Here is a 55646-nt window from a genome sequence, read left to right as displayed (position 1 = left end):
TCACTGCGCAGGATGCGCGGCGCGTGGTGCCGTGGATCGTGGCCACGGGCCAGGCCTGCTATGCCTTCGCGCCCGCCATCTTCGGGCTGCTGCGGGGCGTGGCGGAGCGGGGGGAGGCGTTGTTCCTGCTCGCCGCCCTGGTGCAGGCGGCGGCGATCGGCGCTTTCCTGGCAGGCCAGCGCCGATGGCGGATGGAGTGGGATTCGAACCCACGGTGAGGTTGCCCCCACGGCGGTTTTCAAGACCGCTGCCTTAAACCACTCGGCCATCCATCCGCAGGGCCGGCGCGTGCGGCCCCGATAGCCGTTTCGGCCTGCCCGGTCGAGGGGTTACGCGGCCCGCACCTCGCTGAGGAACTGCTCCACCTGCCCGCGCAGCCGGCCGGTCGTGTCGCTCACCTCGGCGGATGTGGTCTGCACAACGCCGGCGGTGCGGCCGCTGACCTCGGCGGCGTTGCGCACCACATTCGTCTCGCGCGAGACGGAGGCGGCGGCCTCGGCGGAGCCGGCGATGTTGCGGGCGATCTCCTGGGTCGCCGCGCCCTGCTCCTCGACGGCGGCGGCGATGGCGGCGGCAGTCTGGTCGATCTCCGCCACCACGCCGGCGATGCTGTTGATGGCCTCCACCGCCTGGCCCGTGGCGCCCTGGATGGCGCTCACCTGCTGGCTGATCTCCTCGGTGGCCTTGGCGGTCTGGCTGGCGAGGTTCTTCACCTCGGAGGCTACCACGGCGAAGCCCTTGCCGGCCTCGCCGGCCCGCGCCGCCTCGATGGTGGCGTTCAGCGCCAGCAGGTTGGTCTGCCCGGCGATGTCGGCGATCAGCCGCACCACATCGCCGATCTTGTTGGCGGTGCCGGCCAGCTCGCGCATCGTGTGCTCGGTGCGCTGGGTTTCCGCCACGGCGCGGCGGGACACCTCGGCCGAGCGGCTGACCTGGCGGGTGATCTCGCCGATCGAGGCGGTCAGCTCCTCGGTCGCGGCGGCGGCGGTCTGGGCGTTGCTGGAGGCTTCCTCGGAGGCGTGGCTGAGGGTGCTGGTGAGCTGGGCCGAGGCATGGGCCGCCTGGCTCATCTCGCCCGAGCTGCCGCGCATCCGCTCGGCGGCGCCGCGCAGGGTCTCCAGGGCCTGGCCGGCGTCCTGGCCGAAGCGGGTCACCAGCTTCTCCAGCCGGGCGGCGCGCTCCCGCGCCTTCTGGTCCGCCCGCGCCTGCTCCGCGGCGAGCCGCTCGCCCTCCTGCACCTTGGCGCGGAACACCTCCAGCGCCTTGGCCATGCTGCCGATCTCATCCGTCCGCTCCTGGTCCGCCACCGGCGCGTCGAGCGCGCCGCCGGTCATGCGCCGCATGGTCTCCGTCAGCCGGGCGACGGGGCTGCAGATGCCGCGGACCAGCGACAGCCCGATCAGGGACAGCACCGCGATTCCGAGCAGGCCGGCGATGCCGATGATCCAGGCCGCCATGGTGACGGTGCGGCGTGCCGTGACGCTGCTGGTCTCGGCGCCCTTCTGGTTGAACTCGATGAGCTTCTCATCCGCGGCCAGGAAGCGCTGGAAGGCCTCGCGGTTCGGGCCATTGAGCTGCCGGGTAGCCTCGTCCTTCCGCTGCGCGCGGCTCAGCGCCAGCGTGGCGTCGGAGAGCCCGAGATAGGTATTCCACTCGTTCCGCACCGCCGCGGCCAGCGCCGCTTCCTGCGGGCCGGTCACCATCGGCGCGTATTGCACGAAGAATTTCTCAACGTCGGCGCGGGACTGAGCGATGAGGCCGTCCGCCTCACGGATCTTGTCGTCCTCTGTCACCATGACGTGCCGCAGGATATGCGTGCGCAGGGTGAGGGCGTCCTTCTGCGCCTCGTTGATGAGATTGATACTGGGCAGCCAGTTGTCGGCCATCTGCTCCACCTCGGCCTGAACGGCGGTCAGCCGCTGGAGGGCGAAGCCGCCGAGCCCGACGAAGCAGAGCATGATGAACGCCATGGTGGCGAGAATGCGGTTACGAATGGACATGGGCGCCTCAACCTCATCCAGGCTGCTTGGAGCCTCCATCCTGTGGCCCGATGATGAACAAAGACTGCCGCGTGGTGCCTCGACCGGTGGAGCGGGCGGCGGGACGGGCGGCGGGGCGGGCAGGGCGCGCGCCCTCTCCATTGCTGCAATAAAACGCAACTTGCAGCTTCGGTTGTGCCTCGCCACAACCCCTGCCTCGGCTTCGCCCGGCCCCGCGGCGCGGCACGATTCGTCCCGGCGGCGCGGCCTCTCCGCCGCCGCGAGCAAGGAACTCCGCATGCGCGCCCGCCGATCGCCGACCCTTCTGCTGTTGCTGGCCATGGGCGCCTCGGGCCCGGCCATGGCGCAGGGCATCCCCGGCGACCAGGCGCCGCCGCCGGACCCGAAGGGCACGCTGAACTTCGCCCTCGAGAACGACATGTTCGGCGGCAGCGACCGCTACTACACCAACGGCTTCCAGTTCGCCTGGCGCTCCCCCTCGGCCGACCTGCCGGGGCCGCTCGACTGGCTGAACGACCGGCTGGGCTGGCTGATGGGCCCGGGCACGCTGCGCTGGGGCCTGGCCTTCGGCCAGAGCATCTACACGCCGAAGGACACCGAGCGGGTGGCCCCGGACCCGCGCGACCGGCCCTACGCCGCCTATCTCTACGGCGCCGCCTCGCTGTCGCGGATCTCCGAATACACCGCCAACCTGTTCGAGCTGCAGCTCGGCGTGGTCGGCCCCTCGGCGCTCGGCGAGTTCGTGCAGAACAACTATCACGACATCATCAACATCGATCAGACCAATGGCTGGCGCTCCCAGCTGAAGGACGAGCCGGCCATCACCGCGCTGTACGAGCGCAAGTGGCGCATGCCGCTCGGCCAGATCGGCGGGATCGATGTCGAGGCCATCCCCTCGGCCACCATCAGCCTGGGCAATGTTCAGACCTATGCCGCCGCGGGCGGGGTGCTGCGGCTGGGGCAGGGGCTGGAGGCGGATTTCGGGCCGCCGCGCATCCGCCCGGCGCTGGCCGGCAGCGCCTCCTTCCAGCCGCGCCAGGATTTCGGCTGGTATGTCTTCGCCGGGCTCGATGGCCGCGCCATCGCCCGCGACATCTTCCTCGACGGCAACACCTGGCGCGAAAGCCGCAGCGTGGACAAGCGCATCCTGGTGGGCGACGCGCAGGCCGGCGTGGCGGTGCTCTGGCGCGGCATGCGCTTCGCCTACACGCAGGTCTGGCGCTCGGAGGAATTCTACGGGCAGGAAGGCGTGCAGAGCTTCGGCTCGCTCAGCGTCTCGTTCCGGTTCTGATCCGTGCGCGGCCGGGGGCCCACCAGCGGTTGCAGGGCGGGCGCCGGTCGTGGCACCTCTCCCCCATGCTGAACCGCCGCACCCTGCTGACCCGAGTCGCCGCGCTCTCCGTCCTCTCCGGCGGCGCGGCCCATGCCGCCACGGCCAGCTTCGACGCCTTCCTACAGGGCGTCGCCAGCGAGGCCCGGGGCGCCGGCGTGTCCCAGGCCACGCTGCAGCGGGCCTTCGCCAACATCCGCCCCAACGAAAAGGTGCTGGAGCTCGACCGCCGCCAGCCCGAGTTCACCCTGACCTGGGAACAGTACCGCGACGGCCGCATCACCGCCCAGCGGGTCGAGCGCGGCCGCCAGGCCTATGCCGAGAACGCGACGCTGCTGGACGCCATCGCCACGCGCTTCCGCGTCTCGCCGCGCATCGTCGTGGCGGTGTGGGGGCTGGAGACGAACTATGGCGGCTTCACCGGCAACTACAACACCATCGAGGCGCTCGCCACGCTGGCCTGGGATGGCCGCCGCAGCGCCTTCTTCCGCGCCGAGCTGATGGCCGCGCTGAGCATCCTGGAGCGCGGCGACGTGGCGCCGGAGCGGATGCGCGGCAGCTACGCCGGCGCCATGGGCCACCCGCAGTTCATGCCCACCAGCTTCGAGCGGCTGGCGGTGGATTTCGACGGCGACGGCCGCCGCGACATCTGGGACAACCGGGCGGATGCGCTGGGCTCCATCGCCAACTATCTCGGCCGCAGCGGCTGGGACGAAACGGAGCGCTGGGGCCGCGAGGTGCTGGTGCCGGCGGGCTTCGACGCCGCCCTGGCCGGGCGCTCCACCCGCAAGCCGCTGCGCGAGTGGCTTCGCCTGGGTGTCACCGCCGCCGACGGCACGGCGCTGCCGCCGCTCGACATGCCGACTTCCATCCTGCTGCCGGGCGGGGCGGGCGGGCAGGCCTTCGCTGTCTACCAGAACTTCAACGTCATCCGCCGCTACAACCCCTCCGACTACTACGCGCTGGTGGTCGGCATGCTCTCCGACCGGGTGGCGTGAGCGGCGGGGGAAGGCGAGGGGGCGCCGCCGCGCGCGGCGCGCTGCTGGCGGCGGTGCTGCCGCTGCTGGCCTCGGCCTGCGTGCGGCCGCCACCGCCGCCGGCCAGTGCCGCGCAGCCGCGCTACACGGTGGGCGAGCCCTATGCGATGGGCGGCGTCTGGTCCTACCCGCGCGAGGATTTCACCCTGCGCGAGACCGGCCTCGCCGTGGTGGCGGCCGATGCCCGCGCCGGCCGCCGCACCGCCAATGGCGAGACCCACGACCCTGGCCTGCTGATGGCGGCGCACCGCACCGTGCAGCTCCCCGCCATCCTGCGCGTCACCAACCTGGAGACGGGGCGCGAGATCCTGGTCCGCGCGAATGACCGCGGCCCGGCCCGGCCGGGGCGTGTGCTGGAGCTGTCCCGCCGCGCCGCCGCGCTGCTCGGCGTGCCGGAAGGCGGCACGGCGCAGGTGGCGCTGGCCATCGAGGCCGAGCCCTCCCGCCGCCTCGCCGCCGCGCTGCCGCAGCCGGAGGGCACGCGGCTGGAGATCGCCGCCGCGCCGCGCGGGCCGGTGCAGAGCGAGGCGCTGGCGCCGCCGCCCGGCAGCCGCGCGGCGCCCCTGCGCGCCCTCTCCGGCGGGGCCGTTGCCACTACCCCGGAGGAGGCGCCGCCGGCGCCGCCGCCCGAGCGCCTGCCGGAGACCCTGTGGCAGGGCCCCGCCCGACCGGGGCGGCTCTACCTGCAGGCCAGCACCTTCCTCAGCCGTGCCGACGCGCAGCGGCAGGCGACGCGCATCGGCGCGCGGGTGGAAGGCACGGGCCGCCCGGGGCGGCCGGAATACCGGGTCCGCCTTGGCCCCTTTGCAACCGTCGCCGAGGCGGATACAGCCCTTGAGCGGGCACTCCGTTCGGGCGTATCCGATGCCCGTATCCTGATCGACTAGCGGCCTGCCCGCAGGCCGTGGTCCACCGCAGCTCCAGACTGAACGAGGAGATTTCCGCGATGCCGCTTCGCCGCGAACTGCTGGGCGGTGCCGCCGCGGTCCTGGCCGCCGGCCCGCTCGCCACGCCTGGCCTGGCGCAGCAGCGCCGCCCCGCCGGCCGCGCCGCCGCGCCCGCCGGGCCGCCGACCTCGCCCGCCAGCACGCCCCTCGGCCCGGTGGACACCATCGCCCGCCAGGCGCTGCTCGTGGACGCCGACACCGGCGCCGTGCTGCTGGAGAAGAACGCGGACGAGCGTATGCCGCCTTCCTCCATGTCGAAGCTAATGACCATGTATGTGGTCTTCGACATGCTGAAGCAGGGCCGGCTGCGCCCCGACCAGGCCCTGCCGGTGAGCGAGCGCGCCTGGCGCATGGGCGGCTCGAAGATGTTCGTCGAGCTGGGCAGCAGCATCAAGGTCGAGGATCTGGCGCGCGGCGTCATCATCCAGTCGGGCAACGACGCCTGCGTGGTACTGGCCGAGGCGATCAGCGGCAGCGAGCAGCAATTCGCCGAGCTGCTGAACGAGTACGGCAGGCGCATCGGGCTGAAGGACAGCAACTTCCGCAACGCCACCGGCTGGCCCGACCCCGAGCACCGCATGACCTGCCGGGACCTCGCCATCCTGGCCTCCCGCCTGATCCACGACTTCCCGGACCACTACAGCATCTACAGCGAGCGCGCCTTCCGCTGGAACGACATCAACCAGGAGAACCGCAACCCGCTGCTCGGCCGCGTCCCCGGCGCCGATGGCCTCAAGACCGGCCACACCGAGGATGCCGGCTACGGCCTGACCGGCACGGCCAAGCGCGGCGAGCGCCGGCTGATCCTGGTGGTGAACGGCCTGCCCTCGATGCGCGCGCGCGGCGAGGAATCCGAGCGGCTGATCGAGTGGGGCTTCCGCGAGTTCGAGAACGTGGTGCTGTTCCGCGCCGCCGACACGGTGGAGGCCGCGCCGGTCTATCTGGGCGAGGCGCCGACCGTGCCGCTGGTGGGCGGCAAGGACCTGGTGCTGACCCTGCCGCGCCAGTGGCGCCGCAACCTGCAGGTGACGCTGCGCTACAACGGGCCGATTCCGGCGCCGATCGCCAAGGGGCAGGAGGTGGGCCAGCTCGACATTGCCGGGCAGGGCGTGCCGCCCATGGTGATGCCGCTCTACGCGGGGGCCGATGTCGGCAGGCTCGGCCTGATCCCGCGCATCCCGGCGGTGATCTCGCGCATGGTCTCGGGCTGAGGTGGGGAGGGTCGAACCCGGCGTCTTCATCACGCTGGAGGGCGGGGAAGGGGCCGGCAAGACCACCCTGGCGCGTGCCCTGGCCGCCCGCCTCGCCGCCGCCGGGCTGCCCGTGCTGCGCACCCGCGAGCCGGGCGGCGCGCCCGGCGCCGAGCTGCTGCGCGGCCTGATGCTGGGCGGCGACATCGCCTGGGACCCGGTGGCCGAGGCCATGCTGATGTTCGCCGCGCGGCGGGAGCATCTGGCCAAGACCATCCGCCCCGCGCTGGAGGCCGGCATCTGGGTGGTGTGCGACCGCTTCGCGGATTCCACGCTCGCCTACCAGTGCCATGGCCATGGGCTGGACCGCGCCGTGTGGGAAGGGCTGGCGCGCGTGGCGCTCGGCGATTTCGCGCCGGACCTCACCCTGGTGCTGGACCTGCCGCCCGAGGCCGGCATGGCCCGCGCCCTCGGCCGCGGCGCGCCGGACCGTTTCGAGCGGCTGGGCGCGGATTTCCATGCCCGGGTGCATGAGGGCTTCCAGGCCATCGCCGCCGCCGAGCCGGGGCGCTGCGCCGTGCTGGACGCCACGCAGCCGCCGGAAGTCCTGGCCGGGGCCGCCGCCGCCCTGCTGCGGGAGCGGCTGGGGGCGCCGCTGTGATTCCGCCCGAGCCCCGCGCCAACCCCGAGCTGCGCGGCCACGACCACGCCGCCGCCGCCCTGGCCGAGGCCGCCGGCGCCGGCCGGCTGCACCATGCCTGGCTGCTGGCCGGGCCGCGCGGCGTCGGCAAGGCGACGCTGGCCTACCGCTTCGCCCGCTGGCTGCTGGCGGAGCGGCCGGCCGGCGTGGCGGAGGAGGCGCCGCTCTACCTGCCGCCCGCCCATCCGGTGTTCCGCCGCATCGCCGCCGGCGGACATGCCGATTTGCGGGCGCTGGCGCCCAATGCCGGCGAGCGCGGCGTGAAGCTGATGATCCGCGTGGACGAGGTGCGGCAGGTGCCGCGCTTCCTGGGCCTCACCGCCGCCGAGGGCGGCTGGCGCATCGTCATCGTCGAGCAGGTGGAGGCGATGAACGCCGAGGCGCAGAACGCCCTGCTCAAGACGCTGGAGGAGCCGCCCGCCCGCGCCCTGCTGCTGCTGACCACCGCTGCGCCGGACCGGCTGCTGCCCACCATCCGCAGCCGCTGCCGCCGGGTGGATCTCTTCCCGCTGCCGGCGCCGGAGATGGAGGCGCTGCTGGCCGGCTGGCTGCCCGATCTGGCGCCGGAGCAGCGCGCCGTGCTGGCGCGCATCGCCGGCGGCGCGCCGGGCCGCGCCCTGCAACTGGCGGAGGGCGACGGGCTGCTGCTGCACAAGAGCGTGGAGAACTTCCTCGCCACCCTGCCACACCCCGACCCGCGCGCCCTGCACGCCCTGGCCGACACGCTGGCGGCGAAGCGCGACGGCAGCGCCTATGTCACCTTCATGGAGCTGCTGCGCGCGTCGCTCGGCGAGGCGATCCGCGCCGCGGGCCGCGGCCAGCCGGCGCCTGCCTGGATCGCCACCCGCCCGCTTGCCCAATGGGCGACGCTGTGGGACACCCTGGGCCGCCTGGCCGATGAGACCGAAACCCTGAATCTGGACCGCAAGCAGGCGGTGCTGAGCGGTCTCTCGCAGCTGGCCTCGCGTTGAGGACCTTGATCATGACCGGCGAGCGCCGCTCCATCTACCTGACCACGCCCATCTACTACGTCAACGACAAGCCGCATATAGGCCACGCCTACACCTCGCTGGCGGCGGATGTGCTGGCGCGCTGGCACCGCATGTCGGGCCATGACGTGCACTTCCTGACGGGCACGGATGAGCACGGGCAGAAGGTGGAGAAGGCGGCCGAGGCGCGCGGCATGGACCCGCAGCTTTTCACCGACACGGTGAGCCAGAGCTTCCGCGAGCTGGCCGTTCGGATGAACTACTCCAACGACGACTTCATCCGCACCTCGGAGGAGCGCCACAAGCGGGCCTGCGCCGCGCTGTGGCAGCGGCTGGAGGCGAATGGCGAGATCTATCTCGGCCATTACGAGGGCTGGTACGCGGTGCGCGACGAGGCCTTCTACGGCCCGGACGAGATCATGGAGAAGGATGGCCAGAAATTCGCCCCCACCGGCGCGCCGGTGGAGTGGGTGAGGGAGCCTTCCTACTTCTTCCGCCTGTCGCAGTGGCAGGAGAAGCTTCTCGCCTTCTACGAGGCCAACCCGGACTTCATCGCGCCGCAGACCCGACGCAACGAAGTGATGAGCTTCGTCAAGAGCGGCCTGACCGACCTCTCCATCTCCCGCACCTCCTTCAAATGGGGCGTGAAGGTGCCGGGGGACGAGGCGCATGTGATGTATGTGTGGCTCGACGCGCTGACGAACTACATCACCGCGCTCGGCTATCCTTCTGAAACTGAAGCATTGTGGCGCTTCTGGCCCGCGGATGTTCATTTCGTCGGCAAGGATATCCTCCGGTTCCACGCCATCTACTGGCCGGCCTTCCTGATGGCCGCCGGCCTGCCCACGCCCCGCCGGGTGTTCGCCCATGGCTGGTGGACCAATGAGGGGCAGAAGATCTCCAAGTCGCTCGGCAACGTCATCGACCCCCTGGCGCTGATCGACGAGTTCGGGCTGGACCCGGTGCGCTTCTTCCTGCTGCGCGAGGTGCCGTTCGGCCAGGATGGCGACTTCCAGCGCAAGGCGCTGGTCGGCCGCCTGAACGGCGAGCTGGCCGATGCGCTGGGCAACCTCGCCAATCGCACCCTCAGCCTGATCCAGCGCAACTGCGAGGGCACGCTGCCGGCGCCCGTGGCGGCGCCGACCGAAGCCGACACCGCCTTCCTGACGGCCACCGGCCATGCCGACGCCGCCGGCAGCCCCGCCTGGCTGGTGGAGAAGGTCGATGCCCTGCTGAACGAGCAGAAATTCGACGCCGCGCTGACGCTGATCTTCACGTCCATCCGCGAGGCCAATGGCTACATCACCCGCGAGCAGCCCTGGGCGCTGAAGAAGACCGACCTGGCGCGGATGCGCGACGTGCTGCGCCACCTGCACGACGCGCTGCGCGTCTTCGCCACGGTGCTGCGGCCCTTCATGCCGGAGACCATGGAGAAGCTGCTCGACCAGCTCGCCGTGCCGGCCGGGGCGCGCGACCTCGCGGCGCTGACCACGCCACTGCCGGAGGGGGTGGCGCTGCCGCCGCCCAGCCCGCTGTTCCAGAAGATCCAGGACGCCGCCGCCTGATGCTCGTCGATAGCCACTGCCACCTCGACCACTTCTCCGAGGCCGAGATCGAGGACATCCTGCGCCGCGCCGCCGAGGCGGGGGTGGGCGAGATGGTCACCATCGGCGTGCGCATGGCGCAGGCCGAAACGGTGAAGTCGATAGCGCAACGATTTGCCCAGGTCTGGGGCACGGTTGGCGTGCATCCGCAGAATGTGGGCGAGGGGCCGCTGCCGGAGGTGGCCGAGATCGTCGCCGCCGCCGACCACCCGAAGGTCATCGGCATCGGCGAGAGCGGGCTCGACTACTTCTACGACAAGGCGCCGCGCGAGGTGCAGCAGGAGGGCTTCCGCCGCCACATCCGCGCCGCGCGCGAGACCGGCCTGCCGCTGGTGGTGCACGCCCGGGACGCGGATGCGGACATCGCCGCCATCCTGCGCGAGGAGCGCGCTAACGGGCCGTTCGACTTCCTGCTCCACTGCTTCAGCTCCGGCCGCAGGCTGGCCGAGGAAGCGGTTGAAATGGGCGGTTATCTGTCCTTCTCCGGCATCCTGACCTTCCCGAAGTCCCAGGAGATCCGGGACATCGCGCGCGACATGCCGGCGGACCGGCTGCTGGTGGAGACGGACAGCCCGTATCTGGCGCCGGCGCCCTATCGCGGCAAGCGCAACGAACCCTCCTACGTGCCGCACACCGCCCGCGTGCTGGCCGAGGTGCGCGGGCTGAGCCCCGAGGCGATGGCCGAGAGCACCACGGCCAATTTCCGCCGCCTGTTCAAGAAGGCTGCGTAGGACCTTGAACTTGAAGGTTACCATCCTCGGCTGCGGCGGCTCGGCGGGGGTGCCGATGCTGGGCGGCCCGGATGGCGCGGGCGATTGGGGCGCTTGTGACCCCGCCGAGCCGCGCAACCGCCGCGGCCGTTCCTCCATCCTGATCGAGGCGCCGGATGGGCAGCGGCTGCTGATCGACGCCGGGCCGGACCTGCGCAACCAGCTCCTGGCCAACCGCATCGGCCGGGTGGATGCGCTGCTCGTCACCCATGGACATGCCGACCACATCATGGGGCTCGACGAGTTCCGGCCGCTCAACCGGGCGATCGGCGCGGCCATCCCGGTCTATGCCACCGAGATCACCCTGGCGGAGCTGAAGGCCCGCTTCGACTATGCCTTCCGCGCGCCGACGCCACCGGCCTTCTTCCGCCCGGCGCTGACGCCGATCCCGGTGCGGCCCGGCCAGGTGGTGGAGGCGGCGGGGCTGCCGGTGCAGCTCTACCGCCAGGACCACAAGGTGATGGAGACGCTCGGGCTGCGCATCGGCAACTTCGCCTATTCCACGGACGTGGTGCGGATGCCGGAGGAAAGCCTGGAGCAGTTGCACGGTCTCGACACCTGGGTGGTGGGCTGCTTCCAGCGCCGGCCGCATGCGGTGCATGCGCATCTGGACCTTGTTCGGGAGTGGGTGGAGAGGCTGCGCCCACGCCGGACGGTGTTGACGCATATGGGGCATGACCTCGACTGGTCCTGGCTTGGACAGAACCTGCCTGAGGGGATCGAGGCTGCGTATGACGGGTTGATCCTCGATGTCCTGGCCTCGTGAGAATTGTCATAATCTTCCTTATACGTTTTGCGTGAACCACCCTGCCGACGAGGATTCCCGCCTTGGATGACGCCTCCGCCGCGCTGAACCGCCTCCTCTCCATCATGGCCCGGCTGCGCGCCCCCGATGGCTGCCCCTGGGACCGGGAGCAGGACTTCGCCTCGATCGCGCCCTACACCATCGAGGAGGCCTATGAGGTGGCGGATGCCATCCAGCGCGCCGATATGCCGGCGCTGCAGGACGAGCTGGGCGACCTGCTGTTCCAGGTCGTCTATCACGCGCAGATGGCGCGCGAGGCCGGCGCCTTCGACTTCACGGCGGTGGCCGACACCATTTCGGAGAAGATGATCCGCCGCCATCCGCATGTCTTCGGCGAGGCTGCGGCGCGCGACACGGAAGGCCAGGTGCAGGCCTGGGAGGTGCAGAAGCAGGCCGAGCGCGCCGCCCGCGCCGAGACCGGCACCCTGGCCGGCATCCCCACCGCCCTGCCCGCCCTGACCCGCGCCGCCAAGCTGACCCGCCGCGCCGGCCGCGTCGGCTTCGACTGGCCGGATGCCGAGGCGGTGCTGGACAAGCTGGCCGAGGAAACCGCCGAGCTGCGGGCCGAGCTGCCCGGCGCCGATCGCGCCCGGCTGGCGGACGAGCTCGGCGACATGCTGTTCGTGCTGGCCAACCTCGCCCGCAAGCTGGACCTCGACCCCGAGGCCTGCCTGTGCGGCGCCAACGCCAAGTTCGAGCGCCGCTTCAACGCGGTGGAGAGCCGCCTCGCGGCCGAGGGCCAGAGCCCGGCCGATGCCGGGCTGGAGCGCATGGAGGCGCTCTGGCAGCAGGTGAAGCAGGCCGGAGGCTGAGGAAGGGGCGCTGGCGCGCCCCTCCCGCCGTCAGGCGCCGAACAGCGCCTCTCGGACCGCGCCCCAGCTCGCCTTGTCCGGCGCGGCGATGAGGCCGCCGGCGGTGTGCTCGGGGCGGTACTCGCTGCCGTCGAAGCGGGCGCTGTAGCCGCCGGCCTCGCGGTGCAGCAGCCAGCCCGGCAGGTGGTCCCAGGGCATCAGCTTGTTGTAGACCACCACATGCGCGTTGCCGCTGGCCACCAGCCGGTACTCGTGCGCGGCGCAGCGGAACTGCACCCCGCCGGCGAAGCGTGGCAGCCGCGCCGTCAGCTGCGAGCGCACCGGCTCGGCGATATAGGTCCAGGAGACGCCGGCGATCATCTGGTTCACCGGCACCGGCGCCGCCACGCGCAGATCCGTGCGGTGCCCGTCCGGCGCCTCGATCCAGGCGCCCTCGCCGCGCAGCGCGATGGCGGTGTCGTCGCCCATCGGGTCGTGGATCCAGGCGGCGACGACCTCGCCCTTCACCACGGCGGCGGCCATGCAGCCGAACAGCGGCACGCCGGCAGCGAAGTTCGCGGTGCCGTCCACCGGGTCCACCACGAAGGCGAGGTCCGCCCCGGCCAGCCGGCCCAGCACGGCGGGGTCGGCGGCGCAGGCCTCCTCCCCCACCACCACGCAGCCGGGGAAGCGCTCGGTCAGGGCGGCGGTGATGACCCGCTCCGCCGCCTCGTCCGCATCCGTCACCAGGTCCGTGGCGCTGCTCTTGGCGCGGATGGCGCCGCTCGCCAGGCGGCGGAAGCGCGGCTTGATCTCGGCCAGCGCGGCGTCGCGCAGCAGGGTGGCGATCTCGGTCGCCATCCGTTCGTTGAAGCGCATTCTATTCCCTGTCGCGGTCAGTTCTGCTGCTCGAAGCGGGCACGGTCAGTGGGGGTCAGGCGGACGCTGAGGCGGATGCTCGCCTCCCCATCCTCGCGCGTCAGCACCTCGCCATGCTGGTAGAGCCAGGCCAGCCGGGCGCCGTCGGTGGTGGGGAGGGTGTAGTCCACCGTCTCCATCCCCGCCGCCAGCCGGGCGTCGAGCGCCGCGCGCAGCGCCTCCAGCCCCTCCCCCGTCAGCGCCGAGACGGCGACCGAGGTGGCATCGTCCGCCCCCGGCACGTCCGCCACGCCGCCCAGCAGGTCGGCCTTGTTCAGCACCTCGATGGTGCGGGCGGGCCAGTTCTCGTCCAGCGCCGGGTCGGGGCCGGTGGCCATCTCGTTCAGCACGCCCATCACGTCGGCCCGCTGGGCGCTGGTGTCCGGGTGCGCCACGTCCCGCACATGCAGGATGATGTCGGCCGAGGCCACCTCCTCCAGCGTGGCGCGGAACGCCTCGATGAGCTGCGTCGGCAGGTCGCTGATGAAGCCCACCGTGTCGGACAGGATCACTGTGCGGCCCGAGGGCAGCCGAATGGCCCGCATGGTCGGGTCCAGCGTCGCGAAGAGCTGGTCCTGCGCGAACACGCCCGCGCCGGTCAGCGCATTGAACAGCGTGGACTTGCCGGCATTGGTGTAGCCCACCAGCGCCACCACCGGGAACGGCACGCGGGTGCGCGCCGCGCGGTGCAGGCCGCGGGTGCGCCGCACCTGCTCCAGCTCGCGCTTGAGCTTGACGATCCGCTCGCCGATCAGCCGGCGGTCGATCTCGATCTGGCTCTCGCCCGGGCCGCCGAGGAAGCCGAAGCCGCCGCGCTGCCGCTCAAGGTGTGTCCAGGAGCGGACGAGGCGGGTGCGCTGGTATTCCAGATGCGCCAGCTCGACCTGCAGCGAGCCCTCGCGCGTGCGGGCGCGCTCGCCGAAGATCTCCAGGATCAGCCCGGTGCGGTCGATCACCTTGCAGCCCCAGGCGCGCTCCAGGTTGCGCTGCTGCACGGGGCTCAGCGCGGCATCGACGACGACGACGCCGATCTGGTGCTCGTCGATGGCTTCGCGCGCCATCTCCACCTGCCCCTCGCCCAGCAGCGTGGCGGGGCGGCGGGCGCGCAGCGGGAACACCGCGCTGTGCACGATGGTCAGCCCGATCGAGGCGGCGAGGCCGACGGCCTCGGCCAGCCGTGCCTCGGCCGCACGGCTGGCGGCACGGGCCTCAGGAAAGGGCACAATGCCCTCGGCGCCGCCAGGGCGCGTCGGGCGTTCGAAAGGCAGCAGAACCGCGGCGAGGGTGGGCTTGCCGCCCGTCGCCGCGTTGTTCTCAGTCGGAGGAGCCGACAGGATTGACCTCACGTTGCAATGTCATGGTGCCTTCACGCGTCACGGCCACGGAGCCGCCCTGGGCGGGAGCGCCCTGGGTGGCACCGGAGCCGGCCGCTGCGGCATCGAACAGCATGATCGGCGCGCCCGGCATGACGGTGCTGATGGCGTGCTTGTAGACCAGCTGGGTGTGACCGTCCCGGCGCAGCAGGACGGAGAAATTGTCGAACCAGGTGATGATGCCCTGCAGCTTCACGCCATTGACCAGGAAGATGGTCACCGGCGTCTTGCTCTTGCGGACATGGTTCAGGAAGACATCCTGAACATTCTGGGACTTCTCGGCGGCCATGGGCTCGGTCCTTCTTTTTCTTGGCGAGCCACCTTTGGGCGGGCGGCGTTGTGCCGGCCTTCACCCTGGCATGGGGCTCCGCCCCGGCAGGCGGTGTGCCTGTCGGTTCGCCCGCAAGATCACGCAGGGAGGGGGGTTTTGGCAAGGCCGCGTAGACATCTGGCGAGCGCATGGCCGTCTGTAAAGAGGGCATCGGGTGCCAGAGCGGCCACGCCGCCATCATGCGCGGCATCGCCCAGCAGCACGGCGGAGCAGCCGGCGGCCCGCGCCGCCTGCATGTCCACCCCCGTATCGCCGATGAACCAGACTTCCGGCCCCGGCGCCACGCCAAGACGCTCCAGCGCCAGCAGCACGGGTGCCGCGGCCGGCTTGTCCGCCACGGCATCCCCCGCCCCCACCACGGCGCCGAAGCGCGCCGCCCAGCCCAGATGCGCCGCCTCCGCCCGCAGGATCGGCCCCTGCTTGTTGGAGACGATGCCGAGCGGCCAGGGGCCCGCGGCCTCCAGCGCCTCCAGCGTGCCGGCGAGCGGGATCAGCACCTCCAGGTGGCGGGCCCGCACCTCGGCGTAGAACAGCTCCCGCGCCCGCTCCCACTCGGCGCCGAAGATGGCGGGGAAGGATTCGCGGAGGGAGAGGCGGGCGCGCGCTTGCACCTCCTCCCGGCTCCATTCCGGCAGGCCGAAGCCGCGCAGCGCGGCGTTCATCCCCGCCTGCACGCCGGCCCAGGCATCGACCAGCGTGTTGTCCCAGTCCCACAGGATCGCCCGCGGGCGGGGCAGCGGGGCCTGGCTCACGCCGCGTTCTTCACCGCGCCCTTCACATGGCGCGCGAAGATGTCGAAGAGCTGGCGCACCACCGGGCCGGGCTTGCCGTCACCCACATCCTGCCCGTCGATCCTGACGATCGGCTTCACGAAGGAGGTGGCGGAGGTGATGAAGGCCTCCCGCGCGCGGCGCATCTCCTCCAGCGTGAAGGGCGCCTCGGAGAAGCCGATGCCGGCTTCCTTCAGCTCGGCCATCAGCGCGCCGCGGGTGCAGCCGGGCAGGATGTCGTGCGAGAGCGGGCGGGTGCGGATGGTGCCGTGCTCGTCGACGATCCAGAAGCTGGTGGCCGCCCCCTCCGTCACGACGCCGGTGGCCTCCTCGAACAGGATGGCCTCCACCGCGCCCTGCTCGCGCGCCGCCTGGCGGGCCAGCACGTTGGGCAGCAGGTTGATGCTCTTGATGTCCCGCCGCGCCCAGCGCAGGTCGGGCATGGTGATCGCCGCCGCGCCCCAGTTGTCCACGCTCGCCGGATAGGGCGCGATGCGCTTGACGGTGACGACCAGCGCCGGCGGCACGGGCCTGGCCGGGAACGGGTGGTCGCGCCGCGCCACGCCGCGCGTCACCTGCATGTAGAGCAGCCCCTCGGTCACGCGGTTGCGGCGCGCCACCTCCTGCAGCACGTGGGAGAGCGCCTGGCGCGTCAGCGGCATCGGCAGCCGGATCTCGCGCAGCGAGCGCTCCAGCCGGTCCAGGTGCCGGTCCTCGTCGACGAAGCGGCCATTGTAGAGATGGACCACCTCGTAGATGCCATCGCCGAACTGGTAGCCGCGATCCTCGACATTCACGCTGGCCTCGCGCTGCGGGACGTAGCGGCCGTTGACATAGGCGATGCGGGACATGCCCTGACTCTCTTCCTCGTGGTTCGCAGGAGGGGCGCAGCTTCGCGCCATCGGCGCGGCGCGGCAATGGGCGCAGGGCGCAAAAAAGCCGGCGAGGCACCCCTCCCCGGCCCCGCCGCGCCGTCCCGCCTCAGGCCGGCGCGGCGCGGTCCTCGGCCTGCACGCCCAGGAACTTCAGCTTGCGGTGCAGCGCGCTGCGCTCCATGCCGACGAAGTTCGCCGTGCGGCTGATGTTGCCGCCGAAGCGCAGCAGCTGCGCTTCCAGGTACTGCCGCTCGAACAACTCCCGCGCCTCGCGCAGCGGCAGGGTCATGATCTCCGAGGAGCGGTCGAGCTTCAGCGCGGCGGGCGCGGCCGAGCCCACCTCGGGCGGCAGCATCTCCGGGCGGATCGGCTCGCCGGGGCCGCCCGGCGCCATGATCAGCAGCCAGTCCACCAGGTTGCGCAGCTGGCGCACATTGCCGGGCCAGTCATAGGCCTGCATCGCCGCCAGCACGTCCTCGGACAGCTCGCGCGCCGGCACGCCGGAGGTCTCGGCCGAGCGGGCCATGAAGTGCCGCGCCAGCGCCGGCACGTCCTCCCGCCGCTCGCGCAGCGAGGGCACGCGCAGCGGCACCACGGCGAGGCGGTAGTAGAGATCCTCGCGGAAACGCCCGGCGGCGATCTCGGCGGAGAGGTCGCGGTTGGTGGTGGCCAGCACCCGCACATCCACCTTCACCCGCGTGGCGCCGCCGACGCGCTCGAAGCCCTGCTCCTGCAGCGCGCGGACGATCTTGCCCTGGGTCTCCAGCGGCATGTCCGCCACCTCGTCCAGCAGCAGCGTGCCGCCATGGGCGCGCTCCAGCACGCCGGCGCGGCGTGGCGCGCCATCTGGCCCGGCCTCGACGCCGAAAAGCTCCTCCTCGAAGCGGCCCGGGTTCAGCGTGGCGCAGTTCAGCGCGACGAAGGGCTCGTTGGCGCGGCGGGAGCGGGCATGGATCATCCGCGCCGCCACCTCCTTGCCGGCGCCGGCGGGGCCCGAGATCAGCACCCGGCTGCCGGTGGGCGCCACGCGGTCGATGGCGCCGCGCAGCTGGCCGATCAGCGAGGAACTGCCGAGCAGCTCCGTCTCCGGGCCGGCGCGCAGCTTCAGCTCGCTCACCTCGCGCTTGAGGCGCGCCGCCTCCAGCGCCCGCTCGGCGATCAGGATCAGCCGGTCGGACTTGAAGGGCTTCTCGATGAAGTCGTAGGCGCCCTGCTGGATCGCCTGCACCGCCGTCTCGATGGTGCCGTGGCCGGAGATCATCACCACCGGCACCTGCGGCTCCTCGCGCTGCATCGCTTCCAGGATGCCGAGCCCGTCGAGGCGCGAATTCTGCAGCCAGATGTCGAGGATGACGAGGTTGGGCCGGCGGGCGCGGAAAGCCGCCAGAGCGCTGTCCGAATTCTGCGCGACGCGGGTGTCGTAGCCCTCGTCCGACAGGATACCCTCGATCAGCGCACGGATGTCCGGCTCGTCATCGACGATCAGGATATCATGCGCCATGCCGTTGCATCTCCGTAGTCTTTCCTGCCATGTCCGTCCCGGGATCCTCCGGCACACCGCGCAGGGGCAGCACCAGCGCCGCACGGGTACCACGCACGACGCCGTCCTTCGTTGCCTCCCGCTCGGCCAGCAACAGCCGTCCGCCATGGTCCTCCATGATCTTCTTGACTATGGCAAGACCAAGGCCGGTCCCTTTTGGTTTATGTGTCACATACGGTTCCGTGAGCCGCTCCCGCTCATCCCCCTGCGGCAGGCCGACGCCATTGTCCTCCACCGCCAGCGTCACCCACTCCCCCTGCGGCTCCACCGACAGGATGATGGCACCCGGAGCGGGCTCCAGCCCCTCCGCCGCCTCGGCCTGGAGGCGGGCGGCGACGGCATCGGCGGCGTTGGCGAGGAGGTTGGTCAGCGCCTGGCCGATCAGCCGCCGGTCGCAGGGCACGCGCGGCAGATCCTCCGGGATGCGGGTGGTGTAGACGAGATCGTGATGCGCGTTCTGCTGCAGGATCAGCGCCTCCCGCGCCACCTGCGCCAGCGGCTCGGGGCGGATCACCGGCTGTGGCATGCGCGCGAAGGCGGAGAACTCGTCCACCATCCGCCCGATATCCCCCACCTGCCGCACGATGGTGTCGGTGCAGGCCTTGAAGGTCTCGGGGTCGGACTGGATCTCCTTCAGGTAGCGGCGCTTCAGCCGCTCGGCCGAGAGCTGGATCGGGGTCAGCGGGTTCTTGATCTCGTGCGCGATGCGCCGCGCCACGTCGGACCACGCCGCCTTGCGCTGGGCCGAGAGCAGCTCGGTGATGTCGTCGAAGGTGACGACGAAGCCCACCACCTCGCCGCGCTGCGTCTCGGCGCCGATGCGGGCCATCAGGGTGCGCCGCTCGCTGGCCGGGCCGATGCGGATCTCGCCCATGCGCGGCCGGTCCGGCGCCGCCAGCACCGGCTCCAGCAGCGGCGCGAATTCCGGCGCCACCTGCACCAGCGGCACGCCCAGCTCGTTCTCCAGGTCCAGCCCCAGCAGCTCGCCGGCGCGGCGGTTGGGCAGGTTGATGCGGCCTTCGATGTCCAGCCCCACCACGCCGGCCGAGACGCCGGAGAGCACCGTCTCGGTGAAGCGGCGCCGCTCGTCGATCTGCCGGTAGGCCTCCATCAACTCGCTGCGCTGGGCGGCGAGCTGGTTGGTCATGCGGTTGAAGGCGCGGCTGAGGGAGCCGACCTCGTCATCCCCCTGCCCCTCGATGACGCGCACCGAGAGGTCGCCGCCGCGCACCCGCTCCGCCGCCACGATGAGGCGGGAGAGCGGGCGGGCGATCTGGTTGGCGATGACCAGGCCGATCAGCACCGCCGCCATCAGCACCAGCAGCGCGGCGATGGCGAAGATCATCGCGAAGGTGACCTGCAGGCCGGAACGGTTGCGGTCGAGCTGGTCGTATTGCTGGAAGGCCAGCTCGGTGCGCTGCATGTGCTCGATGACGCCCGGATCGACGGGCCGGCCGATCAGCAGCATCAGCCCGGGGCCGATGTCCAGTTCGACGAGGGCGCGCACCCGCCCCTCCTCCGTCTCGCCCGGCAGCACCGCCACCTCGCCGCTGCGCGCCACCTCCATGGCCCAGGCGGGCAGCGGGCTGAGCACGGCGGTGGTGGTCAGCCCGGCATGGCTCACCACGCGGTTCAGCACCGGCTCGAAGACGATCGATTCCGTCAGGCCGCGCAGCGCCGTGTGGCTGGCCAGGATGCGGGCGAAGACATACTGGTTGTCGTCCAGCAGGCGGCCGTTGCGGTTGAGGTCGGCGGCCATGGCCAGCGCGTCGGCGCGGATGGTGTTGCGGTGCTCGTCCAGATAGGCGCGGGAGGCGACGAGGCTGGCCTCCAGCGTCTCGCGCACCCGGTCGCTGAACCAGGCCTGGATGCCGAGGTTGAAGAACACGGCGGCGAAGGTGGCCACCAGCAGCGCCGGCACCACCGCCACCACGCTGAACAGCATGACCAGCCGCACATGCAGGCGGGAGCCGGCCGAGCCGCGCCGCCGCTCCGCCCACATCCGCACCAGCCGGGCCGTGAGCGAGACGAGCAGCAGCAGCAGGAAGGCGGCGTTGATCAGCACCATGGCCACCACCTGCCCCGGCCGCGTGGGCCCGAAGGGGCTGCCGCCGGAGAGCAGGGTGAAGGTGCCGATGCCGAGCAGCAGGGCGCCGACGGCCAGACCGAGCGTCATGGCGCGGCCGAACAGCAGGTCCATCATCCGCCGCGCCCAGGAGGGCCTCGGCGCCGGCTGGGAGGGAGGCTGGCCCTCCCCCCCGCGCCCGGGGCGGGAGGACGTGTCGCTCACGACAGGCCGCGCACCACGGGCAGGTCCAGCTCGCGGATCTTCTTGCGCAGGGTGTTGCGGTTGAGGCCGAGCATGGCGGCGGCCTTGATCTGGTTGCCGCGCGTGGCGGCCAGGGCGAGGCGCAGCAGCGGCCGCTCCACCTCGGCCAGCACCCGCTCATAGAGGTCGCGCACCGGCAGCCCGTCCTTCTGCGCGGCGACGAAGGAGGAGAGGTGGCGCTCCACCGCCTGCTCCAGCGTCTCCGGCGTGCGCAGCTCCAGCTCGGCCAGCGGCTCCGCCTCGGCCAACTCGGCGGCCACGGCATCGGCGCCGATCACCTCCTGCGGATACAGCGCCGCGAGGCGCCGCATCAGGTTCTCCAGCTCGCGGGCATTGCCGGGCCAGGCATGCTGCCGCAGCCGGTCCACCGCCCCCTGGTCGAGCTGCTTGGAGGGCAGGCCGGCGGATTTAGCGCGGTCCAGGAAGTGGCGCGCCAGCAGCGGGATGTCCTCGATCCGCTCGCGCAGCGGCGGCAGGCGGATGGGCACCACGTTGAGCCGGTAGAACAGGTCCTCGCGGAACATGCCGCTGCGGATCGACTGCCGCAGGTCGCGGTGCGTCGCCGCCACGATGCGGACATTGGCCTTGATCGGGTTGCGGCCGCCGACGGTGGTGAACTCCCCCTCCTGCAGCACGCGCAGCAGGCGGGTCTGCGCCTCGGCCGGCATGTCGCCGATCTCGTCGAGGAACAGCGTGCCGCCCGCCGCCTGCTCGAAGCGGCCGACGCCGCGCGCCAGCGCCCCGGTGAAGGCGCCCCGCTCATGCCCGAACAGTTCGCTCTCGATCAGCTCGCGCGGGATGGCGGCCATGTTGATGGCCACGAACGGCCCGGTGCGGCGGCGGCCATAGTCGTGCAGGGCGCGCGCCACCAGCTCCTTGCCGGTGCCGCTCTCGCCGGTGATCATCACCGTCAGGTCGGTCGTCGTCAGCCGCGCGACGGTGCGGTAGATCTCCTGCATGGCCGGGCTGCGCCCGACCAGCGGCAGCCGCTCCTCCTCGTCCTCCGCCGCGGCCGGCACGGCCACGGCGGGCGCGGTCAGCGCGCGGGCGACCACGGCCAGCAGCTCCTTCAGGTCGAAGGGCTTGGGCAGGTACTCGAAGGCGCCGCGCTGCGCCGCCTTCACCGCCGTCATGAAGGTGGACTGGGCGGACATCACCACCACGCGCAGCTCCGGCCGCACGCGCCGGATGCGCGGCACCAGGTCCAGCCCGTTCTCGTCCGGCATGACGACATCGGTGATGACGAGGTCGCCGGCCCCCTCCTCCACCCAGCGCCACAGCGTGGCGGCGGAGGAGGTGGCCCGGACGGTGTAGCCGGCGCGCCCGAGCGCCTGGGAGAGCACGGTGCGGATGGCCCGGTCGTCATCGGCCACGAGGATGGTGCGTGAGTCGGTCATTCGTCTCGGATCTTGCGCGGGGCGGGGAGGTCGGCGGGGCACATCGGCAGGGAGATGCGGAAGACGGTGCGGCCGGGCCGCGTATCGCACTCGATCAGCGCGCCCATGTCGGCCACCAGCTTGGCGACGAGAGCGAGGCCCAGCCCCTGCCCGCCCCGCTTGGTGGTGACGAAGGGCTCCCACAGGGTGGAGGCCACCTCCTCCGGGATGCCGGGGCCATTGTCGCGCACGCTCACCTGCAGCGGCACGTGCACCCGCTCGCGCGAGCCCGGGATGGCGATGCGCACCCCGTGGTGATAGGCGGTGGAGAGATGGATCTCGCCGCCCTGCGGGTCCACCGCCTCGGCCGCGTTCTTCACCAGGTTGAGCAGGATCTGCACCAGCAGGTCGCGGTTGCCCAGCACCAGCGGCAGCGAGGGGTCGTAATCCTCGGTGATGCGCAGGTGGCTGGCGAAGCCGCGCGCGGCGATGCGCCGCACATGGTCCAGCACCTCGTGGATGTTCACCGCCGCGCGCTCCACCGGGCGCTCGGAGAACATCTCCATCTTCTCGACCAGGGTGCGGATGCGGTCCGCCTCGTCCTGGATCAGGGTGCACAGCTCGCGGTCCGCCTCGCTGGCGGACTGCTCCAGCAGCTGCGCGGCGCCGCGGATGCCGCTCAGCGGGTTCTTCACCTCATGCGCCAGCATCTCCGCCATGGCGGAGGCGCCGCGCGCCGCGCCGCGGAAGTTGAGCTGCCGGTCCAGCCGCTGCGCCTTGCTGCCATCCTGCAGCGTCAGCACCACGGCGCCCGGCATCTCCGGCAGCGGCGCGCCATGGGCGGCGACGCCGGTGCGGTGCAGGCGCGGGCTCTCCAGCGTCAGGTCGTGGTCGGAAACCGGCGCGTCCAGCACCCGCACCTGGCCCACCAGCGCGAAGAGCCGGCTGTCGGGCGGGATCAGGTCGGAGAGCCGCATCTGCGCCAGGGTGCCGGAGGAGAGCTGGAAGAACTGCTCCGCCGCCGGGTTGGCGAAGCGGAAGCGCTCCGCCTCGTCCAGCACCACCATGGGCACCGGCAGGGCGGAGAGCAGCGTCAGGGAATCCGGCAGCGGCCGGCTCTCGGCGGCGGCCGCCAGAGGGGCCGGCGAGGTGGCCGGCGGGTTGGCCGGGGATGCTGCCGGCGCGGCCGGGCGGCGGGGGGCCGTGCCCGTCATGGCGGCGCTCATGCGGCCAGGGAATCCATCCCCGACTCCGCGCCCGCCTCGCGGTAGGTGTCGCGCACCGCCTCCACCCCCTGCTCGATCAGCGGCAGGTAGAACTCCGCCAGCAGCGCCTCGGCCGCGGCCTGCGTCTCGGCCTGGTTCACCTTCACGCGGAACTCGGCCGAGCCGGGCAGGCCCTTGGAATACCAGGCCAAATGCTTGCGGGCGAGGCGCACGCCGGGGTGGCTGCCATGGTGCTCCAGCATCGCCCGGTAGTGGCGCAGCACGATGTCGTACTGGGCCGCGAGGTCGGGCTCGGGCAGCGGCGCGGCGCCGGTCAGGTGGGCGGCGGTGCGGGCCAGCAGCCAGGGCCGGCCGTAGCAGCCGCGCCCGATCATCACGCCATCGGCGCCGGACTGGCGCAGCGCCTCGGCGGCGTGCTCCGGCGTCAGGATGTCGCCATTGACGATGACGGGGATGGAGACCGCCTGCTTCACCTTGGCCACAAAGGCCCAGTCGGCGGTGCCGGTGTAGAGCATCTGCCGGGTGCGGCCGTGCACCGTCACCAGCCGGATGCCGCATTCCTCGGCGATCTTCGCCAGGCGCGGGGCGTTGAGGCTGTTGTGGTCCCAGCCCATGCGCATCTTCAGCGTCACCGGGCCGGGCACGGCCTTCACCACCGCCTCCAGGATGCGGGCGGCGCCGATCTCGTCGCGCATCAGCGCGCTGCCGGCCTGCTGGCCGATCGCCACCTTCTTCACCGGGCAGCCGAAATTGATGTCGACGATGGCGGCGCCGTGGTCCACCGCCAGCTTCGCCGCCTCGGCCATCACCGCCGGGTCGCAGCCGGCCAGCTGCACGCTGGTCGGGCCGCCGAATCCGTCCACCTCGGCCATCTTCAGCGTCTGCCGGTTCTCGCGCACCATGGCCTGGCTGGCGATCATCTCGCTCACCACCATCGGCGCCTGCAATTCGCGGCAGAGCCGGCGGAAAGGCAGGTCCGTGACGCCGGACATGGGCGCCAGGATCACCGGCGCATCGATGCGGATCGGCCCGACCATGATCGGCCGCAGGCGCGGCGTGGTCGCCGGGGAGGAGGTGGGGGCGATGCTCATGATTTGGGCAATCTAGTGGCGGAACCCGCTGGCGTCCATGCGCAACCGCCCAGCAGGGGGGCAAAACCCGGCCATGCGCCCCGCGCAGGGCAATGCCGGCCGCATCCCGCGCCCGCAGACGGCGTTGCAAGGGCATCCCCCGCCCCGAGAAGGAGCCGCGCGATGAGCTATGCCCGCTTCGCCGCGATGATCGCCACCTCCACCATCGTGATGTTCGGCCTGATGTACCTGAACACCTATGCGCTGGAGCATGTGTTCTTCAGCCAGACGCGGGGCTGGATGGCGTTGCTGATGGGCGCCACCATGGCCATCGTCATGCTGCTCTTCATGCTGGGCATGTACCGCAGCCGGGCGGCCAATGCCGGCATCCTGGCCGGGGCGGCGCTGGTCTTCGCCGGCTCGCTCTGGATGGTGCGCAGCCAGGCCACGGTGGACGACCTCTCCTACATGAAGGCGATGATCCCGCACCATTCCATCGCCATCATGACCAGCGAGCGCGCCCATATCCGCGACCCGGAGGTGCGCGCCCTGGCCGATGCCATCATCGACGCGCAGCGCCGGGAGATCGGCGAGATGAAGGCCATGATCGCCCGGCTGGAGCAGGCCCCCACCCCCGCCGGCGCGCCGGACCTGCCGCCCGCCGGCGGCCGCTGAGCCCCAACCGCGCCCACGCCCCCCTGGGCGCCGGGCGCCACTGCGGCTAGGGTCCGCGCCATGCGTGTGATCGCCCTCCTGATGGCAGCCGGCCGCGGCAGCCGCTTCGGTGCCGACGTGCCGAAGCAGTACCTCCCCTTGTTCGGCCGCCCCGTGCTGCGCCACGCCGCCGAGGCCCTGCTGGCCGATGGCGGCGTGGACGCCCTCCTCCCCGTGGTGCCGGAGGGCGAGGCGGAGGCGGTGTCCGCCCTGCTCGCCGGCCTGCCCTGCCTGCCACCCGTCACCGGCGGCGCGACGCGGCAGGAGAGCGTGCGGCGTGGCCTCGAATCGCTGGCCGCCGATCCGCCCCGGATCGTGCTGGTGCATGACGCGGCCCGGCCCGTGGTGCCGCGCGGCACGGTGGCGGCGCTGCTCGGCGCCCTGGCCGCCGAGGTGCCGCAGGACCTGATGGGCGCCATCCCCGCCCAGCCGGTGAGCGACACGCTGAAGGTGGGCGCGGGCGGGCGGGTGCTGCGCACCGTGCCGCGCGCCGGCCTCTACCGGGCGCAGACGCCGCAGGCCTTCCGCTACGCCGCGCTGCTGGACGCGCACCGCGCCGCGCGCGAAGAAGCCACCGACGACGCCGCCCTGCTGGAGGCGGCCGGGCTGCAAGTGGCCCTGCTGCCCGGATCGGAGAGCAACCTGAAAGTGACCTACCCCGAGGACCTGGCCCGCGCCGAGGCCGCCCTGCTGCCGCGCTACCTGCCCGCCATGGGCACCGGCTTCGACGTGCACCGGCTGGTGGAGGGCCGCCCCCTCGTGCTGTGCGGCCTGACCATCCCGCACCCGCTGGGGCTGGACGGGCATTCGGATGCCGATGTCGGCCTGCACGCGCTGTGCGACGCCATCTACGGCGCGCTGGCCGAGGGCGATATCGGCCGCCACTTCCCGCCCAGCGAGGCGGAGTGGAAGGATGCCGACAGCGCCCGCTTCCTGCGCCACGCCGCCGGCCGCGTGGCGGCGCGCGGCGGCATCATCACCCATACGGACGTGACGCTGATTTGCGAGCGCCCGAAGATCGGCCCGCACGCCGATGCCATGCGGGCGCGGCTGGCGGAGCTGATGGGCATTGCCGTGGACCGCGTCTCGGTGAAGGCCACCACCACCGAGCGGCTCGGCTTCACCGGGCGCGGCGAGGGAATCGCCGCCCAGGCGGCGGCGACGCTGCTGCTGCCCGCCTGAGCCGGGGTGCTGCCGGCCTGAGGCGCGGCCTCAGGCGGCAGCGCGGACGCCGGCGCGCAGCCAGTCGCGCAGCGCCGGCTCGGCCATGGGGCGGGCGATGAGGTAGCCCTGCGCCTCCTCGCAGCCATGCGCGGCCAGAAAGTCGAGCGCCGCCTGGTCCTCCACCCCCTCGGCCACGACGCGGTGGCCGAGGTCGTGCGCCAGCTGGATCATGGTGGCCACCAGCCGCTGGTCCCGCGCGCTGGCGGACAGGCCGCGGATGAAGGACTGGTCCAGCTTGACGATGTTGGCCGGCAGGGTCTGCAGGTAGGAGAAGGTGCTGTAGCCGGTGCCGAAATCGTCGATGGCGATCTCCACCCCCATCGCCCGCAGCGCCCGCAGCTGGGCCAGCGCGGCGTCGCCATTGCGCATCAGCGCGCTCTCGGTGAACTCCAGCTCCAGCGCCTGCGGCTCCAGCCCATGCTCCTCGAGCGCCTCCATCAGGTGCCGCGTGAAATCCGGCTCGGCCAGGTTCAACGCCGAGACGTTCACCGAGAGACGCAGGCCAAGCCCGTCCCGCCGCAGCGCGGCGAGCTGCGCGGCGGCGCGGCGGATGACCCATCGCGTCACCGGCTGCGTCAGCGCCGTCTGCTCGACCAGCGGGATGAACTCGCCGGGCGAGATGGCGCCCAGCTCCGGATGGCACCACCGCAGCAGCGCCTCGGCGCCCTGGCAGGCGCCGCCGGCGATCTCGATACGTGGCTGAAACATCAGGCTGAGTGAGTCCGGCGCCGCCAGGGCGGGCACCAGATCGGCCAGCAGGCGCAGGCGGCGGCGGCTGCGCGCGTGGCTGTCGGCGCTGTAGAGGGAGGCGCCGCTGCCGGCGCTGCGGGCCTCATCGGCGGCGCTGGCCGCGGCGTGCAGCACATCGTCCGCGCTGCCCTGGCCGGGCTGGAACGTGGCGATGCCGAAGGTGGGCGTGGCCTTCACCGGCACCTCGGCGAAGGGCACGGGCGCCGCGAAGGCCTCCTCCAGCGCCGCCACCGCCTGCTGCCACCCCCCCGGGCGGGTGGCTTCCAGCAGCGCCAGGAAGGCGCAGCCGCCGATATGGTACAGCCCGTTGCGGCCGCCCAGGGTGCGGACCAGCACCTCGGCGCCATGCCGCGCCACCGCCTCCACATAGGCCGGCCCCAGCACCGTCACCGCCTGGCCGAACTGGCTGGAATGGGAGAGGTCCACCATCAGCGCCACCCCGTACGCCGCCGCCTCCACCACCGGGCGGGCGGCGAACTCGTCGAGGAACTGCAGCCGGTTGGGCAGGCCGCTTACCGGGTCGATGCGGCCGAAGGCGTGCTCCAGCTCCACCTGCGCCATCACCATGGCGGCGAGGTCGGTGAGAGACTGCATCTCGGCGGGGGAGATCTCGCGCGGGACGGTGTCGAGCACGCACATGGCGCCGAGCCCCAGCCCCTCGCGCGTCAGCAGCGGTGCGCCGGCGTAGAAGCGGATGCCCGCCCGCACCAGCGGGCTGCTGGCGAAGCGTTCATCCTCCAGCATGTCCGGCACCACCAGCATCTGCCCGGAGGTGCTGACCACGGCGCAGGGCGCCTGATGGCGCGGAAGCTCCTGGCCCGCCGTGCCGATGGCGGATTTGAACCATTGCCGGTGGCTGTCGGTCAGCGAGACGGCGGCCACGGGCGCGCCCAGCATCTGGCTGGCCAGGCGCGTGATGCGGTCGTAGCTCTCGCTGGGGGGCGTCTCCAGCAGGTTCAGGGCGCGCAGCGCATCCAACCTGCGGCGCTCTTCCGCGGGCGGGGGCGAGAAGAGGGACATGAGGCATCCTCGGGCAGTCAGGAGAGCAGGCTGCAAAACGCGCCATCCTGGCTGCCTGGAACCTGAGCGCGGCCGGGACCGGCCGCCCACCCGAGAATGGCGGAAAAGATGTTAATGGACTGTGATCCGCACCTCCTCCGCCGCTTCACGGGTGCGGGAGCGGCGGAAGGAGCGGCGGCTTCAGGCGCGCGGCAGGAAGCCCACCAGCGCCTCGGCCTTCTGCACGATCGGCTCGGCGATGGCGGCGGCCTTGTCGGCGCCCTGGCGCAGCGCGGCGTCCACCGCGCCCGGGTCGTCCAGCAGCCGCTGCATCTCCGCCTGGATGGGGCCGAGATGCGCCACCAGCGCGTCGGTCAGCACGCCCTTGAAGGTGCCGAAGCCCTGCCCCTCGTGCTGGCGCAGCACGGCGTCCGGCGTGGTGCCGGTGATGGCGGCGAGGATACCCACCAGGTTGCGCGCCTCGGGCCGCGCCTCCAGCCCCGCCATCTCGGCCGGCAGCGGCTCGGGGTCGGTCTTGGCGCGGCGGATCTTGAGCGCGATGGTGTCCGCGTCGTCCGTCAGGTTGATGCGCGACTGGTCGGAGGGGTCCGACTTGCTCATCTTCTTGGTGCCGTCCCGCAGGCTCATCACCCGCGCAGCGACGCCCTGGATGATCGGCTCGATATGCGGGAAGAACTCCACGCCGTAGTCGTGGTTGAACTTCTCGCCGATGTCGTTGGCCAGTTCCAGGTGCTGCTTCTGGTCCTCGCCCACCGGCACGCGGGTGGCGTGATAGGCGTGGATGTCGGCCGCCATCAGGTTGGGATAGACATAGAGGCCGGCGCCGGCGTTCTCGCGGTCCTTGCCGGCCTTGTCCTTGAACTGCGTCATGCGGTTCAGCCAGCCGATGCGCGCCACGCAGTTGAACAGCCAGGCGAGGCGCGTATGGGCGTGCACATGGCTCTGCACGAACAGGGTGCATTTGTCCGGCGTCACGCCGCAGGCGATCAGGGCGGCGGCCATCTCGCGCGTCTGCCGCGCCAGGGTCTTCGGGTCAAAGGGCTGGGTGATCGCGTGCAGGTCCACCACGCAGTAGATGCACTCATGATCGTCCATCATGGGCACCCAGTTGCGGATGGCACCCAGATAGTTGCCGAGGGTGGGGATGCCGGAGGGCTGGATCCCGGAGAACACGCGCTGCATCGTCGAACCTTTCGCGCCTGGGCAGGCGGGGGTGATCCCGCGCGGCGGCCCCTGCGTCAAGCCGCCCCGTCAAGACACCGCGTCAGGCCCCCGCGTCAGGCGGCCGCCGCGCGGCGCCGGTTGCGCCGGGCGGGCGAAGGCGGCAGGAGAGGCCGCCGGCCAGGAACGGCCGGCCATCGCCGGGAGGATCGGAATCACATGCGGATCGAGCGGGAACTGGAGGGGCTGCGGGCGGCCACGGGCGCGTGGCGGGCGGCGGGGCGGCGCATCGCGCTGGTGCCCACCATGGGGGCGTTGCACGCCGGGCACTTGGCGCTGGTGGCCGAGGCGCGGCGGCGGGCCGAGATCGTCATCACCTCCATCTTCGTCAACCCGCTGCAATTCCTGCCGCATGAGGACCTGGCCCGCTACCCGCGCGACGAGGCGGGCGACCTGGAGAAGCTGCGCGCCGCCGGCTGCGACCTGGCCTGGATGCCCACGCCGGCGGTGATGTACCCGCCCGGCGCCGCCACCGTGGTGGAGCCCGCCGGCCCGGCCGAGGGCTGGGAGGGCGATGAGCGCCCCGGCCATTTCCGCGGCGTGGCCACCGTCTGCACCAAGCTGTTCATGATGACCGGCGCCGACGTGGCGGTGTTCGGCGAGAAGGACTGGCAGCAGCTCCAGGTTATCCGCCGCGTGGTGGCGGATCTGCACCTGCCGCTGGAGATCGTCGGCCTGCCCACGGTGCGCGACGCCGACGGGCTGGCGCTCTCCTCCCGCAACCAGCGCCTCTCGCCGGAGCAGCGGGCGCGCGCCGCCGCCCTGCCCCGCCGCCTCCGCGCCGTGGCCAAGGCGCTGGCGGAGGGCCGCCCGGCCGCCCCCACCCTGGCCGAGGCGCGCGAAGGGCTGGCGGCGGACGGGTTCGGCGTCGACTACCTCGCCCTGGTCGTGCCGCACACGCTGAAGCCCTGGACGGAGGGGCAGCACGGCGAGGCCCGCCTGCTCGCCACCGCCCGGCTGGGCGAGGTGCGGCTGCTGGACAACCTGCCCGTCTTCCTGCGGGGCTGACAGCCCGCCCGTCCTGCCGCCGTGGGTCTGCAGCCGCCGGGGCCGCTGTGTCCCGCGGCGCGCATGACACTTTTCCGGTGCCGCTGCGTTGCGGGATGGCGATGAGCACTCCGAACCCCGCCAGCGGCACCGTCCTGCCCCCTCCTCCGTACGCCGAGCAGCCCCTGCTGCGGCCCGGCGACACCGTGTGGCGCGTGGAGCACGCGCCGCGCGCCGCCGTGCTGGTCGATGCCGCCGCCTATTACGGCGCCCTGCGCGAGGCCATGAAGCAGGCGCGCGAGACCATCCTCATCGCGGGCTGGGACATCGACAGCCGCACCCCCCTCGTCGGCCCTTCCGGCGAGGCGACGGACGGGCTGCCCGCCACCCTCGGCCCCTTCCTGGCCGAGCTGGTGCGCCGCCGGCCGCGCCTGCGGGTGAAGCTGCTGCTGTGGGACTACTCGGTGCTCTACGCGCTGGAGCGCGAGCTGCTGCCCGAGCTGGCGCTGCAATGGAACACCCCCGCCCAGATCGAGCTGTGCCTGGATGGCGACGTAGCGTTCGGTGCCTCCCACCACCAGAAGATCGCCGTGATCGACGACACCCTGGCCTTCTCGGGCGGGCTGGACCTTACCATCCGCCGCTGGGACACCCCGGCGCACAACCCGGTCAACCCGCACCGGGTGGACCCCCGCGACGAGACCTACGCCCCCTTCCACGACGTGCAGATGATGGTGGATGGCGAGGCGGCCGGCGCGCTGGCCGATCTGTTCCGCGCCCGCTGGGCGCGTGGCGCCTGCGAGGATCTGCGCCCGCGCGAGCCCGTCCCCCACCGCCCCGCCCCCTGGCCCGCCGAGGTGACGCCGGACCTGACCGAGGTGAAGGTCGGCATCGCCCGCACCCAGGGCAGCTACGAGGGCGAGCCCGAGCTGCGCGAGGTGGAACGCCTGTTCGAGGTGATGATCGACCGCGCCGAGCGCAGCCTCTACATCGAGAACCAGTTCCTCACCGCGCTCGGCCTGGCGCGCCGGCTGGCGGACCGGCTGCGCGCACGGCCGCAGCTGCAGGTGGTCATCCTCGGCCCCAAGACGCATCACACCTGGCTCGAGCACCGCACCATGCTGGCCGGGCGCATCCGCTTCATGACCCTGCTGCGCGAGGCGGGGGTGGCGGACCGGGTGCGGCTGGTCTTCCCGCATGTCGGCACCCGGCGCACGCCGCAGGCCGACGTGATGGTCCATGCCAAGGTCATGATCGTGGACGACAGGGTGCTGCGCATCGGCTCCGCCAATCTCTGCAACCGCTCGATGGGCGCCGACACCGAGTGCGACCTCGTGGTCGAGGCCGAGACGGCGGCGCAGCGCGCCATGGTGGCCGGCGTGCGGAACCGGCTGCTGGCCGAGCACCTCGCCGCCACCCCGGAGCAGGTGGAAGCCCTGGTGCGGGAAGCCGGGCTGTTCGGCGCGCTGGACCGCCTCGGCGGCCGCGCCCACCAGCTGCTGCCGATCGAGGATGGCGAGCTGGAGGAGGGCGAGGCCCTGCCGCAGATCGAGGCGGTGGCCGACCCGGAGCGCCCGCTCGGCTCCGCCATGCTGCTGGCCGATTTCACCAGCGCCGACGGCACGCCGCACGGCCTGCCGCTCTGGGCGCGCGTGGCGCTGGTCGTGGTGCCGGTTCTGCTGCTGGGGGTGGTGTGGCGCTACACGCCGCTCTCGGCCTATCTGAACCCCGAGACCTTCAGCGCCTCCATGCAGAACGCCAACGGCGCCTGGGGGCCGGTCATCGCGCTCGGGCTGTTCATGGCGCTGGGGCTCATCGCCTTCCCCGTCAACGTGCTGATCGTCGCCACGGCGGCCGCCTTCGGGCTGTGGCCGGGGCTGGCCTATGCGGCGGTGGGGGCCATGGTCAGCGCCGTGCTCACCTACCTGCTCGGCCGCAAGGTGGGGCCGAAGCTGCTGCGCAAGCTGCTCGGCCCGCGCATCAACCGCGTCAGCCGCAGCATCGCCCGCAACGGCATCATGGCCGTCACCATGGTGCGGCTGATGCCGGTGGCGCCGTTCACCCTGGTCAACCTGGTGGCCGGTGCCATCCGCATCCCGCTGCTCGACTACACGGTGGGCACGGCGCTGGGCCTGGCGCCCGGGCTGATCCTGATGACGGCGCTGGGCGACCGGCTGCTGCGCATCATGACCGACCCCTCCCTGACCGACATCCTGGGCTTCGCCGCCGTGCTGGTGGCCTGGGGCGGCATGTCCTACGGGCTGCAGAGCCTGGTCTCGTGGTACCGCCGGCGCAGCGCGCGCAGCCAGGCGGGCGCCGAGGGCGCCGAGGCGGAGGCCGGCGCCGCATGAAGCTGCGTGTGATGACCTGGAACATCCACTCCGCCATCGGGCCGGACGGGCGCTACGACCTGGAGCGGGTGCTGGAGCTGATCCGCCGGCACGACCCCGACATCCTGGCGGTGCAGGAGATCGAGAGCCGCAACCGCGGCGACCGCCCCTCCCCCTTCGCCGCGCTGCGCGGGCACTTCGCCGCCCATGCCACGGCCGAGACCCTGCGCGCCGGCGACGGCGCCTATGGCCACATGCTGCTCAGCCGCTGGCCAATGGAGGAGGAGTCGCTGCACGACCTTTCCTACCCCGGGCGGGAGCCGCGCACGGCCATCTCGGCGCGGGTGCGCACGCCGGGCGGCTACCTGGGCGTCATCGCCAGCCATCTCGGCCTGCGCTGGCGCGAGCGGCGGCACCAGGCCGCGCGGCTGGCGGCGCTGGCGCGGCGGCTGCACGGCCCGCTGGTGGTGATGGGCGACTTCAACGACTGGTCCTGGCGCGGCCCGGTCTGGCGCGCCCTGGCGCCGGTGCTGCCGGCGGTGACGCGGCACCGCACCTTCCCCGCGCACCGCCCCCTGCTGCGGCTGGACGAGATCTTCTGCCGCCCCGCCCCCCTGCTCGGCCCGAGCTGGCGCGACCCGCTGGGCCGCGAGGCCTCCGACCACCTGCCGGTGGTGGCCGAGCTGAACCCCGCCGCCCTGCATCCCTCCCGGGCGGCGGAGCCGGGGCGGAAGGCTCCCGGCCCCGCGCAGCCCGCCTTCAGCCTCTCCCCCTGAGGCAAGTGGCTGAGGCGACTGGCTGGTGCGGCTGGCCGCTCCGGTCAGCTCCGGCGGCGCCGCTCCCCATCCTCCCAGAAGGACCGCGCGGCTTCGCGCTGCGCCTCGGGCGCGCTCAGCCCGATGTCGCGCAGCCGCTCGGGCGGCAGCGTACGCAGGGCGGCACGGGTGGTGGCGCGGCGGTGCCACAGCGCCAGCAACACGCGCAGACGCGGCACCGGCGCATTGCTCAGCACATTGATCCGATTGAGCCGGAATATCGCTCCGACCATGACAGAATTTCCCCTGATTGATCCGAGTCAATCTTTGCCACCGGCATATTGCCGCTTCAATAACGGAATTGCCCTCGGTACAATCGGGCCATGACCCAGGACCGTGCCCCCGATTACCGCGCCCTCGCGGACCGGCTTGCCCACAGCCTCGCCGAGGATCTGGCACAGGGCCGCCTGCGCCCGGGCGACCGGCTGCCCACCAGCCGGGACTTCGCGCACCGGCAGGGCATCGCCCCCTCCACCGCCAGCCGCGTCTATGCCGAGCTGGTGCGGCGCGGCGTGGCGGTGGGCGAGGTAGGCCGCGGCACCTTCCTGCGCACCACCCCCACCCTGCCCGCCACCCCGGCCCACGATTCCGAGCCGGCGGGGGTGGTGGACATGGAGGTGAACTTCTCCGTGCTGCCCGAGCAGGGCGCCATGCTGGCCGCCGGTATGGCGCCGCTGGTGGCGCCCGAGATGCTGCAGCGCCTGCTCTCCCGCCCCACCCTGCGCGGCGAGGCCGCCACGCGGGAAGCGGTGGCGCGGCTGATGGGCCGCGGCGGCTGGGCGCCCCAGCCGGAGAACCTGCTCTTCGCCGGGCGCGGGCAGCAGGCGCTGGCCGCCTGCTTCACCGCGCTGATTGAGCCCGGCGAGCGGCTGGGCTTCGAGGCCATGACCTACCCGCTGGCCAAGGCGCTGGCCCTGCGGCTGGGGCTGCAGCCGGTCTCGCTGGCGATGGATGCCGAGGGGCTGCGCCCCGACGCCGTGGCCGCCGCGCACCGTGCCCATCCGCTGCGGCTGCTCTACGTGCAGCCGGACATGCACAACCCGCTGGGCATCACCATGCCCGCCACGCGGCGGCGGGAGCTGGCGGCGCTGTGCCGCGAGCTCGGCATCCTGGTGGTGGAGGACGCGGTCTACACCTTCCTGGCGGAAGACACGGCGGAGCCGCTCGCCGCCCATGCGCCGGAGCGGGTGGTGGTGGTGGACAGCCTCTCCAAGCGGGTGGCGCCGGGCCTGACGCTGGGCTTCCTGGCCACGCCCCCGGCGCTGCGCCACCGGCTGGGGGCTGCGCTGCGGCTGGGCGCCTGGGCGGCGCAAGGCCTGGCCATGGCCGCCGCGACGCGCTGGCTGGAGGATGGCAGCGTGGCCGAGCTGGTGCGCCGCAAGCGGCTGGACGCGGGGCACCGCAACGCGATGGCGCGGGCCATCCTGGGCGAGGCCGGCCTGACCCTGCGCTGCGACCCGCGCGCCTACCACCTGTGGCTGCTGCTGCCCGGCTCCTGGCGGGCGGAAACCTTCGTCGCGGCGGCGGCCCGGCAGCGCATCGCCGTCTCGCCCGCGGCCGAGTTCGCCGCCGGGCCGGGGCATGCGCCGGATGCGGTGCGGCTGGCCCTCGCCGCGCCGGAGGAGGCGGCGCTGCGCCCGGCTCTGGAGACTCTGCGCGACTTGGCGCTGGCCGGCCCGGAAGCCTCGACGATCGGCTAGAACGGACCGCGGGCAGGCCGCTTTGCCTGAACGCAGGAAGATACCCGTGGAAACAGCGGCTTGGAGCCTTTTCCGTGAGCCGGCGCGAACGGGAAAGGCTCCAGAACCGAAGCCGCCGCCGGGGCGCGGCGCGCTCCTACCCCTGGCCGGAGGGCGGCCGGGCGCTGTCCGGCAGCTTTTCCAGCTTCCTCTTCACCTCTTCCTCCTCCGGCGTGAGCGGAACGGGCTGCTCCACCGCGACGCCTTCGGGAACGGCATCGCCGGGGTCGTGGCTGCGGTCGGGGCCGGGAGCGTCTTGCATGACCTTGCCTCCTCACTGTCATGCTGGAAACGGCCAGGCGCGGGATGGTTTCGCCCGGAACCCGGCTCTCCTCTCCCGCATGCGGAAAAATAAGCGCCCGGCCAGGGGATCCAAAGCGGGTCCTGCTGCGTATTGCTCCGGCAACCGGAGCAAGGAGACGCCACGATGCCGCCCGAATGCGCCATCCCGGAGACCCTCTGCCCCAGCCCCCTCAGCACCCTGCCGGAGCGGCTGATGCAGGCCTTCCTCAGCGCCTGCGATGCCGGCGAGACGTTGCTGGCCTGGCACCTGCTGCAGATGATGGAGAGCTATCTGTGGCGCCTGCCGCCCGGGCGCCTGGCGGCGCGGGATCAGGCGGCCCTGGTGGCCGGCCACCGCCTGCTGTGGAGCCTGGTGCGGGGCGGCTAGAGCGCCTTCCCTTCGCGCCCGCTCACGGAAAAGGCGCTATGTCGCGGCCTTTGCGGACATCCTTATCCGGCCAGGAGATCCCGCCCTGCCGGATGGTGCTCTTGCGAAGATGGCGCACCCTGAGGGACTCGAACCCCCAACCAACCGGGTAGAAGCCGGTTGCTCTGTCCAGTTGAGCTAAGGGTGCGGAGCCGGCCGGAAGGCCGGGTCGGTCAGTGGGTCCAGTTCTCGGCGCGGCCGTAGCGGAAGTTCTCGGCGTAGGATTTCGGCTTGATCTCCGGCTCCCGCAGCTCCGCCTCGACGTCGTAGGGGATGTTGTTGGCCCGCGCATAGGCCTCGGCCGCCTCGCGGGTGGAGAAGCTGATGCGGAGCTGGGTGCGGGTGTCGCCCGAGCCCCACCAGCCGGTCAGCGGGTCCGTGCGGCGCGCCTCGGCCGGGGCGAAGGTCAGCAGCCAGCCACCGGTGCGCGCCTTGCCGGACTGCATGGCCGAGCGCGGCTGGCGGTGGATTCGGGCGGTGGCGATGTCACGGCTCATGCGGTTCGCAGCTCCCGGCAGGGGCTGGCGGGCAGGCCCGCCGGTGAAGGAAGTATCGGGGCGAGAGGATTCGAACCTCCGGCCCTCTGCTCCCAAAGCAGATGCGCTACCAGGCTGCGCTACGCCCCGACTGCCGCGCAACCTATGGGCAGAGGCGCCGCTCGGCAAGCACCTTCGCGCAAACTCCGGTGCGCGCCGGGCACGGGCCGCGGCCCTCAGCCGATGCGCTCGCTCCCGCCCATCCAGGGCCGCAGCACCTCGGGGATGAGCACGCTGCCATCCGCCTGCTGGTGCGTCTCCAGCACCGCGATCAGCGCCCGCCCGACGGCGACGCCGGAGCCGTTCAGCGTGTGCAGGAAGGCGGTGCCGCCCTTGCTCCCCTGGGCCGCCTCGGGGCGGTAGCGGGCGTTCATGCGGCGGGCCTGGAAGTCGCCGCAATTGGAGCAGGAGGAGATCTCGCGCCATGCCCCCTGCCCCGGAAGCCACACTTCCAGGTCGTAGGTCTTGGTGGCGGAGAAGCCGGTGTCGCCGGCGCAGAGCAGCACCCGGCGCCAGACGAGGCCGAGCTCCGTCAGCACCCGCTCGGCGCATTGCGTCATGCGCTCATGCTCGGCCGCAGAATCCTCCGGCCGGGTGATGGCCACCATCTCCGCCTTGCTGAACTGGTGCTGGCGCAGCATCCCGCGCGTGTCGCGCCCCGCGCTGCCCGCCTCGGAGCGGAAGCAGGGGGAGAGCGCGGTGAAGCGCAGCGGCAGGGTGTTCTCGGCCACGATCTCGCCGGCCACGAGGTTGGTCAGCGGCACCTCGGCCGTCGGGATCAGCCAGCGGCCATCGGTGGTGCGGAACAGATCCTCGGAGAATTTGGGGAGCTGGCCGGTGCCGTACATAGTGGCGTCGTTCACCAGCAGCGGCACGGAGGTCTCGCTATAGCCGTGCTCGTCGACATGCAGCGAGATCATGTACTGGCCGAGGGCGCGCTCCAGCCGCGCCAGGGCGCCGCGCAGCACGGTGAAGCGGGCGCCGGCCAGCTTGGCGGCGGCGCCGAAATCCATCAGCCCCAGCGCCTCGCCGATCTCGAAATGCTGCTTCGGCGCGAAGCCCAGCTCGGGCGGCGCGCCATGCTGGTGCAGCACCACATTGTCCGCCTCGTCCCGCCCCTCGGGCACGGCGGGGTCCAGCAGGTTGGGCAGCGCCTCCAGCAGCGCGGTCTGCGCGGCGTCGGCGGCGCGGGCCTCGGCGTCGAGCGCCTCCATCCGGGCGCGCAGCGCCGTGCCCTCGGCCTCCAGCGCCGCCGTGTCGCCGCCCTGCCGCTTGGCCTGGCCGATCTCCTTGGAGAGCTGGTTGCGGCGGGACTGCGCCTCCTGCGCCGTGGTCTGGGCGGCGCGGCGGGCGGCGTCCTGCGCCAGGATCGCCTCCGCCGAGGGCGGCAGGCCACGCCGCGCCAGGGCGGCGTCGAAGCCCGCCGGGTCGGCGCGGACAATGCGGATGTCGTGCATGGCTTGGGCTCAGCTCTTGTCGTCGTCGTCGCGCTTGGGCGTCACCCAGCCGGCGGCCAGGATGGAGATCTCGTAGAGAAGGATCAGCGGCACGGCGAGGCCGACCTGGCTGATGATGTCGGGCGGCGTGATGACGGCGGCGACCACGAACATGCCGACGATGGCGTAGCGCCGGCCCTTCTTCAGCCCGGCCACCGAGACGATGCCCACCTTGGCCATCAGCGTCAGCGCCACCGGCAGCTGGAAGGCGATGCCGAAGGCCAGGATCATGTGCATGACGAGGCTGAGATACTCGCTGACCTTGGCTTCCAGCTGCACCGGCAGCGCGCCGGTGCCCGGCGGCGTCTCGAAGGAGATGAAGAACTTCCAGGCCAGCGGAAAGATGAAGTAGTAGGCCAGCGCCGCGCCCAGCAGGAACAGCACCGGCGAGGCCAGCAGGAAGGGCAGCAGCGCCTTCTTCTCGCTGCGGTAGAGGCCGGGCGCGATGAACAGCCAGAGCTGCGTCGCCCACATCGGGAAGCTGATGAAGACGGCGCCGAACATCGCCACCTTCAGGTAGGTGAAGAAGGCCTCATAGAGCGCGGTGAAGATCATCCGCCGCTCGCCGCCCGATTGCTGGTGCAGGATGTCGGCCAGCGGGCGGGCCAGGAAGCCGTAGATCTGGGCGGAGAAGTAATAGCAGAGCGCGAAGGCGATGATGAAGGCGCCGAGCGACCAGAGCAGGCGCGTGCGCAGCTCCAGCAGATGCTCGATCAGCGGCATCGGCTTGTCGTCGATGATGTCTTCCTGTTCGCGGGCCACGGCGGCGGCTCAGACGCTGGAGGTGGGCTTGGCCGCGCCCGTGTCGGACACGGTCGGGCCAGGCGCGGACGAGCCAGGCGCGGACAAGCCAGCCGCGGACGGGCCGGGCGCGGGGGAAGCGTTCGGGGTGTGGCTCATCGCGGGGCTGCTCTCCGCCGGCCGCGCGGGGCCGGGATTGGTGTCGCGGCCGGTCTCGGCGGCGAGGCTGGGCGGCACGAAGGCCGGCGGGCCGGCCGGGCGCGTCGGCTCCGGCGCGGCGGCGGGCGATTCGGGGCCGTGGATCTGGCCGCCGGCGGGGCTGGCGCCCTCCCCGGCCGCGGCCGGCGTGGTACCCGTCGTGGTGCTCGTCGGGGCGTCGGCGGCGGGCGTCGGCTTCCAGGCGTCCTTCAGCGGGTCGTCGTTGAAGGTGCGGCGGATCTCGCCATCCTGGTCGAGATTGCGCTCGATCGTGCTCTTGATGTCGAAGCTGCGGATATCGCGGATCTGGTCCCGCACATCCTCGAGCTTCGCCTCGCGCACCAGCTCATCCGCGTGGCTCTGGAACTCGGAGGCCATGCGGCGCAGCTTCTGCACCCCTTTGGCCACGCTGCGGATGGCGTCCGGCAGGTCCTTCGGCCCGATGACGACGACCGCGACGACCGCGATAAGGGCAATCTCGGACCAGGCTAAATCGAACATGTGCTTCCCATCTCCCCCAGGCGGGGTTGCCCCTGGCGGGGGCCGCTTCCGTTAGCAGGAACGGGCGGCAGCGCCAATCTTGGCCCGTGCATTTCCCGGCTCCCGCATTCTCCGCGGCTCCCCGCGCGTTATCTAGGGGCTCGCGGCCGAAAACACGAAGGCCCGCTCCGGGTCCAGCGCCAGCCCCAGCCGGTCGCCGCGCGCCAGGCGCGGCCCGGGCGGCAGGCGGGCATGCAGGTGCAGCGGCGCGCCGCCCTCCCCGCCCGGCACCGCCAGGTGCACCATGGTGCTGGCGCCGAGCAGGCGGGACGCCTCGACCACCGCCGCCACCCCCTGCCCCTCCGGCAGCAGCCGCAGCCCCTCGGGGCGCAGCAGCAGCTCGGCCGGGCCGTCCGGCAGGGCGGCGGGCACGCTGCCCAGCGCGGCCCGCGCCACCCCACCCGAGACGGTGGCCGGCAGCGCATTCACCTCGCCGAGGAAGGTGGCGACGAAGCGGCTGGCGGGGCGCAGATACAGCTCCTCCGGCGTGCCGAGCTGCTCCACCCGGCCGCCGCGCAGCAGCGCGATGCGGTCGGCCATGAACATCGCCTCCTCCGCGTCATGCGTCACGATCAGCGTGGCGATGCCGGCCGATTGCAGCACGTGCAGCGTGTCGTCCCGCACCCGCTCGCGCAGCCGGGCGTCGAGGCTGGCGAAGGCCTCGTCCAGCAGCAGCACGGCCGGGCGCGGGGCGAGCGCACGGGCCAGCGCCACCCGCTGCTGCTGCCCGCCCGAGAGCATGTGCGGATAGGCTTCGGCGAAGGCGCCGAGGCCGACCCGCTCCAGCGCCTCCGCCACCTGCGCGGCGCGCGCGGCGCGCGGCAGGGCGCCGAGGCCGAAGCCCACGTTGCGCGCCACGGTCAGGTGCGGGAACAGCGCGTAGTCCTGGAAGACGAAGCCGGCGCGGCGGGCCTCGGGCGGCTCCTCCCGCCCCGCCTCGGCCACCACCCGGCCGCCGATGGCGATGCGCCCCACCTGCAGCGCCTCCAGCCCCGCCACGAGGCGCAGCAGCGTGGTCTTGCCATCGCCCGAGGGGCCGAGCAGGCAGAGGATCTCGCCCGCCCCCACCGTCAGGTCGATGCCGCGCAGCACCTCGCGCGTGCCGAAGGCATGGCGGATGCCGGACAGCTCCAGGCTCACGGCGCCATTCCCTGCCCCGGGCCCAGGCCGGGCTGAGCCTCGCCGGCCAGCAGCTCCTCGCGGCGCGGCAGGTCGGTCAGCTCGCGCAGGCCGAACTGCTCGAGGAAGCGCGGCGTGGTGCCCCACAGGCTGGGCCGGCCCGGCACCTCCTTGCGGCCGCGCGGGGCGATGAGGCCGTGCTCCAGCAGCGTCTCCAGCGTCGCCTGGGAGAGGCTGGTGCCGCGGATCTCCTCGATCTCGGGCCGCGTCACCGGCTGGTGGTAGGCGATGATGGCCAGCGCCTCCATCGCCACGCGCGGCAGGCGGCGCGGCACCTCCACCACGCGGGTCAGCAGCGGCGCGAGGTCGGGCGCGGTGCGGAAGGCGTAGCCGCCCGCCACTTCGGTGAGCTGCACGCCGCGCCCGGCATAGCGGGCGGCCAGCAGCGTCATCACCGCCTCGGCGCGCAGGCCGGGGGGCAGCAGCTCCTGCAGCCGCTCGGGTGGCACGGGGCGGTCGGCGGCGAAGACCAGCGCCTCGGCCAGCCGCAGCGCGTGCTCCAGCGGCGCGATGCCGGCGGGGTCATGGCCGGGGTCTTCAGGCGGCGGCGTCATGGCTCTGCTCCTCGGGCATCACGGCCCCGGCCCCATCCTGCTGCGCACCGCCCGCGCGGGCGGTGCGCAGCAGGATGGGGCCGAAGGCGGTTTCCTGCCGCAGCTCGATACCGCCGCCGCGGGCCATCTCCAAGCCGGCGATGAGGGTGGCGGCCAGCGCCGCGCGGCGCTCCACCGGGTCGCGCAGCGCGGGCGGCAGGAAGCGCTGCAGCTCCCCCCAGCCGGGCAGCGTGCCGATCAGGCCCTGCAACTGCTCCAGCGCCTCCTGCACCGTCCAGAGCCGGCGCGGCACGGGGCGGTAGGGGCGCTTCGCATGGGCGCGGCGCAGCGCCTCCACATAACCGCGCAGCAGCGCCGGCAGGTCGGCGGAGAGGCCGCTGCGGTCCTGCCGCAGCAGCCGCTCTGGCGCGCCGCGCGCCAGCACCTCCTGGCCGAGCTGCGGGCGGGCACCGAGCCAGCGGGCGGCGGCGCGCATCCGCTCCAGCTCGGCCAGCCGCTCGGCGAGCTGGCCGGCCAGCGCCTCGGCGTCCTCCTCCTGCTCCGGGTCCTCGGGCAGCAGCAGGCGGGATTTCAGCCAGGCCAGCCAGGCGGCCATCACCAGCCAGTCGGCGGCGATCTCCAGCCGCACCCGCCGCGCCCCCTCGATGACGGCGAGGTACTGGTCCACCAGCGCCAGGATGGAGAGGCGGGCGATGTCCACCTTCTGCGCCCGCGCCAGCTCCAGCAGCAGGTCGAGCGGCCCCTCATAGCCCTCCAGGCTGACATGCAGCACCTCGGGCGGCGGCGCCGGCGCGGCCGCGCCGGTCATGGCCCGTGGCCGGCCAGCCAGAGGATGGCGCGAAAGCCAGGCCCGGTGACGATGCCGGCGATCCAGCCGATCGGGTCCAGCCCGTCCGAGAGGCGCGGCAGCACGAAGATCAGCAGCATGACGATGAGCAGCCCGGCCGGCTCCAGCCGCGCCAGCGGCTCGGCCAGCGGGCGCGGCAGCAGCCCCACCAGGATGCGCCCGCCATCCAGCGGCGGGATGGGCATCAGGTTGAACAGCGCCAGCAGCAGGTTGGCCATGATGGAGAGCACGATGAAGCGCACCATCAGCTCCAGCGCCTCGGGCGGCAGCACGCCGTTGAGCTGCTCCACCGGGTGGCCGAGCATGGCGGCGCACCAGGCGAGGAAGACGTTCATCGCCGGCCCCGCCGCCGCCACCAGCACCATGCCGTAGCGCGGGTTGCGCAGCTTCCAGATGTTCACCGGCACCGGCTTGGCCCAGCCGAACATCGCCTCCACCCGGCCGATGGTCAGCAGCTGCACCGCCAGCAGGATGCCGGGCAGGATGAGGGTGCCCACCTTGTCCACATGCCGCAGCGGGTTGAGGCTGAGCCGGCCCTCGCGCTGCGCCGTGTCGTCGCCCAGCGCCAGCGCGGCGTAGCCATGCGCCGCCTCGTGCAGCGTGATGGCGAGGACCGTGGCGAGGATCGCGATGGCGAGCTCGGGCAGCCAGCCGGTCACGCGGCGTCCCGCAGCAGCGCGTCGCGCCGCGCCGCCAGGGCGGCCATCAGGTCGGAGAGCGCGGCGGCGGGGGCGGCGGCGCTGGCGGCCTGCATGGCGTCGCGCGCGGCGGCGAGGCGCTCCAGCGCGGCGTCGGTCAGCGGCGCGCTGGCCTCCAGCACGTCCTGGCTCTCCGCCAGCACGCCGCTGCAATGCAGGGCGATGTCGCAGCCCGCCCGCAGCGCGCCCGCCGCGCGCTCGCCCGGCGTGCCGGAAAGCGCGCCCATCGCCAGGTCGTCCGAGACCAGCACGCCGGAGAAGCCGATCTCGCCGCGGATGATGTCGCGGATGATGCCGGGCGAGAGGGTGGCGGGGCGCGTGGCGTCCAGCGCCTCGAACAGCAGGTGCGCCGTCATGCCCCAGGCGCCGCTGCCGGCGAGCGCGGCGAAGGGCGCGAAATCATCGGCCAGGGCGGCGCGCGGCGCATCGACGCGCGGCAGCTCCAGGTGGCTGTCCACCATTGCGCGGCCATGCCCGGGCATGTGCTTGACGACGGGGATGACGCCCCCCGCCTGCAGCCCCGCCACCCAGGCGGCGCCGAGCCGTGCCACCTCCTCCGGCCGGGCGGAGAAGCCGCGGTCCCCCACCACCGAGTGCCGCCCCGGCAGGCGCAGATCCAGCACCGGGGCGCAGACCACGTCGAAGCCGGCGGCGCTGCATTCCAGCGCCAGCAGCGTGGCGTTGGCCCGCGCCGCCTCGGCGTCGCGCTCCTCGAACAGGGCGGCGGGCGGGAAGGCCGGCCAGTGCGGCGGCCGCAGCCGCGCCACGCGCCCGCCCTCCTGGTCCACCAGCACCGGCGCCGCCTCGCCCAGCTCGGCGCGGATGGCGCCGGTCAGCGCGCGGAGCTGCACCGGGTCGCGCACGTTGCGCGCGAACAGGATGGCGCCGAGCGGCCGCATCCGGCGCAGCATCGCCGCCTCCTCGGCCAGCAGCACGGGGCCGGAGAGGCCGATGATGGCGGCGCGCGGCGTGCTCATGGGTATCCCTGGCCTTCCTCAGCCCCCGATGACGGCGCAGGCGCCGCCGCGGCTCTTGATGGTGTCGCAGAAGCTGCTGGCGCTGTCGCGGCTGTCGAAGCCGCCGGTGCGCAGCCGCCACATGGTCGGGTAGCCGTCCCGCTCGAAGCGCAGCACCTGCGGCGTGCGGCCCTGCAACGCCTCCGGCGCGCGGCGCGCGAGGCGGTCCCATTCGGAGCGGGCGCCGGATTCAGAGTCCAGCGCACCGAGTTGCACCACCACGCCGCCGGTGCTGCGCACGGGCGCGGGCGGCGCCGCGGCGGCGGGCGGGGCGGCCGGCTCGGCCTGCGGCGCCGCCGGGGCCGGAGCCGAGGCGGCGGCCGGCGGCGCGGCGGGCGGCTGGGCCTGCGCCACCGTGCCCGGCTGCGGCGCGGCCGCGCTGCCCGGAGCGCCGTTCTGCCCCCCATCCTGCCCACCGTTCTGCCCTGGGGCCTGGGCCGTCGCGGCCGGCTGGGCGGGCGCCATGGGCGCCACGACGGGCGGCACCACCGGCGGCGGCATGGTCGCGGCGCGCAGCGCGTCGAGGTTCGGCGCCTCGGCCGCCGGGCCAAGCCGGCCGGAAGGCTCGAAGCTGCCATTGGCGTTGCGCCGCTGGAAGATGATCTCGTCCTGGTTGGCGACGCGCAGCCCGCCGCGGTCGTCGGGCCGCACCTTGATCGGGCGTGAATCCGCCTCCACCACCGGGATGGTGTCGTCGGTGTACTTGCTGACGGCCCAACCCACCAGGCCACCCACGGCCAGGATGCCGGCGACGCCGCCGGCAATCAGCATCATGCGCCGGGAGCCGCCATCATCGGTGGCTTCCCGCACGCGGTAGGAAGGAATCGGCGCTTCCCTCATCGCATCTCCTCGACCGGTGCGACGCCCATGACCCTGAGGCCCGAGCGGATGATGAGGGCCGTCGCGGCCACCAGGGCCAGGCGCGCGCGCGTGGCCTCCGGCTCCTCGGCCCGGATGAAGCGCAGTGTCGCATCATCCCGCCCGCGGTTCCACAAAATATGAAAGTCGCTGGCCAAGTCACCGAGATAAAAGGCAATTCGGTGTGGCTCCCGCGCCGCAGCAGAGGCCTCCACGATGCGCGGCCAGGTGGTCAGGCGGCGAATCAGCGCCAGTTCCGCCGGGTCGCGCAGCGCGCCGAGCGGCACGCCGTCGAGCCCCTCGGTCAGCCCCTGCTCGCCCGCCTGCCGCAGCACGGAGCGGCAGCGCGCATGCGCGTACTGCACGTAGAAGACCGGGTTGTCGCGCGACTGCTCGACCACGCGGTCGAGGTCGAAATCCATCTGCGCGTCGCTCTTGCGCGTCAGCATGGTGAAGCGGACGGCATCCTTGCCGACCTCGTCGATCAGGTCGCGCAGCGTGATGTAGGTGCCGGCGCGCTTGGACATGCGCACCGGCTCGCCGCCCTTCATCACCTTGACGATCTGGCAGAGCAGCACGTCGAGTGGCACGGTGCCGTCGGAGAGCGCCTTGGTCGCCGCCTGCATGCGCCGGACGTAGCCGCCATGGTCGGCGCCCCACACCTGCACCAGCTGCTGCATGCCGCGCGCGATCTTGTCGGCGTGGTTGCCGATGTCGTTGGCGAAGTAGGTGTTGCTGCCGTCCGACTTGCGCAGCGGCCGGTCCACGTCGTCGCCGAACTTCGTGGAGGCGAACAGCGTCTGCGGGCGCGGCTCCCAGTCGTCCGGCGTCTTGCCCTTGGGCGGCTCCAGCACGCCCTCATAGACGAGGCCCTTCTCCGCCAGCGCGGCGATGGCGGCATCCGCCACGCCGTCCCGCACCAGCTTCGCCTCGCTGATGAACACGTCATGCTCGACGCCAAGCGCCGCCAGATCCTCGCGGATCGCCGCCATCATCTCGCTGACGGCGAATTCGCGCACCGTGTCCAGCCACAGCGCCGCCTCGGCCGGGCGGGCGCCGGGGGCCAGGGAATCGCCATGCGCGGCCTTCAGCGCCTCGCCCACCGGGACCAGGTATTCGCCGCGGTACTGCAGCCCGCCGGGGACAGCCTCGGCATACGCCTCCTCGGTCATCGTGGTGCCGAGGGCCTGCAGGTAGCGCCAGTAGGCGGCGTAGGCGAGCGCCTGCACCTGCGCGCCGGCGTCGTTGATGTAGTATTCCTTGATGACGGCGTAGCCCGCCTTGTGCAGCAGGTTGGCCAGCGCGTCCCCCACCACGGCGCCGCGGCAATGGCCGACATGCATCGGCCCCGTCGGGTTGGCCGAGACGTATTCCACGTTCACCCGGATGCCGGCGCCGGCCTGCCCGTCGCCATAGGCCTCGCCGGCACGCAGCATCACCGGCACCTGGCCGAGCAGGTAGTCCTCGCGCAGGCGGATGTTGACGAAGCCGGGGCCGGCCGGCGCGGCCTCGGCCACCATCGGCAGCGCGGCCAGCGCGGTGGCCAGCTCGGCCGCCAGCTTCGGCGGCGGCAGCCTCGCCGGCTTCGCCACCACCATGGCGGCGTTGGTGGACATGTCGCCATGCGCCGGGTCGCGCGGCGGCTCGACGGCGACCTTGGCCATCGCCTCCTCCGGCAGCTCGGGCAGCAGGCGGCGCAGGCAGTCCAGCACCCCGGCACGCAGCGCGGCGAAGATGTCCTGGGGCGCGGCTTGGTTCTGTTCCATCAGGGGTCCGTATCGTCAGCCGGGGATGTGGGGATCGGTCAGGCGGCGGTGCTCGTCGAGCGCGAAGCGGTCGGTCATGCCGGCGATGTAGTCGCACACCACGCCGGCGCAGGCGGGGCTGCCCGGCTCGCCGGCGCGGTCGCGCCATTCGGGGGGCAGCATGTCCGGCCCGCCATGCAGCAGGCTGAACAGCACCTGCACCACGCGCCGCGATTTCTGCGTGGTGCGGTTGACGCGCCAGTGGCGGTACATGCGCCCGCGCAGGAAGGCGCGCACCTGCTGGTTGGCCTCCTGCATCGGCGCGCTGAAGGCCACCATGGCGCGGCCGGCGGCGCGGATGTCATCGACGCTGGCGGGCGCCAGCGCGGCCAGGCGGCGCCCGGCCTCCTGCACCACGTCCTGCACCATCAGGTTGATGACGCGGCGGATCGCCTCGCTGGCCTGGCGGGCGCGCGGCGCCTCCGGATAGCGCTCGCGCACCTCGCGCACCATGCCGCCGATCAGCGGCAGCGCGGCCGCCTCCTCCAGCGTGAACAGCCCGGCGCGCAGGCCGTCATCGAGGTCGTGGTTGTTGTAGGCGATGTCGTCGGCCAGCGCGGCCACCTGCGCCTCGACCGAGGCATGGGTCTCCAGCGCCAGCGGATGGAGCGAATCGTACTCGGCCATGAAGCTGGAGGGGCGGCGGATCGGGCCGTTGTGCTTGGCCAGCCCCTCCAGCGTCTCCCAGGTCAGGTTCAGCCCGTCGAACTCGGCGTAGCGCTTCTCCAGCACCGTCACCGCCTTCAGGCTCTGCGCGTTGTGGTCGAAGCCGCCATAGGGGCGCATCATGCCGTTCAGCGCCTCCTCCCCGGCATGGCCGAAGGGCGGGTGGCCGAGGTCGTGCGCCAGCGCCAGCGCCTCCGCCAGATCCTCGTCCACGCCCAGGCGGCGGGCGATGGAGCGGGCGATCTGCGCCACCTCGATGCTGTGGGTCAGCCGGGTGCGGAACTCGTCGCCCTCGTGGTAGATGAAGACCTGCGTCTTGTATTGCAGCCGGCGGAAGGCAGCGCTGTGGATGATCCGGTCCCGGTCCCGCTGGAAGGGCGAGCGCACGCCATTGTCCGGCTCCGGGTGGAGGCGGCCACGCGATGTCTCGGCGCGCACGGCATAGGGGGCGAGGTCGGTCATGACGCGCGGGCCTTACCAGCGGTGCGGCATGGCCGCAACGCCGTCCCTGCCCCGCCCCGCGCGGCGTTGGAATTCCCGCCCGCGCCGCCTATGTTCGGGGCCAAGGAGTCCCCGCCCATGCCCGATGGCACCATTCCCGCCCGCTTCTCCGTGACGCCGCGCGCCTTCGCCCAGGTGGCCGAGATCGCCGCGCGCGAGGACCGCCCCGGCACCGGCCTGCGCGTGGCCGTGCTGGCCGGCGGCTGCTCCGGCTTCCAGTATTCCTTCCAGCTCGACGACGCCGTGGCGGAGGACGACCTGGTGCTGGAGGGCGAAGGCAGCCGGGTGATGATCGACCCCGTCAGCCTCGACCTGCTGGCCGGCGCCCAGCTCGACTGGGCGGACGAGCTGATCGGCGCCCATTTCACGGTGAAGAACCCGCAGGCGGCCTCCGGCTGCGGCTGCGGCGCCTCCTTCTCGCTCGGCTGAGCGGGCCGCCCCGCGCGTGCGCCTCGCCAGCTTCAACGTGAATTCGGTGCGCAAGCGCGTGCCGCATCTCCGCCGCTTCCTCGAGACCGCCCAGCCCGACCTGCTGTTCCTGCAGGAGCTGAAGTGCAAGACCGAGGAATTCCCCGCCGCCGAGTTCGAGGGGCTGGGCTACCGCTGCCACGCGGTGGGCCAGCCCGGCGGGCGCAACGGCGTGGCCGTGCTCGGCCGCGTCGATTTCTCCGTGGTCGCCGAGGGACTGCCGGGCGAGGAGGAGGACAGCCACGCCCGCTACATCGAGGTGGCGGCGGAGGGGCTCCAGGCCGCCGGCATCTACCTGCCCAACGGCAATTCCGGCGGCGCCGAGGGCTATGCCTACAAGCTGCGCTGGATGGCGCGGCTGCGCGAGATCGCCCAGGCGCGGCTCGACGCCTTCACCCCCTTCGCCATCCTGGGCGACTTCAACGTCTGCCCCACCGGGCTGGACCACGAGCCGGGCGCCATGCCGCCGACCGACGCGCTGGTGCGCCCCGAGAGCCGCGCCGCCTTCCGCGCGCTGGAGCATCTCGGACTGACCGACGCCGTGCGCGCGCTGCACCCGGCCGAGCGGATCTACACCTACTGGGATTACGGCCCGGCCTTCGAAAGCAACCGCGGCCTGCGCATCGACCACGCCCTGCTCTCGCCCGAGCTGGCCGAGCGCCTTTCCGCCGCCTGGGTCGATCTCGCCCCGCGCAGCCAGGAACAGCCCTCCGACCACACGCCGGTGCTGGTCGACCTCGCCTGAGGCATCGCCCGCCGCCCTGCCGGGCAGCGGGCGGGCCGTCTCACCAGCCGCGATGGTAGTGGTAGCGCGGCGGGGGTGGCGGCGAAGGCGGCGGGGCGTAGTAGTAGCCGCGCGGCGGGCCGTAATAGGCGGGCGCCGGCGCGATCACGCATCCCGCCAGGCCCAGCGCGGCGCCTCCCAACAGCAGGCACGTCATCAGCCGGCGCATCATTCTTACCTCCAACCCGGTTCGACCCAGACCCAGCGGCCGCGGCGCTCCACCCAGCGGCCTTCCCGCCAGCGGCCGCGGCCACGCGGCGGCACCCAGCGGCCCGGCACCCAGTCATAGTTTCCGGCACGCCACACCCAATGCCCGGGCTGCCATTGGGCGCGTGGCTCCGGCGGGCGGCCACGCGGCCCCTCCGCGCGCGGCGGCGGGGGCGGCGGCGGGCGGCGGCCCGGCCGATGCCCCGCCGGCGGCCCCGGCGGCTGCCCATGCGGCGGACCCGGCGGGCGGCCGCCATGAGGACCACCCGGCGGATAGCCGGGCGGCGGCCCATGGGGCTGCGCCTGCGCGGCCCCGGCCAGCGGCAGGGCGGCGGCGAGGCCCCCCAGCAACCCACCCAGCAATGTGCGACGGTTCAGCATCCGGTCCTCTCCCTGTCCCGCCGCATCCCGGAGGCCGCGGCGTCCACGTCCCGAGCTTAGGGAGCCGACCATGGCGAAGCTGGGGCGGAAGAAAGACGAAGCGGGGCGCGGTGTTACAAAGAAAGACCGGGGGAGAATGAATTCTCCCCCGCGCCCCCTCTTCTTTTTTCTGTCAGTTCAGGAAGACGTTCAGATATCGGCGTAGCAATGCGTTTCCTCGGCACCGCCAGGGTGGGTCACGGCGCCGAGATGCGCCGGCCCGACAAGCTGCGCATACTTCCACAGCGCGCCGGAATTGTAGTCGGTCCTGCGCGGCTGCCACGCGGCGCGGCGCGCGGCCAGTTCCTCCTCGGAGAGCAGCACGTCGATGCTGCCCTTCTCGGCGTCGATGACGATGCGGTCGCCATTCTTCAGCAGGCCGATCGGGCCGCCGACCGCCGCCTCCGGCCCGACATGGCCGACGCAGAAGCCGCGCGTGGCGCCGGAGAAGCGGCCATCGGTGATCAGCGCCACCTTGTCGCCCATGCCCTGGCCGTAGATGGCGGCGGTGGTGGAGAGCATCTCCCGCATGCCGGGGCCGCCCTTCGGGCCCTCGTAGCGGATGATGAGGACGTCGCCCTCCTTGTAGGCGCGGCTGTCCACGGCCTTGAAGGCGTCCTCCTCGCAGTCGAAGCACAGCGCGGTGCCCTCGAAGCGCTGCACCTTCATGCCCGCCACCTTCACGATGGCGCCGTCCGGCGCGAGGTTGCCCTTCAGCCCGACCACGCCGCCCGTCGGCGTCAGCGCCTTCGAGACAGGGTAGATCACGTCCTGGTCGGTCGGGAACACCACGTCGGCATGGTTCTCGGCCAGCGTCTTGCCGGTCACCGTCATGCAGTCGCCATGCAGAAGCCCGGCATCGAGCAGCGCCTTGATGATGACCGGGATGCCGCCGACCTTGTGCACGTCGAGCGCCACGTACTTCCCGCCCGGCTTCAGGTCGGCGATGTAGGGGGTGCGGCGCATGATGGCCGCCACGTCGTCCAGCGTGAAGCGGATGCCCGCCTCATGGGCGATGGCCGGCAGGTGCAGCCCGGCATTGGTCGAGCCACCCGTGGCGCCCACCACCACCGCCGCGTTCTCCAGCGCCTTCAGCGTGACGATGTCGCGCGGGCGGATGTTCTTGCGCAGCAGCTCCATCACCGCGCGGCCGGAGGCGACAGCCCAGCGGTCGCGGTCCTCATAGGGCGCGGGCGCCCCGGCCGAGCCGGGCAGCGCCAGCCCGATCGCCTCGGAGACGGTGGCCATGGTGTTGGCGGTGAACTGCCCGCCGCAGGCGCCGGCCGAGGGGCAGGCCACGCATTCCAGCGCGTGCAGATCCTCGTCCGACATGTTGCCGGCGGCGTGCTGGCCGACGGCCTCGAACACGTCCACGACGGTGACATCCTTGCCCTTGAACTTCCCGGGCAGGATCGAGCCGCCATACATGAACACGCTCGGCACGTTCAGGCGCAGCATGGCCATCATCATGCCGGGGAGCGACTTGTCGCAGCCCGCCAGCGTCACCATCGCGTCGTAGGAATGGCCGCGCATGGTGAGTTCCACCGTGTCGGCGATGGCGTCGCGGCTGGCCAGCGACGACTTCATCCCCTGGTGGCCCATGGCGATGCCGTCGGTCACCGTGATGGTGGTGAACTCGCGCGGCGTGCCGAAGCCTTCCTTCACGCCCTGCTTCACGCTCTGCGCCTGGCGGTTGAGCGCGATGTTGCAGGGGGCGGCCTCGTTCCAGCAGGTGGCGACGCCCACCAGCGGCTGGGCGATCTCCTCCTCCGTCATGCCCATGGCATAGTAGTAGGAGCGGTGCGGGGCGCGCTCCGGGCCGACGCTCACATGGCGGCTCGGCAGGCGCGACTTATCCCATTTTTGCTCAGCCATGCGGGTGTGACCTTCGTTCCGTTGCGTCCCGCCGCTGTATCGCGCAACAAGCTTCCGCCGGCAAGCCGAGCACAGGGCAGCGCCGGCCATGAAAGAAGCCCGGGAGCGGCTGCCCCCGGGCTTCCTCCAGCCGATGGCGGGCGCCGGGGGCTGGCCCCGGCGCCCCGCCGGGCCTCAGCCTTCCTGCTGCCGGCTGACCATGCCGCTCTTGGCGTCGATGCGCAGCTTGACCTTGTTGCCAGCCTGCTCGGCATTGGCCGTGATGGTGTCGCCGTCGCGCTCGACATCGCTCACATCCGAGTAGCCGCGGTCCTTGAGCATCGTCTCGGCCTGGTCGGTGCTCAGGCGCTTCTCGTCACGCACCATGCCGGTGCGGGCGTCGACGCGCAGATCCTCGACCGTCTCGCCATAGCGCTTGGCCTCGGAGACGCGGAAGGTGCCGTCGTTGCGCTCCAGCCCCTCGATCTCCGAGTAGCCGCGCGCCTGCAGGGCGGTGCGCACCTGCTGCTCCGACATGGCCTGCATCTGGCTGCCGGCCTGCTGGCCCTGGCTTTGGCCCTGCTGGGTGGACTGGGCCTGCATGCCGCCGGCGGCGCTGCCGGGCTGGCCGGGATTGACGCCCTGGGCGAGCGCCACGCCCTGCGCGCCGAAGAAGAGAACGGTGGCGATCGCAGCAGAATTCAGGAGCTTCGTCATGTCAGTGAGCCTCCATGGCTTGGATGGCCTCGGCCCGTTCCTCCTGGGGAGGCCGGGCGCGGGACTTGTGTCCCGCGGGCCTTGAGCGCCCCGCAGCCTGTGGCGGGGCGTCGCGACCGTGTGCCGCATGGAGGGGAAACATGAAAAACCGGACATGGTTTCGCCATAATCCGGCTTTTCTCACGAAAACGCGAGCCTTGCCGTAATCCCCGCTGCCGGCCCGGGCATGGGCCGGCGTCCGGGTCGGGAGAAGGAACGCCTCAGCCCGCGATGCGCGCCAGCGCCGCCTCCAGCCGTGCCACCTCGGCCTGCGCGCTCGCGAGGCGCTCGCGGTTCTCCTCGACGACCTCCGGCTTGGCGCGGGCGACGAAGTCGGCATTGGCCAGCTTCTGCTCCACCTTGGCGCCCTCGGCCGCCGCCTTGTCCCGCTCCTTGGCGAGCCGCGCCCGCTCCGCGCCGAGGTCGATCACCTCGGCCAGCGGCAGCAGCACCGTGGCCTCCGCCACGACGACCTGCGCGACACCCTTCGGCGCCTCCCCCGCCGCCAGGGCGCGGAACTCCGTGGCGCGCGCCAGGCGGCGGATGGCCTCGATCCAGCGGCCGCCCCGCGCCAGCGTCTCGGCGGAGGCACCTTGCAGCAGCAGCGGCACCAGCACGGAGGGCGGCACGTTCATCTCGGCGCGCACGCCGCGCACGGCGGAGACGAGGCCCACCAGCCAGTCCAGCTCGGCCCGCGCCGCCTCGGCCCCCGGCACCGCCACGGGCTGCGGCCAGGGCGCGCCGATCAGGCTGCATTCCGGGCCATAGCCGAAGCGGTCCCACAGCTCCTCGGTGAGGTAGGGCATCACCGGGTGCAGCAGGCGCAGGATGGTGCCGAGCACGTGCTGGGCGGCGCCCTTCACCTCGGCCTTCTCAGGCCCCTCCGGCCCGTTCAGGGCGGGCTTGGCGAATTCCAGGAACCAGTCGCAGAAGCCGTTCCAGACGAAGCGGTAGCAGGCGCCCGCATAGTCATCCATGCGGTAGGCTTCGAGCGCGGCGGTCGCCTCGGCGATGGCGGCATTGGCGGCGTCGAGGATCCAGCGCGCCAGCGGCGTCTCGACCTTCGAGGGGTCGAAGGACGCATCGGGCGCGATGCCGTTCATCTCGCAGAACCGCGCCGCGTTCCACAGCTTGGTGCCGAACGAACGAAAGTCCTCGACGCGCTTGCGGCCGAGCTTCACGTCGCGCCCCGGCGTCGCCATCGAGGCGATGGTGAAGCGCAGCGCGTCCGCCCCGAAGCTGTCCACCAGCTCCAGCGGGTCGATGACGTTGCCCTTCGACTTCGACATCTTCTGGCCCTTCTCGTCGCGGACGAGGCCATGGATGTAGACGGTGCGGAAGGGCACATCGCCCATGAAGTGGTGGCCCATCATCATCATCCGGGCGACCCAGAAGAAGATGATGTCCCACCCCGTCACCAGCACGTCGCCGGGATAATACTTGTCGAGTTCCGGTGTCTTGTTCGGCCAGCCCAGCGTGGAGAACGGCCACAGCGCCGAGCTGAACCAGGTGTCCAGCACGTCCGGGTCGCGGGTCAGCGTCACGCCGTCGCCGAGCTTCGCGCGGGCCTGGGCCAGCGCCTCCGCCTCGGTGCGCGCCACGAACACGCTGCCATCCGGCGCGTACCAGGCCGGGATCTGGTGCCCCCACCAGAGCTGGCGCGAGATGCACCAGGGCTGGATGTCGCGCATCCAGCTGAAGAAGATGTTCTCGAAGTGCTTGGGCACGAACTCGGTGCGCCCGGTCTCCACCGCCTCGATGGCGGGCTTCGCCAGCGTCGCCGCGTCGCAATACCATTGCAGCGTCAGGCGCGGCTCGATCGGCACGCCGGAGCGGTCGCCATGCGGCACGGCGTGGCTGTGCGGCTCGATGGTCTCGACCAGCTCCAGCCGCTCCAGCTCCGCCACGATCGCCTTGCGCGCGGCGAAGCGGTCCTGCCCGGCCAGGCTCCGCACGAAATCCGGCGCGGCCACGCCCTCCACCGCCACCAGATCGGCCGCGATCTCGTCGAGGAAGACGTTGCCATCCGCGTCCAGCACGGAGGGCATGGCGAGGCCGTGGCGCTTGCCCACGGCGAAGTCGTTGAAGTCGTGCGCGGGGGTGATCTTCACCGCGCCCGAGCCCTTCTCGGGGTCCGAATACTCATCCGCCACGATGGGGATGCGGCGGCCCACCAGCGGCAGGATGGCGAACTTCCCCACGAGGTCGCGGAAGCGCTCGTCCTCCGGATGCACGGCGATGGCGGTGTCGCCCAGCAGCGTCTCCGGCCGGGTGGTGGCCACCACGATGAAGCGGCCCGGCGCGCCTTCGACCGGGTAGCGCAGGTGCCAGAGGCTGCCCTTCACCTCCCGGCTCTCCACCTCCAGGTCGGAGATGGCGGTCTGGAACTTGGGGTCCCAGTTCACCAGGCGCCGGTCGCGGTAGATCAGCCCCTGCTCGTGCAGGGTGACGAACACCTCGCGCACCGCCTCGGAGAGGCCCTCATCCATGGTGAAGCGCTCGCGCGGCCAGTCCAGGCTGGCGCCGAGGCGGCGGAGCTGGCGGGTGATGTTGCCGCCCGACTGCGCCTTCCACTCCCACACATGCTCGAGGAACTTCTCGCGCCCGATCTCGCGCCGGTTCACGCCCTGGGTGGCCAGCAGGCGCTCCACCACCATCTGCGTGGCGATGCCGGCATGGTCGGTGCCCGGCTGCCACAGCGCGTCCCGCCCCTGCATGCGGCGCCAGCGGATCAGGATGTCCTGGATCGTGAAGGTCAGCGCGTGGCCGATATGCAGGCTGCCCGTGACGTTGGGCGGCGGGATCATGATGGTGAAGGGGTCCGCCCCGCTGGCGGGGTTGGCGCCGAACTTGCCGGCGGCCTCCCACCCTTCATAGAGGCGCTGTTCGAAACTGGCGGGCGAGAGGGTCTTGTCGAGCATGGGCGCACGCTTGTGCGGGCGCCGCGCCGCCGTCAAGAGGCAGCAGCGGGAGGGCGGAGAAAACCCCCCGCCCTTCCCGCTCAGCCGCCGCGGCCGCCGGACATTACGCGGCCGATCTCGGCCTTCACCAGCCGCTCCACCATCGGCGGCAGGTGCTGCTCCAGCCAGGCCTTGAGCAGCGGGCGCAGCTCCTCGCGCACCACATCCTCGATGCTGGCGCCGCCCTGGCGCGTCACCGGCGCCTGGCGGTCCTCCGTCACGGCGCGGGCGAGCTGACCCAGCGCTGCTGCTGCGGCGGCGGCCGCGACAGGGCCGAGCAGCCCCTCCTCCAGCTCCGCCGCATGCGGCGCGGAAGCGCGCCCGGCGGCAGGCTCCGGCACCAGCGGCACGGGCCCGGCCGGCTGCGGCTTCGCTTCGACTGCCTGCGGCTGGGGCTTAACCTCGGCCGCCTGCGGCTCAGGCTTCACCTCGGCCGCCTGCGGCTCGGCCTCCGGCTCCGGCCGGGGCGCGGGCGGCCTGGGCTCCGCCGGCGGCGGCACGATGGCCACGGGCGGCGGCAGCGCCGCCGGTGCGGGCGTGGAGGGGGAGCCGCTGGGTGCCGGCGGCGTCCCGGCCGGGGAAGCCGGCGCCGGCCCGATATTGGCCAGCCGGCGCAGCGGCAGGGGCGGCCGTGCCGGCGGCTGCGGCGTGGCCGTGCCGGCCGGGGTGCGCGGCGCGGGCACCAGCATCTCCTCGGTCAGGTCCAGCGGCGGCGGGGCGTCGCGCCCCTCATCCTCGTTCAGGATGCTGCGGATGGAGGCCAGGATATCCTCCATGGAGGGCTCCTGGGGGTCGGGGCGATAGGGAGGTTCGGCCATCTCAACGCACTTCCTGTTGCCGGCCGCCGCCCTGGCTGTAATCCCCTGTGCCGAACCAGCGTGAGCGGACGGTGTTGTAGTAGGCCTCCATGTCGTACTGGGCGACGGGGAGGGCAAGGTCGCGGGCGGTGAGGCGTCCGACGGCGCCGGCGAGGTTGTAGCTGGCGGTGACGACGCTGGAGAGCGCCTGCACCAGGGTGACGCGGGCGTTGAGCAGCTCCTGCTCGGCGTTCAGCACGTCGAGCGTGGTGCGGCTGCCCACCA

General features: G+C 72.6%; 53 protein-coding genes, 3 tRNA genes and 1 pseudogene (1 of these 57 running past the window's edge). 20 read left to right on the top strand and 37 right to left on the bottom strand.

Going from position 1 to position 55646, the window contains the following annotated elements:
• Positions 1-218, top strand: partial view of an MFS transporter gene (locus tag CR165_RS18260; protein ID WP_109518378.1) — the end only. The gene continues 1057 nt to the left of window position 1, outside the view; 218 of the gene's 1275 nt are visible here — the last part of the coding sequence; its start codon lies off the left edge, out of view; its stop codon occupies positions 216-218.
• Here CR165_RS18260 and CR165_RS18255 read toward each other — a convergent pair.
• Both CR165_RS18255 and CR165_RS18250 read right to left on the bottom strand, forming a co-directional pair.
• Positions 186-275, bottom strand: a tRNA-Ser gene (locus CR165_RS18255). The two genes, CR165_RS18260 and CR165_RS18255, sit on opposite strands and share 33 nt — an antisense overlap.
• Positions 276-329: 54 nt before the next feature.
• On the bottom strand, positions 330-2000 hold the full coding sequence (locus tag CR165_RS18250; protein ID WP_109518377.1) for a methyl-accepting chemotaxis protein: 1671 nt from the start codon (positions 1998-2000) through the stop codon (positions 330-332).
• Positions 2001-2277: 277 nt separating this feature from the next.
• Here CR165_RS18250 and CR165_RS18245 point away from each other — a divergent pair, with 277 nt between their 5' ends.
• The 10 genes from CR165_RS18245 (at position 2278) to mazG (ending at position 12184) form a co-directional block, all read left to right on the top strand.
• The gene (locus tag CR165_RS18245) at positions 2278-3291 is read left to right on the top strand and encodes a lipid A deacylase LpxR family protein (RefSeq protein WP_109518376.1); all 1014 of its coding nucleotides are present in this window, start codon (positions 2278-2280) and stop codon (positions 3289-3291) included.
• Positions 3292-3356: 65 nt separating this feature from the next.
• A complete protein-coding gene (locus CR165_RS18240) occupies positions 3357-4328 on the top strand; it encodes a lytic murein transglycosylase (protein ID WP_109518375.1) in 972 nt (323 codons plus the stop codon).
• Positions 4325-5254, top strand: coding sequence for a septal ring lytic transglycosylase RlpA family protein (locus CR165_RS18235; protein WP_109518374.1), 930 nt, complete (start codon positions 4325-4327; stop codon positions 5252-5254). The genes CR165_RS18240 and CR165_RS18235 overlap by 4 nt, the downstream gene beginning before the upstream one ends.
• Positions 5255-5313: 59 nt before the next feature.
• Positions 5314-6525: a D-alanyl-D-alanine carboxypeptidase family protein gene (locus tag CR165_RS18230; RefSeq protein WP_109518373.1), complete on the top strand. Its 1212-nt coding sequence runs from the start codon at positions 5314-5316 to the stop codon at positions 6523-6525.
• Position 6526: 1 nt separating this feature from the next.
• Entirely contained in the window at positions 6527-7165 is a 639-nt protein-coding gene (tmk, locus tag CR165_RS18225) for a dTMP kinase (RefSeq protein WP_109518372.1), read from the top strand.
• Entirely contained in the window at positions 7162-8175 is a 1014-nt protein-coding gene (locus CR165_RS18220) for a DNA polymerase III subunit delta' (protein ID WP_109518371.1), read from the top strand. The genes tmk and CR165_RS18220 overlap by 4 nt, the downstream gene beginning before the upstream one ends.
• An 11-nt stretch (positions 8176-8186) precedes the next feature.
• Positions 8187-9758, top strand: coding sequence for a methionine--tRNA ligase (gene metG / locus CR165_RS18215; RefSeq protein ID WP_109518370.1), 1572 nt, complete (start codon positions 8187-8189; stop codon positions 9756-9758).
• On the top strand, positions 9758-10528 hold the full coding sequence (locus CR165_RS18210; protein ID WP_109518369.1) for a TatD family hydrolase: 771 nt from the start codon (positions 9758-9760) through the stop codon (positions 10526-10528). The genes metG and CR165_RS18210 overlap by 1 nt, the downstream gene beginning before the upstream one ends.
• A gap of 10 nt (positions 10529-10538) precedes the next feature.
• Positions 10539-11333, top strand: a complete 795-nt coding sequence (locus CR165_RS18205; RefSeq protein ID WP_109518368.1) for an MBL fold metallo-hydrolase — start codon at positions 10539-10541, stop codon at positions 11331-11333.
• A 62-nt stretch (positions 11334-11395) separates the two neighbouring features.
• Positions 11396-12184, top strand: coding sequence for a nucleoside triphosphate pyrophosphohydrolase (mazG, locus tag CR165_RS18200; RefSeq protein ID WP_109518367.1), 789 nt, complete (start codon positions 11396-11398; stop codon positions 12182-12184).
• 30 nt (positions 12185-12214) lie between these two features.
• On the opposite strand, the gene CR165_RS18195 is transcribed toward mazG, so the two are convergent.
• The 10 genes from CR165_RS18195 to dusB form a co-directional block, all read right to left on the bottom strand.
• Positions 12215-13042: an inositol monophosphatase family protein gene (locus CR165_RS18195; protein ID WP_109518366.1), complete on the bottom strand. Its 828-nt coding sequence runs from the start codon at positions 13040-13042 to the stop codon at positions 12215-12217.
• A gap of 17 nt (positions 13043-13059) precedes the next feature.
• Positions 13060-14418 (bottom strand): GTPase HflX, encoded by a 1359-nt coding sequence (hflX, locus tag CR165_RS18190; protein ID WP_379649858.1) that lies wholly within the window; start codon positions 14416-14418, stop codon positions 13060-13062.
• Positions 14396-14743, bottom strand: a complete 348-nt coding sequence (gene hfq, locus CR165_RS18185; RefSeq protein ID WP_109518365.1) for an RNA chaperone Hfq — start codon at positions 14741-14743, stop codon at positions 14396-14398. Before hfq ends, hflX begins: the two co-directional genes overlap by 23 nt.
• A gap of 119 nt (positions 14744-14862) precedes the next feature.
• Entirely contained in the window at positions 14863-15537 is a 675-nt protein-coding gene (locus CR165_RS18180; RefSeq protein WP_109518364.1) for an HAD family hydrolase, read from the bottom strand.
• Positions 15534-16406 carry a D-amino-acid transaminase gene (locus CR165_RS18175; RefSeq protein ID WP_109518363.1) on the bottom strand — a complete coding sequence of 291 codons (873 nt, stop codon included), beginning with the start codon at positions 16404-16406 and terminating at the stop codon, positions 15534-15536. Before CR165_RS18175 ends, CR165_RS18180 begins: the two co-directional genes overlap by 4 nt.
• 130 nt (positions 16407-16536) lie before the next feature.
• Complete coding sequence (gene ntrX, locus CR165_RS18170; protein WP_109518362.1) at positions 16537-17931, bottom strand: nitrogen assimilation response regulator NtrX; 1395 nt, start codon at positions 17929-17931, stop codon at positions 16537-16539.
• Positions 17921-20173 (bottom strand): sensor histidine kinase NtrY-like, encoded by a 2253-nt coding sequence (locus tag CR165_RS18165; protein WP_109518361.1) that lies wholly within the window; start codon positions 20171-20173, stop codon positions 17921-17923. The genes ntrX and CR165_RS18165 overlap by 11 nt, the downstream gene beginning before the upstream one ends.
• An 83-nt stretch (positions 20174-20256) precedes the next feature.
• Positions 20257-21696: a nitrogen regulation protein NR(I) gene (ntrC, locus tag CR165_RS18160; protein WP_109518360.1), complete on the bottom strand. Its 1440-nt coding sequence runs from the start codon at positions 21694-21696 to the stop codon at positions 20257-20259.
• The gene (locus CR165_RS18155) at positions 21693-22889 is read right to left on the bottom strand and encodes a two-component system sensor histidine kinase NtrB (RefSeq protein ID WP_109518409.1); all 1197 of its coding nucleotides are present in this window, start codon (positions 22887-22889) and stop codon (positions 21693-21695) included. Before CR165_RS18155 ends, ntrC begins: the two co-directional genes overlap by 4 nt.
• Before the next feature lie 8 nt (positions 22890-22897).
• Positions 22898-23992, bottom strand: coding sequence for a tRNA dihydrouridine synthase DusB (gene dusB / locus CR165_RS18150; RefSeq protein WP_109518359.1), 1095 nt, complete (start codon positions 23990-23992; stop codon positions 22898-22900).
• 162 nt (positions 23993-24154) lie between these two features.
• Between dusB and CR165_RS18145 the strand changes: the two genes are divergently transcribed.
• Together CR165_RS18145 and CR165_RS18140 are read left to right on the top strand one after the other, a co-directional pair.
• Positions 24155-24646 carry a DUF305 domain-containing protein gene (locus CR165_RS18145; RefSeq protein WP_109518358.1) on the top strand — a complete coding sequence of 164 codons (492 nt, stop codon included), beginning with the start codon at positions 24155-24157 and terminating at the stop codon, positions 24644-24646.
• A 60-nt stretch (positions 24647-24706) separates the two neighbouring features.
• A complete protein-coding gene (locus CR165_RS18140) occupies positions 24707-25867 on the top strand; it encodes a bifunctional 2-C-methyl-D-erythritol 4-phosphate cytidylyltransferase/2-C-methyl-D-erythritol 2,4-cyclodiphosphate synthase (protein ID WP_109518357.1) in 1161 nt (386 codons plus the stop codon).
• A 30-nt stretch (positions 25868-25897) separates the two neighbouring features.
• Here CR165_RS18140 and CR165_RS18135 read toward each other — a convergent pair whose 3' ends face one another.
• Both CR165_RS18135 and trpS read right to left on the bottom strand, forming a co-directional pair.
• Positions 25898-27679, bottom strand: a complete 1782-nt coding sequence (locus tag CR165_RS18135) for a putative bifunctional diguanylate cyclase/phosphodiesterase (RefSeq protein WP_109518356.1) — start codon at positions 27677-27679, stop codon at positions 25898-25900.
• 180 nt (positions 27680-27859) lie between these two features.
• Positions 27860-28861: a tryptophan--tRNA ligase gene (trpS, locus tag CR165_RS18130; protein ID WP_109518355.1), complete on the bottom strand. Its 1002-nt coding sequence runs from the start codon at positions 28859-28861 to the stop codon at positions 27860-27862.
• A 198-nt stretch (positions 28862-29059) separates the two neighbouring features.
• Between trpS and panC the strand changes: the two genes are divergently transcribed.
• From panC to CR165_RS18115, 3 genes are all read left to right on the top strand, one after another.
• Complete coding sequence (gene panC, locus CR165_RS18125) at positions 29060-29908, top strand: pantoate--beta-alanine ligase (protein WP_109518354.1); 849 nt, start codon at positions 29060-29062, stop codon at positions 29906-29908.
• Between the two features lie 101 nt (positions 29909-30009).
• Positions 30010-32238, top strand: coding sequence for a VTT domain-containing protein (locus CR165_RS18120; RefSeq protein ID WP_109518408.1), 2229 nt, complete (start codon positions 30010-30012; stop codon positions 32236-32238).
• Positions 32235-32993, top strand: a complete 759-nt coding sequence (locus tag CR165_RS18115; protein ID WP_109518353.1) for an endonuclease/exonuclease/phosphatase family protein — start codon at positions 32235-32237, stop codon at positions 32991-32993. Before CR165_RS18120 ends, CR165_RS18115 begins: the two co-directional genes overlap by 4 nt.
• Positions 32994-33037: 44 nt before the next feature.
• Here CR165_RS18115 and CR165_RS18110 read toward each other — a convergent pair whose 3' ends face one another.
• Positions 33038-33211, bottom strand: coding sequence for a DUF1127 domain-containing protein (locus CR165_RS18110; protein ID WP_219929782.1), 174 nt, complete (start codon positions 33209-33211; stop codon positions 33038-33040).
• A 144-nt stretch (positions 33212-33355) separates the two neighbouring features.
• On the opposite strand from CR165_RS18110, the gene CR165_RS18105 reads away from it, so the two are divergent.
• A complete protein-coding gene (locus tag CR165_RS18105) occupies positions 33356-34732 on the top strand; it encodes an aminotransferase-like domain-containing protein (protein ID WP_109518351.1) in 1377 nt (458 codons plus the stop codon).
• A gap of 136 nt (positions 34733-34868) precedes the next feature.
• Here the strand turns inward: CR165_RS18105 and CR165_RS25125 are convergent, their stop codons facing one another.
• Positions 34869-35033 carry a hypothetical protein gene (locus tag CR165_RS25125; RefSeq protein WP_181378224.1) on the bottom strand — a complete coding sequence of 55 codons (165 nt, stop codon included), beginning with the start codon at positions 35031-35033 and terminating at the stop codon, positions 34869-34871.
• A gap of 165 nt (positions 35034-35198) precedes the next feature.
• On the opposite strand from CR165_RS25125, the gene CR165_RS18100 reads away from it, so the two are divergent.
• The gene (locus CR165_RS18100; RefSeq protein ID WP_109518350.1) at positions 35199-35441 is read left to right on the top strand and encodes a hypothetical protein; all 243 of its coding nucleotides are present in this window, start codon (positions 35199-35201) and stop codon (positions 35439-35441) included.
• Positions 35442-35551: 110 nt separating this feature from the next.
• Here CR165_RS18100 and CR165_RS18095 read toward each other — a convergent pair.
• The 14 genes from CR165_RS18095 to CR165_RS18030 form a co-directional block, all read right to left on the bottom strand.
• Positions 35552-35628, bottom strand: a tRNA-Arg gene (locus CR165_RS18095).
• 25 nt (positions 35629-35653) lie between these two features.
• Positions 35654-35977: an NADH dehydrogenase ubiquinone Fe-S protein 4 gene (locus tag CR165_RS18090; RefSeq protein ID WP_109518349.1), complete on the bottom strand. Its 324-nt coding sequence runs from the start codon at positions 35975-35977 to the stop codon at positions 35654-35656.
• Between the two features lie 55 nt (positions 35978-36032).
• Positions 36033-36106 (bottom strand) — tRNA-Pro (locus tag CR165_RS18085).
• Positions 36107-36192: 86 nt separating this feature from the next.
• Positions 36193-37473: a serine--tRNA ligase gene (gene serS, locus CR165_RS18080; protein WP_109518348.1), complete on the bottom strand. Its 1281-nt coding sequence runs from the start codon at positions 37471-37473 to the stop codon at positions 36193-36195.
• A gap of 9 nt (positions 37474-37482) precedes the next feature.
• Positions 37483-38235, bottom strand: coding sequence for a twin-arginine translocase subunit TatC (tatC, locus tag CR165_RS18075; RefSeq protein ID WP_109518407.1), 753 nt, complete (start codon positions 38233-38235; stop codon positions 37483-37485).
• Positions 38236-38283: 48 nt separating this feature from the next.
• Positions 38284-38952: a Sec-independent protein translocase protein TatB gene (gene tatB, locus CR165_RS25720; RefSeq protein ID WP_245906562.1), complete on the bottom strand. Its 669-nt coding sequence runs from the start codon at positions 38950-38952 to the stop codon at positions 38284-38286.
• 132 nt (positions 38953-39084) lie between these two features.
• The gene (locus tag CR165_RS18065) at positions 39085-40131 is read right to left on the bottom strand and encodes an ABC transporter ATP-binding protein (RefSeq protein ID WP_109518347.1); all 1047 of its coding nucleotides are present in this window, start codon (positions 40129-40131) and stop codon (positions 39085-39087) included.
• Positions 40128-40724 carry an SMC-Scp complex subunit ScpB gene (scpB, locus tag CR165_RS18060; RefSeq protein WP_109518346.1) on the bottom strand — a complete coding sequence of 199 codons (597 nt, stop codon included), beginning with the start codon at positions 40722-40724 and terminating at the stop codon, positions 40128-40130. Before scpB ends, CR165_RS18065 begins: the two co-directional genes overlap by 4 nt.
• Complete coding sequence (locus tag CR165_RS18055; protein ID WP_109518345.1) at positions 40708-41532, bottom strand: segregation and condensation protein A; 825 nt, start codon at positions 41530-41532, stop codon at positions 40708-40710. The genes scpB and CR165_RS18055 overlap by 17 nt, the downstream gene beginning before the upstream one ends.
• Positions 41529-42230: a site-2 protease family protein gene (locus tag CR165_RS18050; protein ID WP_109518344.1), complete on the bottom strand. Its 702-nt coding sequence runs from the start codon at positions 42228-42230 to the stop codon at positions 41529-41531. The genes CR165_RS18055 and CR165_RS18050 overlap by 4 nt, the downstream gene beginning before the upstream one ends.
• Positions 42227-43246: a beta-N-acetylhexosaminidase gene (gene nagZ / locus CR165_RS18045; RefSeq protein WP_109518343.1), complete on the bottom strand. Its 1020-nt coding sequence runs from the start codon at positions 43244-43246 to the stop codon at positions 42227-42229. Before nagZ ends, CR165_RS18050 begins: the two co-directional genes overlap by 4 nt.
• Before the next feature lie 18 nt (positions 43247-43264).
• A complete protein-coding gene (locus tag CR165_RS18040) occupies positions 43265-44125 on the bottom strand; it encodes an SPOR domain-containing protein (RefSeq protein WP_109518342.1) in 861 nt (286 codons plus the stop codon).
• Positions 44122-45909 carry an arginine--tRNA ligase gene (gene argS, locus CR165_RS18035; RefSeq protein ID WP_109518341.1) on the bottom strand — a complete coding sequence of 596 codons (1788 nt, stop codon included), beginning with the start codon at positions 45907-45909 and terminating at the stop codon, positions 44122-44124. The genes CR165_RS18040 and argS overlap by 4 nt, the downstream gene beginning before the upstream one ends.
• Positions 45910-45924: 15 nt before the next feature.
• Positions 45925-47076 carry a deoxyguanosinetriphosphate triphosphohydrolase gene (locus CR165_RS18030; protein WP_109518340.1) on the bottom strand — a complete coding sequence of 384 codons (1152 nt, stop codon included), beginning with the start codon at positions 47074-47076 and terminating at the stop codon, positions 45925-45927.
• Between the two features lie 117 nt (positions 47077-47193).
• Here CR165_RS18030 and erpA point away from each other — a divergent pair, with 117 nt between their 5' ends.
• Positions 47194-47544 carry an iron-sulfur cluster insertion protein ErpA gene (erpA, locus tag CR165_RS18025; RefSeq protein ID WP_109518406.1) on the top strand — a complete coding sequence of 117 codons (351 nt, stop codon included), beginning with the start codon at positions 47194-47196 and terminating at the stop codon, positions 47542-47544.
• A gap of 16 nt (positions 47545-47560) precedes the next feature.
• Complete coding sequence (xth, locus tag CR165_RS18020) at positions 47561-48328, top strand: exodeoxyribonuclease III (RefSeq protein ID WP_109518339.1); 768 nt, start codon at positions 47561-47563, stop codon at positions 48326-48328.
• A 40-nt stretch (positions 48329-48368) separates the two neighbouring features.
• On the opposite strand, the gene CR165_RS25120 is transcribed toward xth, so the two are convergent.
• From CR165_RS25120 to CR165_RS17990, 7 genes and pseudogenes are all read right to left on the bottom strand, one after another.
• On the bottom strand, positions 48369-48539 hold the full coding sequence (locus tag CR165_RS25120; protein ID WP_181378230.1) for a hypothetical protein: 171 nt from the start codon (positions 48537-48539) through the stop codon (positions 48369-48371).
• 2 nt (positions 48540-48541) lie between these two features.
• Positions 48542-48955, bottom strand: a complete 414-nt coding sequence (locus CR165_RS26145; protein WP_109518338.1) for a YXWGXW repeat-containing protein — start codon at positions 48953-48955, stop codon at positions 48542-48544.
• Positions 48956-49144: 189 nt separating this feature from the next.
• Positions 49145-50869: a dihydroxy-acid dehydratase gene (gene ilvD, locus CR165_RS18010; RefSeq protein ID WP_109518337.1), complete on the bottom strand. Its 1725-nt coding sequence runs from the start codon at positions 50867-50869 to the stop codon at positions 49145-49147.
• A 174-nt stretch (positions 50870-51043) separates the two neighbouring features.
• Positions 51044-51565, bottom strand: coding sequence for a PepSY domain-containing protein (locus CR165_RS18005; protein WP_109518336.1), 522 nt, complete (start codon positions 51563-51565; stop codon positions 51044-51046).
• 260 nt (positions 51566-51825) lie between these two features.
• Complete coding sequence (locus tag CR165_RS18000; protein ID WP_109518335.1) at positions 51826-54525, bottom strand: valine--tRNA ligase; 2700 nt, start codon at positions 54523-54525, stop codon at positions 51826-51828.
• Positions 54526-54605: 80 nt separating this feature from the next.
• Positions 54606-55382, bottom strand: coding sequence for a DUF2497 domain-containing protein (locus CR165_RS17995; protein ID WP_109518334.1), 777 nt, complete (start codon positions 55380-55382; stop codon positions 54606-54608).
• A 1-nt stretch (position 55383) separates the two neighbouring features.
• Positions 55384-55646, bottom strand: a pseudogene (locus tag CR165_RS17990) (hypothetical protein); the annotation flags it as partial.

This window comes from Teichococcus aestuarii (genome assembly GCF_003116135.1).
Lineage (GTDB): Bacteria > Pseudomonadota > Alphaproteobacteria > Acetobacterales > Acetobacteraceae > Pseudoroseomonas > Pseudoroseomonas aestuarii.
This window is presented reverse-complemented; position numbering and strand designations above follow the sequence as displayed.

Coding starts and splice junctions, on each gene's coding strand:
- CR165_RS18250 (WP_109518377.1), bottom strand. CDS start 2,000: ATGTCCATTCGTAACCGCATTCTCGCCACCATGGCGTTCATCATGCTC.
- CR165_RS18245 (WP_109518376.1), top strand. CDS start 2,278: ATGCGCGCCCGCCGATCGCCGACCCTTCTGCTGTTGCTGGCCATGGGC.
- CR165_RS18240 (WP_109518375.1), top strand. CDS start 3,357: ATGCTGAACCGCCGCACCCTGCTGACCCGAGTCGCCGCGCTCTCCGTC.
- CR165_RS18230 (WP_109518373.1), top strand. CDS start 5,314: ATGCCGCTTCGCCGCGAACTGCTGGGCGGTGCCGCCGCGGTCCTGGCC.
- metG (WP_109518370.1), top strand. CDS start 8,187: ATGACCGGCGAGCGCCGCTCCATCTACCTGACCACGCCCATCTACTAC.
- CR165_RS18210 (WP_109518369.1), top strand. CDS start 9,758: ATGCTCGTCGATAGCCACTGCCACCTCGACCACTTCTCCGAGGCCGAG.
- CR165_RS18195 (WP_109518366.1), bottom strand. CDS start 13,042: ATGCGCTTCAACGAACGGATGGCGACCGAGATCGCCACCCTGCTGCGC.
- hfq (WP_109518365.1), bottom strand. CDS start 14,743: ATGGCCGCCGAGAAGTCCCAGAATGTTCAGGATGTCTTCCTGAACCAT.
- CR165_RS18175 (WP_109518363.1), bottom strand. CDS start 16,406: ATGTCCCGCATCGCCTATGTCAACGGCCGCTACGTCCCGCAGCGCGAG.
- ntrX (WP_109518362.1), bottom strand. CDS start 17,931: ATGGCGCATGATATCCTGATCGTCGATGACGAGCCGGACATCCGTGCG.
- CR165_RS18165 (WP_109518361.1), bottom strand. CDS start 20,173: ATGATGGACCTGCTGTTCGGCCGCGCCATGACGCTCGGTCTGGCCGTC.
- ntrC (WP_109518360.1), bottom strand. CDS start 21,696: ATGACCGACTCACGCACCATCCTCGTGGCCGATGACGACCGGGCCATC.
- CR165_RS18155 (WP_109518409.1), bottom strand. CDS start 22,889: ATGACGGGCACGGCCCCCCGCCGCCCGGCCGCGCCGGCAGCATCCCCG.
- dusB (WP_109518359.1), bottom strand. CDS start 23,992: ATGAGCATCGCCCCCACCTCCTCCCCGGCGACCACGCCGCGCCTGCGG.
- CR165_RS18145 (WP_109518358.1), top strand. CDS start 24,155: ATGAGCTATGCCCGCTTCGCCGCGATGATCGCCACCTCCACCATCGTG.
- CR165_RS18140 (WP_109518357.1), top strand. CDS start 24,707: ATGCGTGTGATCGCCCTCCTGATGGCAGCCGGCCGCGGCAGCCGCTTC.
- CR165_RS18135 (WP_109518356.1), bottom strand. CDS start 27,679: ATGTCCCTCTTCTCGCCCCCGCCCGCGGAAGAGCGCCGCAGGTTGGAT.
- trpS (WP_109518355.1), bottom strand. CDS start 28,861: ATGCAGCGCGTGTTCTCCGGGATCCAGCCCTCCGGCATCCCCACCCTC.
- panC (WP_109518354.1), top strand. CDS start 29,060: ATGCGGATCGAGCGGGAACTGGAGGGGCTGCGGGCGGCCACGGGCGCG.
- CR165_RS18120 (WP_109518408.1), top strand. CDS start 30,010: ATGAGCACTCCGAACCCCGCCAGCGGCACCGTCCTGCCCCCTCCTCCG.
- CR165_RS18115 (WP_109518353.1), top strand. CDS start 32,235: ATGAAGCTGCGTGTGATGACCTGGAACATCCACTCCGCCATCGGGCCG.
- CR165_RS18105 (WP_109518351.1), top strand. CDS start 33,356: ATGACCCAGGACCGTGCCCCCGATTACCGCGCCCTCGCGGACCGGCTT.
- CR165_RS25125 (WP_181378224.1), bottom strand. CDS start 35,033: ATGCAAGACGCTCCCGGCCCCGACCGCAGCCACGACCCCGGCGATGCC.
- CR165_RS18100 (WP_109518350.1), top strand. CDS start 35,199: ATGCCGCCCGAATGCGCCATCCCGGAGACCCTCTGCCCCAGCCCCCTC.
- CR165_RS18090 (WP_109518349.1), bottom strand. CDS start 35,977: ATGAGCCGTGACATCGCCACCGCCCGAATCCACCGCCAGCCGCGCTCG.
- serS (WP_109518348.1), bottom strand. CDS start 37,473: ATGCACGACATCCGCATTGTCCGCGCCGACCCGGCGGGCTTCGACGCC.
- tatC (WP_109518407.1), bottom strand. CDS start 38,235: ATGCCGCTGATCGAGCATCTGCTGGAGCTGCGCACGCGCCTGCTCTGG.
- tatB (WP_245906562.1), bottom strand. CDS start 38,952: ATGTTCGATTTAGCCTGGTCCGAGATTGCCCTTATCGCGGTCGTCGCG.
- scpB (WP_109518346.1), bottom strand. CDS start 40,724: ATGACGCCGCCGCCTGAAGACCCCGGCCATGACCCCGCCGGCATCGCG.
- CR165_RS18055 (WP_109518345.1), bottom strand. CDS start 41,532: ATGACCGGCGCGGCCGCGCCGGCGCCGCCGCCCGAGGTGCTGCATGTC.
- nagZ (WP_109518343.1), bottom strand. CDS start 43,246: ATGAGCACGCCGCGCGCCGCCATCATCGGCCTCTCCGGCCCCGTGCTG.
- CR165_RS18040 (WP_109518342.1), bottom strand. CDS start 44,125: ATGAGGGAAGCGCCGATTCCTTCCTACCGCGTGCGGGAAGCCACCGAT.
- argS (WP_109518341.1), bottom strand. CDS start 45,909: ATGGAACAGAACCAAGCCGCGCCCCAGGACATCTTCGCCGCGCTGCGT.
- CR165_RS18030 (WP_109518340.1), bottom strand. CDS start 47,076: ATGACCGACCTCGCCCCCTATGCCGTGCGCGCCGAGACATCGCGTGGC.
- erpA (WP_109518406.1), top strand. CDS start 47,194: ATGCCCGATGGCACCATTCCCGCCCGCTTCTCCGTGACGCCGCGCGCC.
- CR165_RS25120 (WP_181378230.1), bottom strand. CDS start 48,539: ATGATGCGCCGGCTGATGACGTGCCTGCTGTTGGGAGGCGCCGCGCTG.
- CR165_RS26145 (WP_109518338.1), bottom strand. CDS start 48,955: ATGCTGAACCGTCGCACATTGCTGGGTGGGTTGCTGGGGGGCCTCGCC.
- ilvD (WP_109518337.1), bottom strand. CDS start 50,869: ATGGCTGAGCAAAAATGGGATAAGTCGCGCCTGCCGAGCCGCCATGTG.
- CR165_RS18005 (WP_109518336.1), bottom strand. CDS start 51,565: ATGACGAAGCTCCTGAATTCTGCTGCGATCGCCACCGTTCTCTTCTTC.
- CR165_RS18000 (WP_109518335.1), bottom strand. CDS start 54,525: ATGCTCGACAAGACCCTCTCGCCCGCCAGTTTCGAACAGCGCCTCTAT.
- CR165_RS17995 (WP_109518334.1), bottom strand. CDS start 55,382: ATGGCCGAACCTCCCTATCGCCCCGACCCCCAGGAGCCCTCCATGGAG.